This is a genomic window from Microbacterium sp. Leaf159, assembly GCF_001423615.1.
Lineage (GTDB): Bacteria > Actinomycetota > Actinomycetes > Actinomycetales > Microbacteriaceae > Microbacterium.
Window position 1 is genome coordinate 2346862 of the sequence record NZ_LMOU01000001.1, and the last position, 56384, is coordinate 2403245.

54 protein-coding genes (1 of these 54 running past the window's edge) are annotated in these 56384 nt (G+C 68.4%); 24 read left to right on the forward strand and 30 right to left on the reverse strand.

The genetic code is table 11. The features are described from left to right. Positions 1–621: 621 nt before the first annotated feature. From ASF80_RS11060 to ASF80_RS11080, 5 genes are read right to left on the reverse strand one after another with little or no spacing between them, the layout of a single operon-like run. Entirely contained in the window at positions 622–1398 is a 777-nt protein-coding gene (locus ASF80_RS11060) for a DeoR/GlpR family DNA-binding transcription regulator (protein ID WP_056310731.1), read from the reverse strand. 28 nt (positions 1399–1426) lie between these two features. Further along, positions 1427–2281 (reverse strand): class II fructose-bisphosphate aldolase, encoded by an 855-nt coding sequence (locus tag ASF80_RS11065; RefSeq protein WP_056310734.1) that lies wholly within the window; start codon positions 2279–2281, stop codon positions 1427–1429. Then, complete coding sequence (locus ASF80_RS11070) at positions 2278–3219, reverse strand: 1-phosphofructokinase family hexose kinase (protein WP_056310736.1); 942 nt, start codon at positions 3217–3219, stop codon at positions 2278–2280. The genes ASF80_RS11065 and ASF80_RS11070 overlap by 4 nt, the downstream gene beginning before the upstream one ends. Beyond that, positions 3216–4220 (reverse strand): ROK family protein, encoded by a 1005-nt coding sequence (locus tag ASF80_RS11075; RefSeq protein WP_082488281.1) that lies wholly within the window; start codon positions 4218–4220, stop codon positions 3216–3218. Before ASF80_RS11075 ends, ASF80_RS11070 begins: the two co-directional genes overlap by 4 nt. Before the next feature lie 24 nt (positions 4221–4244). Next, entirely contained in the window at positions 4245–5141 is an 897-nt protein-coding gene (locus ASF80_RS11080) for an SIS domain-containing protein (protein WP_056310738.1), read from the reverse strand. A 290-nt stretch (positions 5142–5431) separates the two neighbouring features. Between ASF80_RS11080 and ASF80_RS11085 the strand changes: the two genes are divergently transcribed. The 3 genes from ASF80_RS11085 to ASF80_RS11095 are packed head-to-tail and all read left to right on the forward strand — an operon-like array spanning position 5432 to position 8623. After that, positions 5432–6676: an extracellular solute-binding protein gene (locus tag ASF80_RS11085; protein WP_056310740.1), complete on the forward strand. Its 1245-nt coding sequence runs from the start codon at positions 5432–5434 to the stop codon at positions 6674–6676. A 49-nt stretch (positions 6677–6725) separates the two neighbouring features. Continuing rightward, on the forward strand, positions 6726–7700 hold the full coding sequence (locus ASF80_RS11090) for a carbohydrate ABC transporter permease (RefSeq protein ID WP_056310742.1): 975 nt from the start codon (positions 6726–6728) through the stop codon (positions 7698–7700). A 2-nt stretch (positions 7701–7702) separates the two neighbouring features. Then, positions 7703–8623 carry a carbohydrate ABC transporter permease gene (locus tag ASF80_RS11095; protein ID WP_200934771.1) on the forward strand — a complete coding sequence of 307 codons (921 nt, stop codon included), beginning with the start codon at positions 7703–7705 and terminating at the stop codon, positions 8621–8623. Positions 8624–8789: 166 nt separating this feature from the next. On the opposite strand, the gene ASF80_RS11100 is transcribed toward ASF80_RS11095, so the two are convergent. Continuing rightward, positions 8790–9956, reverse strand: coding sequence for an ROK family protein (locus tag ASF80_RS11100; RefSeq protein WP_056310744.1), 1167 nt, complete (start codon positions 9954–9956; stop codon positions 8790–8792). 138 nt (positions 9957–10094) lie between these two features. Then, the gene (locus ASF80_RS11105) at positions 10095–10394 is read right to left on the reverse strand and encodes a chorismate mutase (protein ID WP_042541193.1); all 300 of its coding nucleotides are present in this window, start codon (positions 10392–10394) and stop codon (positions 10095–10097) included. A 95-nt stretch (positions 10395–10489) separates the two neighbouring features. Between ASF80_RS11105 and ASF80_RS11110 the strand changes: the two genes are divergently transcribed. Continuing rightward, positions 10490–11752, forward strand: a complete 1263-nt coding sequence (locus tag ASF80_RS11110) for an AI-2E family transporter (RefSeq protein ID WP_056310746.1) — start codon at positions 10490–10492, stop codon at positions 11750–11752. Positions 11753–11838: 86 nt separating this feature from the next. On the opposite strand, the gene ASF80_RS11115 is transcribed toward ASF80_RS11110, so the two are convergent. The 11 genes from ASF80_RS11115 to ASF80_RS11165 form a co-directional block, all read right to left on the reverse strand. Then, complete coding sequence (locus ASF80_RS11115) at positions 11839–12762, reverse strand: ABC transporter substrate-binding protein (protein ID WP_056310748.1); 924 nt, start codon at positions 12760–12762, stop codon at positions 11839–11841. Positions 12763–12844: 82 nt separating this feature from the next. Then, positions 12845–13573, reverse strand: a complete 729-nt coding sequence (locus ASF80_RS11120) for an ABC transporter permease (RefSeq protein WP_056310750.1) — start codon at positions 13571–13573, stop codon at positions 12845–12847. Further along, positions 13570–14250, reverse strand: a complete 681-nt coding sequence (locus ASF80_RS11125) for an ABC transporter permease (protein WP_056310752.1) — start codon at positions 14248–14250, stop codon at positions 13570–13572. The genes ASF80_RS11120 and ASF80_RS11125 overlap by 4 nt, the downstream gene beginning before the upstream one ends. After that, positions 14247–15134: an ABC transporter ATP-binding protein gene (locus ASF80_RS11130; RefSeq protein WP_082488282.1), complete on the reverse strand. Its 888-nt coding sequence runs from the start codon at positions 15132–15134 to the stop codon at positions 14247–14249. Before ASF80_RS11130 ends, ASF80_RS11125 begins: the two co-directional genes overlap by 4 nt. Before the next feature lie 64 nt (positions 15135–15198). Beyond that, positions 15199–15501, reverse strand: coding sequence for a DUF427 domain-containing protein (locus ASF80_RS11135; RefSeq protein ID WP_056310755.1), 303 nt, complete (start codon positions 15499–15501; stop codon positions 15199–15201). Positions 15502–15672: 171 nt separating this feature from the next. Next, positions 15673–17106: a dihydrolipoyl dehydrogenase family protein gene (locus ASF80_RS11140; protein ID WP_056310757.1), complete on the reverse strand. Its 1434-nt coding sequence runs from the start codon at positions 17104–17106 to the stop codon at positions 15673–15675. 215 nt (positions 17107–17321) lie between these two features. After that, entirely contained in the window at positions 17322–18695 is a 1374-nt protein-coding gene (locus ASF80_RS11145) for an MFS transporter (protein WP_082488283.1), read from the reverse strand. Positions 18696–18754: 59 nt separating this feature from the next. Continuing rightward, positions 18755–19828 carry a lactonase family protein gene (locus tag ASF80_RS11150; RefSeq protein ID WP_235559947.1) on the reverse strand — a complete coding sequence of 358 codons (1074 nt, stop codon included), beginning with the start codon at positions 19826–19828 and terminating at the stop codon, positions 18755–18757. 43 nt (positions 19829–19871) lie between these two features. Next, a complete protein-coding gene (locus tag ASF80_RS11155; RefSeq protein ID WP_056310761.1) occupies positions 19872–21158 on the reverse strand; it encodes an adenylosuccinate synthase in 1287 nt (428 codons plus the stop codon). 68 nt (positions 21159–21226) lie between these two features. Continuing rightward, positions 21227–21532, reverse strand: coding sequence for a hypothetical protein (locus ASF80_RS11160; protein WP_056310763.1), 306 nt, complete (start codon positions 21530–21532; stop codon positions 21227–21229). Beyond that, entirely contained in the window at positions 21529–22743 is a 1215-nt protein-coding gene (locus tag ASF80_RS11165; protein ID WP_056310765.1) for a hypothetical protein, read from the reverse strand. The genes ASF80_RS11160 and ASF80_RS11165 overlap by 4 nt, the downstream gene beginning before the upstream one ends. Positions 22744–22881: 138 nt before the next feature. On the opposite strand from ASF80_RS11165, the gene ASF80_RS11170 reads away from it, so the two are divergent. After that, positions 22882–23817 (forward strand): DMT family transporter, encoded by a 936-nt coding sequence (locus tag ASF80_RS11170; protein ID WP_056312036.1) that lies wholly within the window; start codon positions 22882–22884, stop codon positions 23815–23817. Between the two features lie 18 nt (positions 23818–23835). Here ASF80_RS11170 and ASF80_RS11175 read toward each other — a convergent pair whose 3' ends face one another. Together ASF80_RS11175 and ASF80_RS11180 are read right to left on the reverse strand one after the other, a co-directional pair. Further along, a complete protein-coding gene (locus ASF80_RS11175; protein WP_056310767.1) occupies positions 23836–25281 on the reverse strand; it encodes a mechanosensitive ion channel domain-containing protein in 1446 nt (481 codons plus the stop codon). Between the two features lies 1 nt (position 25282). Further along, positions 25283–27442 carry an adenylate/guanylate cyclase domain-containing protein gene (locus tag ASF80_RS11180; protein WP_082488284.1) on the reverse strand — a complete coding sequence of 720 codons (2160 nt, stop codon included), beginning with the start codon at positions 27440–27442 and terminating at the stop codon, positions 25283–25285. A 112-nt stretch (positions 27443–27554) separates the two neighbouring features. Between ASF80_RS11180 and ASF80_RS11185 the strand changes: the two genes are divergently transcribed. Beyond that, a complete protein-coding gene (locus ASF80_RS11185) occupies positions 27555–28277 on the forward strand; it encodes a Pr6Pr family membrane protein (RefSeq protein ID WP_056310769.1) in 723 nt (240 codons plus the stop codon). Here ASF80_RS11185 and ASF80_RS11190 read toward each other — a convergent pair. Further along, positions 28252–29130, reverse strand: coding sequence for a hypothetical protein (locus tag ASF80_RS11190; RefSeq protein WP_157521037.1), 879 nt, complete (start codon positions 29128–29130; stop codon positions 28252–28254). The two genes, ASF80_RS11185 and ASF80_RS11190, sit on opposite strands and share 26 nt — an antisense overlap. 256 nt (positions 29131–29386) lie before the next feature. On the opposite strand from ASF80_RS11190, the gene ASF80_RS11195 reads away from it, so the two are divergent. From ASF80_RS11195 to ASF80_RS11240, 11 genes are read left to right on the forward strand one after another with little or no spacing between them, the layout of a single operon-like run. After that, positions 29387–30562: an AAA family ATPase gene (locus ASF80_RS11195; protein ID WP_235559948.1), complete on the forward strand. Its 1176-nt coding sequence runs from the start codon at positions 29387–29389 to the stop codon at positions 30560–30562. Between the two features lie 7 nt (positions 30563–30569). Then, positions 30570–31457 carry a DUF58 domain-containing protein gene (locus ASF80_RS11200; protein WP_056310773.1) on the forward strand — a complete coding sequence of 296 codons (888 nt, stop codon included), beginning with the start codon at positions 30570–30572 and terminating at the stop codon, positions 31455–31457. Continuing rightward, positions 31444–31935 (forward strand): hypothetical protein, encoded by a 492-nt coding sequence (locus ASF80_RS11205; RefSeq protein WP_056310775.1) that lies wholly within the window; start codon positions 31444–31446, stop codon positions 31933–31935. The genes ASF80_RS11200 and ASF80_RS11205 overlap by 14 nt, the downstream gene beginning before the upstream one ends. Then, the gene (locus tag ASF80_RS11210; RefSeq protein ID WP_235559949.1) at positions 31926–32912 is read left to right on the forward strand and encodes a vWA domain-containing protein; all 987 of its coding nucleotides are present in this window, start codon (positions 31926–31928) and stop codon (positions 32910–32912) included. Before ASF80_RS11205 ends, ASF80_RS11210 begins: the two co-directional genes overlap by 10 nt. Next, a complete protein-coding gene (locus ASF80_RS11215) occupies positions 32909–33952 on the forward strand; it encodes a vWA domain-containing protein (protein ID WP_056310777.1) in 1044 nt (347 codons plus the stop codon). Before ASF80_RS11210 ends, ASF80_RS11215 begins: the two co-directional genes overlap by 4 nt. Continuing rightward, entirely contained in the window at positions 33949–34740 is a 792-nt protein-coding gene (locus tag ASF80_RS11220) for a hypothetical protein (protein ID WP_056310779.1), read from the forward strand. Before ASF80_RS11215 ends, ASF80_RS11220 begins: the two co-directional genes overlap by 4 nt. Further along, positions 34734–35855: a hypothetical protein gene (locus ASF80_RS11225; RefSeq protein WP_056310781.1), complete on the forward strand. Its 1122-nt coding sequence runs from the start codon at positions 34734–34736 to the stop codon at positions 35853–35855. The genes ASF80_RS11220 and ASF80_RS11225 overlap by 7 nt, the downstream gene beginning before the upstream one ends. Positions 35856–35894: 39 nt before the next feature. Continuing rightward, positions 35895–36128 (forward strand): AbrB/MazE/SpoVT family DNA-binding domain-containing protein, encoded by a 234-nt coding sequence (locus ASF80_RS11230; RefSeq protein ID WP_082488285.1) that lies wholly within the window; start codon positions 35895–35897, stop codon positions 36126–36128. A 13-nt stretch (positions 36129–36141) separates the two neighbouring features. Then, entirely contained in the window at positions 36142–36378 is a 237-nt protein-coding gene (locus tag ASF80_RS19175) for a hypothetical protein (RefSeq protein ID WP_200934772.1), read from the forward strand. 49 nt (positions 36379–36427) lie between these two features. Continuing rightward, positions 36428–39412, forward strand: coding sequence for a PA14 domain-containing protein (locus ASF80_RS11235; RefSeq protein WP_162239130.1), 2985 nt, complete (start codon positions 36428–36430; stop codon positions 39410–39412). Beyond that, positions 39412–39942, forward strand: a complete 531-nt coding sequence (locus tag ASF80_RS11240) for a hypothetical protein (RefSeq protein WP_157521038.1) — start codon at positions 39412–39414, stop codon at positions 39940–39942. Before ASF80_RS11235 ends, ASF80_RS11240 begins: the two co-directional genes overlap by 1 nt. A 54-nt stretch (positions 39943–39996) precedes the next feature. Here ASF80_RS11240 and ASF80_RS11245 read toward each other — a convergent pair whose 3' ends face one another. The 3 genes from ASF80_RS11245 to ASF80_RS11255 all read right to left on the reverse strand — a co-directional run bounded on the left by ASF80_RS11245 (position 39997) and on the right by ASF80_RS11255 (position 42987). Beyond that, on the reverse strand, positions 39997–40710 hold the full coding sequence (locus tag ASF80_RS11245; protein WP_056310788.1) for a ZIP family metal transporter: 714 nt from the start codon (positions 40708–40710) through the stop codon (positions 39997–39999). Positions 40711–40810: 100 nt separating this feature from the next. Further along, positions 40811–41602, reverse strand: a complete 792-nt coding sequence (locus ASF80_RS11250; protein WP_056310790.1) for an NAD(P)H-dependent oxidoreductase — start codon at positions 41600–41602, stop codon at positions 40811–40813. A 14-nt stretch (positions 41603–41616) separates the two neighbouring features. After that, positions 41617–42987: an MFS transporter gene (locus tag ASF80_RS11255; RefSeq protein WP_157521039.1), complete on the reverse strand. Its 1371-nt coding sequence runs from the start codon at positions 42985–42987 to the stop codon at positions 41617–41619. 98 nt (positions 42988–43085) lie between these two features. On the opposite strand from ASF80_RS11255, the gene ASF80_RS11260 reads away from it, so the two are divergent. From ASF80_RS11260 to ASF80_RS11285, 6 genes are all read left to right on the forward strand, one after another. Beyond that, positions 43086–43499 (forward strand): winged helix-turn-helix transcriptional regulator, encoded by a 414-nt coding sequence (locus ASF80_RS11260; RefSeq protein ID WP_056310794.1) that lies wholly within the window; start codon positions 43086–43088, stop codon positions 43497–43499. 50 nt (positions 43500–43549) lie between these two features. After that, on the forward strand, positions 43550–44995 hold the full coding sequence (gene argG / locus ASF80_RS11265) for an argininosuccinate synthase (protein WP_056310796.1): 1446 nt from the start codon (positions 43550–43552) through the stop codon (positions 44993–44995). 233 nt (positions 44996–45228) lie between these two features. Further along, entirely contained in the window at positions 45229–45852 is a 624-nt protein-coding gene (locus tag ASF80_RS11270) for a TetR/AcrR family transcriptional regulator (protein ID WP_056310798.1), read from the forward strand. Further along, the gene (locus tag ASF80_RS19180; protein WP_200934773.1) at positions 45849–46751 is read left to right on the forward strand and encodes a hypothetical protein; all 903 of its coding nucleotides are present in this window, start codon (positions 45849–45851) and stop codon (positions 46749–46751) included. The genes ASF80_RS11270 and ASF80_RS19180 overlap by 4 nt, the downstream gene beginning before the upstream one ends. After that, positions 46748–48667, forward strand: coding sequence for a YhgE/Pip domain-containing protein (locus tag ASF80_RS11280; RefSeq protein ID WP_056310800.1), 1920 nt, complete (start codon positions 46748–46750; stop codon positions 48665–48667). The genes ASF80_RS19180 and ASF80_RS11280 overlap by 4 nt, the downstream gene beginning before the upstream one ends. Positions 48668–48798: 131 nt before the next feature. Further along, positions 48799–51459, forward strand: coding sequence for a penicillin acylase family protein (locus ASF80_RS11285; protein WP_056310803.1), 2661 nt, complete (start codon positions 48799–48801; stop codon positions 51457–51459). 21 nt (positions 51460–51480) lie between these two features. Here the strand turns inward: ASF80_RS11285 and ASF80_RS11290 are convergent, their stop codons facing one another. Further along, positions 51481–52839: an MFS transporter gene (locus ASF80_RS11290; RefSeq protein ID WP_235559950.1), complete on the reverse strand. Its 1359-nt coding sequence runs from the start codon at positions 52837–52839 to the stop codon at positions 51481–51483. Between the two features lie 70 nt (positions 52840–52909). Between ASF80_RS11290 and ASF80_RS11295 the strand changes: the two genes are divergently transcribed. Continuing rightward, positions 52910–53671, forward strand: a complete 762-nt coding sequence (locus ASF80_RS11295) for an alpha/beta fold hydrolase (protein WP_056310805.1) — start codon at positions 52910–52912, stop codon at positions 53669–53671. Positions 53672–53710: 39 nt separating this feature from the next. Here ASF80_RS11295 and ASF80_RS19360 read toward each other — a convergent pair whose 3' ends face one another. The 5 genes in view from ASF80_RS19360 to ASF80_RS11320 are tightly spaced (at most 19 nt apart) and all read right to left on the reverse strand, a layout consistent with a single transcriptional unit that may run on beyond the window. Continuing rightward, positions 53711–54526, reverse strand: coding sequence for a DUF2510 domain-containing protein (locus ASF80_RS19360; RefSeq protein ID WP_056310807.1), 816 nt, complete (start codon positions 54524–54526; stop codon positions 53711–53713). Positions 54527–54545: 19 nt separating this feature from the next. Then, positions 54546–54935, reverse strand: coding sequence for a monovalent cation/H(+) antiporter subunit G (gene mnhG / locus ASF80_RS11305; protein ID WP_056310809.1), 390 nt, complete (start codon positions 54933–54935; stop codon positions 54546–54548). Then, entirely contained in the window at positions 54932–55201 is a 270-nt protein-coding gene (locus tag ASF80_RS11310) for a monovalent cation/H+ antiporter complex subunit F (protein WP_056310811.1), read from the reverse strand. The genes mnhG and ASF80_RS11310 overlap by 4 nt, the downstream gene beginning before the upstream one ends. Continuing rightward, positions 55198–55827, reverse strand: coding sequence for a Na+/H+ antiporter subunit E (locus ASF80_RS11315; RefSeq protein WP_056310813.1), 630 nt, complete (start codon positions 55825–55827; stop codon positions 55198–55200). Before ASF80_RS11315 ends, ASF80_RS11310 begins: the two co-directional genes overlap by 4 nt. Then, positions 55824–56384, reverse strand: partial view of a Na+/H+ antiporter subunit D gene (locus ASF80_RS11320; RefSeq protein WP_056310815.1) — the final stretch only. The gene runs 993 nt beyond the window's last position; only the last 561 of its 1554 coding nucleotides appear in the window; its start codon lies off the right edge, out of view — the gene reads right to left on this strand; its stop codon occupies positions 55824–55826. Before ASF80_RS11320 ends, ASF80_RS11315 begins: the two co-directional genes overlap by 4 nt.

Genomic DNA, 56384 nt, shown 5'->3' on the forward strand with positions numbered 1-56384 from the left:
CGGCACCACGGGCTCCACCGGCACCACGGGCTCCACCGGCACCGCGGGCTCCACCGGAACCTCGGGCTCGACCGCAACAGGGCAGTCGATCTCGATGTCGCCGGCAACTCCGAGGAAGATGTCACCATCGATGATGATGAGCGCGTGCACTCGTTGCGCCTCATCATCGATGCCGGCGACCGTGAGCAGGCTCGTACCGTCCGCTGCCGACGACATCGCGGCGCTCATGGTTCCATCCGCAGTGACGAGAGACCCGTCTGCGGCTTGCAGGTACGCGGTGTTCACCTGCACTGAAGTGCTGAGAGGCATGGCGCCGATGTTCCAGGTCATCGTCACCGAATCATCGGCCGCGCACGATCGCGTCACGACGTTCGTGATGGATGGGGATGCTGCGTTGGCCGGAGTGACACCCATCAGCACACCTGCACCTGCCACCGCGACCGAGACAGCAGCGACGCCGAATCGCGCGGCACGGCGCGACGAAAGAACCTTGTTCATGATGAGCCCCCAGAGCTGCGGATCCCACGTCGTTTGCGCAGCTGATCCCACATAAGAGACTGATCATTCGTTATTTCATTACGCAGCGTCCCGATATTTCAGTCCGCAGGCGTCGACGCAGGATCAGGCGGTCAGCACCTCGTAGCCGGCTGCACGGAGGGCGGCGAGGGATGCGGCGTCCGCGCCGTCGTCGGTGAGGAGGACGGGGAACAGCTCCGAGCCGCCGACGGCCGCGAACGCGACGGTGCCGAGCTTGCTGCTGTCGGTGACGACCACCGCTCGACGAGCACGTTCGGCCATCATCCGGTTCACGGCGGCCTCGCGTTCATCCTGCGTGGTGGCGCCGGCCTCGGCATCCATGCCGTTGACGCCGATGAAGGCGATGTCGAGGCGCACGCCTCGCAGCAGCTGCTCGACGAACGGCCCGACGAGTTCGTAGCTGCGCGAGTGGATCACTCCGCCCGTCACGACGACCTTGATGTCGGGGCGCGTCGCGAGCTGTGCAGCGATGTTCACGGCGTTGGTGACGACGGTGATGCCGGGGCCGGCCGCGAGGTCGTCCCTCGCGGCGAGCGCCGCAGCGATCGCCGTGGTCGTCGTTCCACCGGAGAGCCCGACCACCATGCCCGGCGCGACGAGTGCTGCGGCGGCCTGTGCGATGCTCTCCTTCTGCTGCGAGCGCTGGTGGCTCTTGTAGCGGATCGGCAGCTCGTAGGCGACGGAATGGGCGACCGCGCCGCCGTGCGTGCGGGTGAGCAGGCGCTGCTCGGCGAGCGAATCGAGATCGCGGCGGGTGGTGGCGGCGGAGGCTCCGAAGCGCTCGACGAGCTCGTCGACGTTGACCTCGCCGTCGGCGGCCAGCAGGTCGAGGATCGCGTTCAGGCGGGCGGCGCGTTTCATGTCACCATCCTGCCTCGGTCAGCGCAGCTCACCCCGCCACCTCGGCGGCCTCGAGGGCGAACAGTCGCAGCATCCGTGCGGCTTCGCCGGCGAGTGCGCCACGGGCCGGCGTCAGGTACTTGCGCGAGTCGACGAGCTTCTGGTCGCCGTCGAGCGTCGAGCGGATCGCCCGGGTGAAGAAGCCGTTCAGGTGCGTCGAGACGTTGATCTTGGTCATACCCGCGCGCACCGCGTCGGCGATGACCGCGTCGGCGACGCCCGATGAGCCGTGCAGCACGAGGGGCACGGGCAGCGCCTCGCGCAGACGGGCGATCAGATCGAGGTCGAGGGATGCCGTGCGGTCGGTCATCGCGTGCGACGAACCGACGGCAACGGCGAGCGCGTCGACGCCGGTCGCGGCGACGAACGCCCGCGCCTCGTCGGGGTCGGTGCGCACTCCCGGCGCATGGGCTCCGTCTTTGCCGCCGACCTCGCCCAGCTCGCCCTCGATGTAGACACCGGCGGCGTGTGCGCGCTCGGCGACGGCCGCGGTGATCGCGACGTTCTCGTCGTAGGGCAGCGCCCCGCCGTCGAACATGACCGAGCCGAATCCGAGGGCGATGGCCTCGTCGACGAGCTCGGGTCGCTCGGCGTGATCGAGGTGCACCGCGACGGGCGTCGCTGCCCGGCGGGCGATCGCGAGGGTCGCCAGGGCGATCGGCTCGAGAGCACCGTGATAGTCGGCGCAGTTCTGCGAGATCTGCAGGATCACCGGCAGCCCCGACTCGGCGGAGGCACGCACCAGCCCCTCGGCGGTCTCGAGGTGGATCACGTTGAACGCGCCGATGCCGGTGCCGCGCGTCGCGGCATCCGTCACCAGCTCACGGGCGGAGACCAGGGTCACAGACGTTCCTCTCGAACGGTGGGGATGAAGGGGGCGACGACGAGACGGCACTCGAGCGCCTCCCAGTCGTCGGAGATCTCGCCGGCGAGCGGCATGAGCACGGCGGCGGCCGACCAGGCGGTCGCTCGACGAAGGATCTTCTCGGGGTCGCGGATGCCGTCGGCGTAGAGCACCGCGCAGGCAGCGACTCCGGCATCGCCGGCTCCGGTGGGGTTGCCGGCGAGCGGGGCGTCGAGGCGCGCGTGCAGCACGTCGGATGCCGTGACCGCGAGCATCCCGTCGGCTCCGAGCGACAGCAGCACGAGATCGACGCCGCGCTCGATGAGCGAGCGAGCACCCTCGACGGGGTCGGTGAGACCGGTCGCCTCGACGAGCTCGGCGGCGTTGGGCTTGACGACGGATGCTCCGGCATCCGCCGCGAGCAGCAGAGCGGGGCCCGAGGTGTCGACGATCACGGGCACGCCCGCATCCCGAGCCGTACCGATGAGGAGGGGCAGCAGCGTCTCGGGCGCCCCGGGAGGAAGACTGCCCGAGATCACCAGCACCTGCGCGCCGGGGAGGGCGTCGACGACCTCGCCGAGCAGCGCCGCCCATTCGGGATCGGTCGGGTTCACCCCGCGCTCGTTCACGATCGTGGTGTCGCCGAGCTCCCGATCGACGATCGCGATGCTCTGTCGCGTTGCGCCCACCACGGGTACGAGTCGGTGCGGCACCCCGCTCGATCCGAGCTCGGCGGCGAGTTCGACACCGCTGCGTCCGCCGGCCGTCGAGACGGCCAGCACCGACGCACCCTGGGCGTGCGCGACCCTCGCCACGTTGAGGCCCTTGCCGCCGGCACGGCTGGCACCGGCATCCGCCCTGTGCGTCTCTCCGAGCGCGAGTCGATCGACGTGCCAGGTGAGATCGAGCGCCGGGTTGGGGGTGACGGTGAGGATCATGCGAGCTCCCTCGCGCGCAGCGCGGCTCCGAGGATGCCGGCGTTGCCCGACAGCTCGGCTGGCACGAGTTCGGGAAGACGATGGAAGCTCAACCGCTCAGCGAGCCGGGCTCGCAGCTCGTCGAAGAGCGCGCCGCCCGCGCGGGAGAGGCCGCCGCCGATCACGATGGCCTCCGGTGCGACGACCGCGGTGAGCTGGGCGAGCGAGAGAGTGAGGGCGTCGAGTGCCGAGTTCCAGATCTCGGACGCGATGCGGTCGCCGGCCGCGGCTCGCGCGATCACGTCCTTCGCGCCGTCGGGCTGGGTGCCCGTCGCCTCGCGATACCGGCGTGCGATCGCCCCCGCGGACGCGACGGCTTCGAGACAGCCTCGGGCGCCGCACGCGCAGACGGGGCCGTCGGCGATCGGCGAGTGGCCGATCTCGCCCGCGTACCCGCCTGCCGTGTAGGGCTCTCCCCCCACGAGCAGAGCACCCGCGATGCCGGTGCCGATGACGAGCACCACCGAGTTCGAGTAGGCACGGGCGCCGCCCAGACGATGCTCCGCCCAGCTCGCCGCACGCACGTCATGGTCGAACGCCACGGGGAGCCCGAGCTTCGCCGAGGCGAGATCGCGCAGCGGGGAATCGTGCCAGCCGAGGTTGCTGGCGAACACGCCGAGTCCGGCATCCGCGTCGACGATCCCCGGCACCACCAGCCCGACCGCCTGCGGCACGACGCCGGGGTGATCGGCCTGCAGTTCGGCGGCGAGCGCACCGAGGCGCTCGATGAGCACCTCGGTGCGGTCGCCGTCGGCGACCGGAGTCGGCGTGCGTCGCAGGCCCAGGGCGGTGCCTTCGGCGTCGAACAGCGCCGATTTGATGTCGGTGCCCCCGACGTCGAACGCGAGCACGGGTGCGCCCACACCGATCGTCCGCGCTGCGGCGAGCCGCTCGCCCGACGCGTCGCTCACGACATCGCTCACGACATCGGAGATGCTCTCCGCATCCTCAGGCCTGGTCATCGACTGCTCCGCGAGTGGGTCGGGTCATGCATCCAGGATGACGGATCGCGTGAGGTTGCGCGGCTGGTCGGGGTCGAGTCCGCGGGCGACGGCACGGTCGAGTGCCACGCGGTGCAGACGCACGAGGTCGGCCAGGGGGTCGATCGGATGCTGCACGAAGCGCGCACCCGTGGCCTCGACCTGCGCGGCCAGACCCTCGGGCGCCTCGCCGAACTGCCAGGTGACGCGGCCGGGCGCGGCGATCGCGATCGGGCCGTGGCGGTACTCCATCGACGAGTACGACTCGGTCCATGACTGCGACGACTCGCGCATCTTCAGTGCGGCCTCATGCGCGAGGCCCACGGTCCAGCCGCGGCCGAGGAACGAGTACTGCTCGGCGTCGCGGAGCTCGTCGTCATAGTCGGCGGCGAGCACGGCAGCGGCATCCTCGATCGCGCCGGTGAGGTCTTCTCCGAGCGAGGCGCGGAACAGCGCGAGGGCGGTGGTGGCGAAGCGGGTCTGCACGACCGACTTCTCATCGGCGAAGGGCAGCAGCACGGCCTCGTCGACGAGAGAGACGAGCGGCGAGGTCTCGTCACCGATCACGCCGATCGTGGGAACGCGGCCCTTGATGCGGTCGACCAGTTCGAGCACCTCTGTCGTCGTGCCGGAACGCGTCAGCGCGACGACGGCGTCGTAGCCGCGGTCGACGAAGGCCTCGGATGCCGCGAACGCGTCGGTCTCGCCCTGACCCGAGGTCTCACGCAGGAACGCATACGACTGGGCCATGAACCACGACGTGCCGCAGCCGACGACGGCGATGCGGGCTCCGGATGCGGGCAGCAGTGCCTGTGCATCGCGAAGATCGGCGGCGCGAGCCCAGGTCTCGGGCTGCGAGGTGAGCTCTTCGCGCATGTGTGCGCCGGGCAGAAGTTCGGTCATGTCGGGCCCTCCGGACCAGATGTTGCAAGTTTGTGATTGTTTCGATGCTGATTCGATCATAGTATTTCGACACAAGGAAATCTCGCAAGGTTCCTCTTGATTTGTTTATTCTCCTGACAAATAATCGAACAAGTTCCACCGCCCCTCCGGCGACCCGGTCCATGGAGGGTTCTCCGAGCCGACCCGGCTTGACCGATCGCCCAGCCACCAAGGGAAGGCGATCACACGCACCGTCGCGTGAGTTGTGCTTGCGACTGTGCACCACCTACACAGTGAGGAATGCAATACACATGAAGAAGTCACTGCGATTCGGCGCCGTTGCCCTGGCGGCAACCGCCACTCTCACGCTCGCTTCGTGCGGGTTCGGCGGCTCGACCGGCGGCGGTGGAGATGCTGAGGGCGAGACCACTCTCAACCTCCTCGTCCCCAGCTACTCCGACGCCACCAAGGGCCTGTGGGAAGACGTGATCGACGGGTTCGAGAAGGAGAATCCCGACATCAAGGTCGACCTCGAGGTGCAGTCCTGGGACAACCTCGAGAAGGTCGTCTCCACCAAGATCCAGGCCGGCGAGGCCCCTGACATCTACAACGGCGGTCCGTTCGCCGGGTTCGTCGGCGACGAGCTGCTCTACCCGGTCGAGGACGTCGTCTCGGAAGACACGTACTCCGACTTCCAGGACGCCTTCCTCGCGAACGCCGAGGTCGACGGCACCGCCTACGCCCTGCCGCTGATCGCGTCGGCGCGTGCGCTGTTCGTCAACAACGCACTGCTCGAGCAGGCCGGCGTCGAGGCGCCGAAGACCTGGGACGAGCTCCTGGATGCCGCGACCAAGGTGTCGGCGCTCGGCGGCGGCGTGGCCGGCTACGGCATGCCGCTCGGTTCCGAAGAGGCGCAGGCCGAGGCGGCCGTGTGGCTCTGGGGCGGCGGCGGCTCGTTCGGCGACGCGTCCGAGATCACGATCGACACCCCCGAGAACCTCGAAGGTGCCGAGCAGATCAAGAAGATGATCGACGCAGGCGCCACGCAGGCCGACCCCGGCTCGACGCAGCGCTCGCCCCTGATGGACATCTTCATCCAGGGCAAGATCGGCATGCAGGTGGGTCTGCCCCCGACAGTGGGCCAGATCGAGGAGGGCAACCCCGAGCTCGATTACTCCATCGTCCCGATCCCGACGAAGGACGGCTCGCCGTTCACGCTCGGCGTCATGGACCAGCTGATGGCGTTCCAGAACGACGGTGACAAGCAGGAGGCGATCACCGCCTTCTTCGACTACTACTACTCGGCAGACGTGTACGTGCCGTGGGTGCAGGCCGAGGGCTTCCTTCCCGTCACCAAGTCCGGTGCCGAGCAGCTCGCCGGCGAGGAGGCCCTCAAGCCGTTCCTCGACGTGCTGCCCGACGCCCAGTTCTACCCGTCGACGAACGAGAAGTGGTCGGCCACCGACGGCGCCTTCAAGTCGCTGTTCGGCCAGCTGCAGACGAAGTCCGCGCAGGATGTCCTGACCGAGATCCAGGCACAGGTCGACGCGGGCTGAGCCCCGCCGACCTGCCCCACACCAAGCGACGGAGAGGTTCGGATATTCCATGAGCCAGACGAAAGAATCACCGAACCTCGCGGGGGCGGCCACCGGCCGCCCCCGCACCCCGGGCCGCCGATCGGGCGCCGCCCGCGGCAAGCCCGGAGGAAAGGACCTGCTCCAGGCACTGCCCTGGATCGCCCCCGCCCTGCTCCTCATCATCGGCGTGGTGCTGTTCCCCGCCGGGGTGATGTTCTTCAACTCCACCCGTGACATCTCGCTGTCGGGCCTCGACAAGGGCTCGGTCGGCTTCGACAACTTCGTGACGGTCTTCACGTTCGCCGAGTTCTGGCCGATCATCTTCCGAACGATCATCTGGGTCGTCGCGGTGGTGACCTTCACGGTGCTCATCTCGCTCGGACTCGCGCAGATCCTGAACAAGGCCTTCCCGGGTCGGCAGATCGTGCGCATGGCCGTGATCGTGCCGTGGGCGGCATCCGTCGTGATGACGACCATGGTGTTCTACTACAGCCTCGAGCCGTACTTCGGGGTCTTCAACAAGTTCCTCTACGACATCGGCCTGTCCGATGACGCCGTCGGGTACGGCTGGACCAAGAACCCGGCCACCGCCTTCGCGTGGTCGATCGTGATCGCGATCTTCGTCTCGCTGCCCTTCACGACCTACACGATCCTCGCGGGCCTGCAGACGGTTCCGGCCGACACCCTCGAGGCCGCGAAGATGGACGGCGCAGGCCCCACCCGCACCTATTGGACCGTCGTCGTGCCGCAGCTGCGCAGCGCCCTCGCGGTCGCGATCCTCATCAACATCATCAACGTGTTCAACTCGCTGCCGATCCTCAAGGTCATGACCGGGTCGATCCCGGGCTACGGCGCCGACACGATCATGACGATGATCTTCAAGTACATCGAGCTGCAGAAGAAGGTCGACGTCGCCAGTGCACTGTCGGTCGTGGCCTTCCTGATCGTGATCGTGATCGTCGCGATCTACGTCAAGGCCGTCAAGCCCATGAAGGAGGTCTGATCATGACCCTGACCGAGACCGCCCTCGTCACCACCGCCGGCTCCGAGCCCGCTCCCCGCATCCCCGGGCGCAAGCGCCGCTACACCGAAGACCAGGTGACGCTGCCCCGCGTCATCCTGCGCATGGCCGCCGGCATACTCGTGCTCGCGATCTTCGTGCTGCCGTATCTGATCATGTTCTTCGGCTCCGTGAAGACGAAGTCACAGATCCGCTCGGTCGACCCGACCTACCTGCCGATCGAGTGGCACTGGGAGAACTACATCTCGATGTGGTCGACCCCCGAGACACCGCTGCCGTACAACCTGATCTCGACGATCATCATCGCCGTGTTCGCGACTCTGCTCGTGCTGCTCGTCTCGCTGCCCGCGGCGTACTACACCGCACGGTTCAAGTTCCCCGGACGCATGGTGTTCCTGTTCCTGGTGATCGTGACGCAGATGCTCCAGCCCGCCGTCCTCACTTCCGGCCTGTTCCGCCAGTTCACGACCCTCGGCCTCGGCGACACGTGGGCCGCCATGATCTTCATCAACGCCGCCTTCAACCTGTCGTTCGCGGTGTGGATCATGCACTCGTTCTTCGCCGGCATCCCCAAGGAGATCGACGAAGCAGCGCAGATCGACGGCGCAGGACGCTTCACCGTGCTGTTCAAGATCAACCTGCCACTCGTCTGGCCCGGCATCGTGACGGCGATCGTGTTCACGTTCGTCGCCTGCTGGAACGAGTTCGCCGCATCGCTCGTGATCCTGTCGACCGACAAGAACCAGCCGCTCTCGGTCGCGCTGACCAAGTTCGTCGGACAGTACGAGACCAGCTGGCAGTACGTGTTCGGCGTCTCGATCGTCGCGATCCTGCCCGTCGTGATCCTCTTCATGCTCATCGAGAAGCGCCTCGTCGGCGGCCTCACCGCCGGCAGCGTCAAATAGACCCTGCGGAACAGATGCGGAGCGTCACCCCCGGTGGCGCTCCGCATCGTCGTCTCACGAAAAGTTCGGCGGGAGCGCGGTCGCGGTCGCCGCACTTCGCGCCACCTGGTCCCACCCGATCAGCACTCCGGTCGCGACGCGAAGTGCGCCGGGAATCAGAGTTCGATCAGGATGCCGGAGCGGATGCCGCGCGCAGCTGCGCCGGGCTCCATCGCACGCCCAACGCGCTCGACAGCGCCACCTGAGCGACGCCGGTGGAGATCGAGGCGTCCGCGTCGGCGTAGCGCACGGGCACGTTCGCAGTGCCCGTGGCGGTGTAGTCGATCTCTGCCTGCACGAGCCGGAGGAACGGGTCGCCGAGTGCACGAGCCGGGCCGCCGATCACGACCTCGGCGGCGTCGAGCACCGCCGCGATGAGCTTGATCGTGCGAGCCAGCGACCGCGCCCCGTCGGCCAGCCGATCCGCGTCGGCCGCGGCGGCGAGGCCTTCGATCGCCTCGGCATCCATCGCATCGTCGAAGTCGTCGCCGAGCATGGCGGTCATCGATGCCACGGATTCCAGGCACCCCTGCCGCCCGCACCGGCACGCCCGCGCGTCGCCGCCGAACTGCACCTGAACGTGCCCGATCTCCCCCGCGCGGTCGCGGGGCCCCGGGGCGAGCTCGCCGTCGAGGGTCACCGCCGCCCCGATCCCGGTGCCGATGTGGATGAACAGCCGGTGCCCCGCCGACTCGTCCTCTCTGGCCGACTCGGCGATCGCCTCGGCGTCCACGTCGTTGACGAGGAGCACCGGGACGCCGAGCAGCGCCTGGAAGCGGTCGGCGAGAGCGACATCGGTCCAGCCGAGCTGCACACTCTCGAACACACGGCGTCCATCGGTCGTGCCTGGCAGCTGCACCCCTGCGACGAGCAGACGGTCGCGGTGCGTGGTCGCGATCTCGGCGAGCGCGTCGTCGAGCACCCGATCCCGTGATTCCGACGAATAGCCGACCCTGCGCGTCTCGACCTCTGCGCCGTCGAGACCGACCAGCGCGATGCGCGCGTCGGTCGGCCGGATGACGAGCACCAGGATGAGGTGATGAGCCGCATCGATGCTGAGCGTCGTGGCCCGCTTTCCGCCGGTGCTGGCAGCCTGTGCGCCCTCCACGATCAGCTGGAGTTCGATGAGCTCGGCGACCAGAGACGAGGCCGTGGCTGCGGTGAGACCGGTGGCCCGAGCGATGCCTGCCCTCGTCTGAGTGCCGGGGCTGCGGAACACCAGCTGGAGCGCCCGACGCAGGTTTGCGCGGCGGACCGAGGCCTGCGTGTCGAGTGCGTCGTCGCCGTTCAGCATGGAGCCGGTCCCGTTGTCGGAATTGATTGACAGACCAGGGAGTTCTGCGTAGCCTCGGTCATAGTTTATTCAATAAACTTAGTTCGGTCCCCGGGCGGGTGAGTGCTGCACACACTGTCACTCGCCCGGAAGGCCGGATCATCGCCCTTCGGCGGCTTCCGTGTGATGGCGGATCACCTCGGCCACCACGAAGTTGAACCACTTCTCGGCGAACTCCGGGTCGAGGTGCGCATCCTCGGCAAGAGCCTTGAGGCGTGCGACCTGCTGCTCTTCACGGCCCGGATCGGATGCCGGCATCTCGTGCTCGGCCTTGAGCTGCCCGACCTGCTGCGTGGCGCGGAAGCGCTCGGCGAGCATGAAGATGAGTGCGGCGTCGATGTTGTCGATGCTCGAGCGCAGTCGGAGGAGTTCAGCCCGGGGGTCTTCGGCGGCGGTCATGCCCCCTACTCTACGGAAACACGCGGCAGAACGACCCCACCCCGCACGGGGGGTGCCTCCCGGGGCGACGCTCGGACGGACGCTATCGTGAGCACATGAGCCGAGAAGAGCAGGAACCGTCGTCGAGGGCGTCCGCCGCCGCATCCGACCCGTCCCCGCAGCCCGAGCATCCGACCTCGACTCCCGATGCATCCGCCGGAACCGCGGCATCCGAGTCTCCCGCCGTCGCGACGACCACCCGCCTCGATCAGGGCACTTCGCATGGCGTGCGCACCGGCGTCGTCGAGCCGATGACGCCGAGCCGGTCGTTCTGGACCCGCATCGATCGCCCCTTCGTCTTCGGATTCCTCGTGACACTCGGCGGCCTCGCCGCCATCGTGCTCGGCCTGGCCGTGGCGAACCTGTCGACGGTGATCATCTACATCGCCCTCGCCCTGTTCGCTGCTCTCGGACTCGATCCCACGGTGCGGTTCCTCGAGAAGCGCGGCCTCTCGCGCGCGATCTCGGTGGTCGTCGCGATCCTCGGGCTCATCGTCGTCGCGGGCCTCGTCATCTGGATGGTGCTGCCGGTCGTGATCGAGCAGATCGCGAGCTTCATCCGCTCGGTGCCCGGCATGATCCAGGAGTTCATGCGCAGCGACATCTACGCGACCCTCGAGGACCAGTTCGGCGACCAGTTCGAGTCTCTGGTGTCCGATGTGCAGAAGTTCCTCACCGACCCCGGCAACATCGCGGCGATCGGCGGCGGCGCCCTGCAGGTCGGCGCCTCCATCGCGAGTGCCATCTCGGGCATCATCGTGGTGCTGGTGCTCACGCTGTACTTCCTCGCAACGCTCCCGTCGATCAAGTCCGGCCTGCTGCGCCTCGCCCCCGCGCGCGACCGTGCCCGCGCCGGAGACATCACCGATCAGATCACCGACTCCGTCGGCGGTTACGTCATGGGCATGGTGGTGCTCGCGTTCTGCAACGCGGTGCTGGCCTTCCTGCTGTACTTCTTCCTGGGCCTGCCGTTCCCCCCGCTGATGGCCACGGTCGCGTTCTGCATCACGCTGATCCCGCTCGTCGGATCCGTGCTGTTCTGGATCATCGGCACGACCCTCGCACTGTTCACCAACCCGATCGCGGCGCTCGTGTTCGCGATCATCTACCTCGTCTACATGCAGATCGAGGCGTACGTGATCACGCCGCGCGTGATGAACCGTGCCATCTCGATCCCCGGCTCGCTCGTCGTGATCGGCGCTCTCGCCGGCGGCACGCTGCTCGGACTGCTCGGTGCGCTCGTGGCGGTGCCGGTCGCGGCGTCGATCCTCATCATCATCAAGCAGGTGCTGATCCCGCGGCAGGATGCCCGGGTCTAGCCCCACCGCGACACGAGCGCGCCTCGCACGCAGAAGTGCCCGGACCCCTGAGGGGCCCGGGCACTTCTCATGAGAACCGCTCGCGATCAGACGAGGTCGTTGTCCTCGAGCCACTTCTTGGCGATGTCGGCCGACGACTGCTGGTCGACCGTGCTCAGCACGTTGAGCGCGACCAGCTCCTCGCCGGTCAGCTTGGCGCTGATGGCGTTGAGCACGTCCGACACGTCGTCAGCGATGTCGCTCGAGACGATCGGCACGACGTTCGACGAGATGATCAGGTTCTCGGGGTCTTCGAGAGCGACGATCTCCTCGGTCTCGAAGGCCGGGTCGGCGGTGTAGATGTCCGCGACCTGGATCTGGCCGGCGAGCAGCGACTCGAGCGTGGTCGGGCCGGTGGCCGAGAACGCCAGGTCGACGCCATAGACCTCCTTGGCCTTGGCCGGGCTGTACGGACGCTGCTCGAACTCGGGAGCCGCACCGATCGTGACCTGAGAGGTGACCTTCGAGAGGTCGCCGATGGTCTTCAGGTCGTTCTCCTCGGCGAAGCTCTTGAGCACCGTGTAGGAGTCCTGGTCGGTCGCCTCGGCGAAGTCGAGGGCCGTGAGGCTCTCGGGCAGAGCATCCTGCAGCGCCGCGTAGACGTCGTCGGGGCTGGTGACGTCGATCTCGTCATCCGAGATGTACTCGAGCAGGCTGCCCGTGTACTCGGGGAACACGTTGATCTCGCCGGACTCGACGTCGGGCATGTACGCGTCGCGCTGGCCGATGCTGAGCTGCTTCTCGACGTCGAAGCCCGCGGCTTCAAGCGCCTGAGCGTAGATCTCGGCGATGATCTCGTTGGAGTAGTACGCCTGCGAGCCGACGACGATCGTGTCGCCGCTGCCGGAACCCTCGCTCGACTCGGACGGCTCGTCGAGCGGGTTGCTCGACGAGCAGGCGGACAGGGCGAGTGCTGCCGCGGCGACAAGACCGACGGCGAAGACAGAGCGCTTGCCTCGTGCTGTGAACATGGACTTTCCTCTTCTCTGGGACTGCTGTGGGGACTGCTGCTGTGTGGGACTACGGCTGTGAGGGACGGAGATCGACGCGCGGTCAGGCGGTGGCTGGGGCCGCGGCGGGGGTGAGGTCGCGCGACCGGCGACGGGTCGGCCGACCCGCACGAAGCCCGGCCGGCACTGCGGCGTGCTGAGCTGCGGCGAGCAGGAGGTCGACCAGCAGCGCGAGCGTGGCGACGAGGATGGCGCCGGCGAGCACCTGATCGAACTTCTGCAGCGGAATGCCCTGGATGATCGGCCATCCGAGTCCGCCGAGGTTCACATACGCGGCGATCGTGACGGTCGCGATGACCTGCAGGAGGGCCGAGCGGATGCCGCCGACGAGCAGAGGGAGCCCGAGGGGCACCTCGACCTTCCAGAAGATCTGCCAGCCGGTCATGCCCATCGCCTTGGCCGAGTCGAGCACCCGCCGGTCGATCGCCTCGAGCCCGGTGTACGCGCCCGCGAGCAGCGAGGGGATCGCGAGCAGCACGAAGGTGATGACGGCGGCTTCGGGCACGCGGAGCACGCCGAGCAGAAGCACCAGGAGGATCATGAGGCCGAACGCCGGAATCGCGCGCGCCGCGCCCGAGATCGCGACGGCGACCTCGCGCCCCTTGCCCGTGTGCCCGATGAGCCAGCCGATGGGCACGGCGATCACCGCGGCGATCAGCACCGAGACCGCCGTCAGCACCAGGTGCTCCGCCAGGAGCTTCGGCAGTGCGTAGTTCCCCGTCCACTGAGCGGGGGCGAGCATCCAGGCGAAGGCCTCTGCGAAGAGGTTCATGCGGGAGCTCCCACCACGACGGCCCGAGAGGCGACCTTGCGCGATGCCGCACGGGTCCACGGCATGAGCGCGCGGCCGGCGAGCAGCAGGAGAAGGTCGATCACGAGCGCGATGATCACGACGGCGACCACACCGGCGAAGACCTCGGCGATGATGCGTCGGTCGAGGCCGTTCGTGAAGAGGTACCCGAGGTTGGTCACCCCGATCAGGATGCCGACGGTCGCGAGCGAGATGGTGCTGACCGCCGTCACGCGCAGGCCCGCCAGGATCACCGGCCCTGCCAGCGGGAACTCCACGGCCCAGAACCGCCGGAACGATGCGAACCCTGTGGCGGTGGCCGCCTGGCGCACATCATCGTCGACCGAGTCGAGCCCGTCGGAGACGGCGCGCACCAGGATAGCGATCGCGTAGATCGTGAGCGCGATCACGAGGTTCGTCTCGCTTCGAGCCGAGTACCCCGCCACCGACGGCAGCAGGATGAGCAGAGCGAGCGACGGGATCGTGTACAGCAGCCCGGTGAGCACGATGATGGGTCCGCGCACGAGGCGGAACCGCCAGGCGACCCAGCCGAGCGGCAGCGACAGCACGAATCCGAGCACGATCGGGATGATGCTCTGACGCAGGTGCACCAGAGTCAGCTCGAAGATCAACCCGAGGTTGTCGACGACCCAGTTCACGTACGATCGCTCCGCACAGCGCCGAGGGCGGCGGCATCCGGTCCTGCGAGAGGGCCGTCGGCCTTCTCGGCCTCGGCCACGATCGCACCCTGGGTACGCCCCTCGGAGTCGACCACGACGGTGCCGTGCGGTGTCTCCTTGAGGTGCAGCGCCCGGCGGCCGCGGTCAGCTCCGATGAAGGATGCGACGAAGTCGTCGGCCGGGTTCTCGATGATCTCGCTCGGGCTGCCCACCTGCACGATCCGCGCACCCTTGTCGAGGATCACGACCTGGTCGCCGAGCAGGAACGCCTCGTCGATGTCGTGCGTGACGAACACGACCGTCTTGTCGAGCTCGTGCTGCAGACGGAGCGTCTCCTGCTGCAGGTCGGCACGCACGATCGGGTCGACTGCGCCGAACGGCTCGTCCATCAGGAGGATGTTCGGATCGGCCGCGAGACCACGCGCCACACCCACACGCTGCTGCTGACCGCCCGAGAGCTGACTCGGGTATCGCTCAGCCAGCGACTGGTCGAGGCCGACAGTCTTCAGCAGCTCACGCGCACGCTCGTGCGCGGGGCCCTTCTTCACACCGGTCAGTCGCAGGACGGTGGCGACGTTGTCGATCACCGTGAAGTGCGGCATCAGACCGGAGTTCTGCATCACGTAGCCGATGCTGCGGCGCAGTGCGACGGGGTCGCCGCCGAGCACGCTCTCGCCGTCGATCTCGACCTCGCCGGAGGTCGGCTCGACCATCCGGTTGATCATGCGCAGCAGAGTGGTCTTGCCGCATCCCGAGGATCCGACGAACACCGTCGTCTTGCGTGACGGCAGCACCAGGCTGAAGTCCTTGACGGCGGTCGTACCATCGGGGAACTGCTTGGTGACGTTGCGGAACTCGATCACTATTACTCTCCGGTCGGTCGATCGACGAGACGGGCATCAGCGCCCCGGTTGCGGCATACAGAGGTCATGCGGAGACTTCGACCCGCGGGTCGAAGGCGACGAAGCCCGAGAAGTCCTTGCCGACGCGGTCGAACGCGCTCGGGAACGGAGTCGGGTACGACCAGGCGTAGTCGGTGTGCAGCTCGCCTCCGGCCTGCACCGAGAAGTACTGGGCCGCGCCCTTCCACGGGCATGTGTACTGGGTCGGGCTCTCGACGAGCGCGCCCTCAGTGATCGATGCGGGTGGGAAGTACCAGTTGCCCTCGATGCGCGCGAGATCGCTCTCGTCGGCTTCAGCGATGACGGTTCCTGCGAGTACAGCCTTCATGGTCCTGCCTCCTCGGATGTGGGTTCGAGCGTATAAGACGTGTGCGACATCCGCCCCGGGCTTGCGCTCCGGGTCGTCAATATGAGAAACAATCCTGCTCCGGGCTCGCCGATCGACCCCGAGGCCTCCCCCTCTGTTCGGAGCGGATGCCGGAACGGATGGTTCGGGAGATCATGCAGAATCCCGTCCGTAGCCCTCCAGCAGCCGCAGCCAGACCTCGCTGATCGTCGGGTAGGCCGGAACCGCATGCCAGAGCCGGGCGATCGGCACCTCGCCGACGATCGCGACGGTCGCCGTCTGCACCAGCTCGGCCACCTCGGGCCCGACGAACGTCGCACCGATGATCACGTCGCGATCCTTGTCGATCACGATCCGGGCCTGGCCCTCGAAGCCGTCCTCGTAGAGGCTCGCTCCGGCCACCCCGCCGAGGTCGTAGTCGATCACCGCGACGTCGAACCCTGCCTTGCGTGCCTCGGCCTCGGTCTGCCCGACCGATGCGACCTCGGGGAACGAGAACGTCACCTGCGGAGCCGCGGACTTGTCGGCAGTCGCCACGTGCTTGCCCCAGGGCTGGTCGTCGACATCCGCGCCCTGAGCACGTGCCGCGATCACATCTCCGGCCGCACGCGCCTGGTACTTGCCCTGGTGCGTGAGCAGCACACGGCCGTTGACATCGCCGACCGCGTAGAGCCAGTCGGAGCCCGGCACGCGCAGCGTGTCGTCGACCGTGATCCAGCGTCCGGGCTCGAGGCCCACGACATCGAGGCCGATGTCTCCGCTGCGGGGCGAGCGCCCGGTCGCGACGAGAACCTCTGCCGCAGTGATCGTCGTGTCGTCGTCGAGCACGATCGTCACGCCGTCATCACCGCGCGTGACGCGCGTGGTGCCGGTGTCGGTGCGCACGTCGACGCCGAGCTCCGTCAACCCCGCCGCGACGCGCTCGCCCGCGAACGGCTCCATCGCGCCGAGCAGACCGCTGCGGGCGATGATCGTCACCGTCGATCCGAGGGCCGCGTACGCCGTCGCCATCTCGACCGCGACCACTCCTCCGCCGATCACGGCGAGCGACTCCGGCAGCTCCTCAGCGCTGGTCGCCTCGCGGCTGGTCCAGGGAGAGGCCTCGCGAAGGCCCTCGATCGGCGGGATCACGGCATCCGAACCGGTGCTGATGGCGACCGCGTGGCGGGCGCGCAGCACGCGGGTGCCGCCGTCGGCATCCGTCACCGTCACCTCGCGCTCACCCGTGAGCCGGCCGTGCCCTCGGGCCAGGTCGATGCCGGCCGAGTCGAGCCACTTCACCTGACCGTCATCCGACCAGTTGCTCGTGAACGAGTCGCGGCGGTCGAACACCGCCCGCACGTCGAGCTTTCCCGTGACCGCCTCGGCCGCGCCCTTGACCTTCTGCGCCGCGCGCAGCGCCTGGCCCGAGCGCAGCAGCGCCTTCGACGGCATGCACGCCCAGTACGAGCACTCGCCGCCCACCAGCTCGCTCTCGACGATGATCGCGGTCAGCCCGTCCTGCACGGCACGGTCGGCGACGTTCTCGCCCACCGGTCCTCCGCCCAGCACGATCAGGTCGTATTCGTCGGTCTTCTCAGCAGTCATGAGGTGCACCTCTCCGTCGCCCAGTCTTCCTCAAGACCAACGTCGAGTCACGGGGTGGTGTTCCGCCGGGCGGTGTGCAAGCGCACTCCGGGCGCGTCGCGGGCCGGTTCGACCCGCTCCGGTTCACAACTCAGCACGAACGGGCCGCATCCGCCCGGAACCGCCCGATCTCGGCTCAGCCGCGCCGATCCATGCTGAGTCGTGAAAGACGGAGGTCACACGCCGCGCGGTATGACGCGAGGAGCGAGCACCGCCGCGGCCAGCGCGATGACGCCGGCGAGGGCGAACACCGCGACGAACGGGTCGGCGATGGATGCGAGACCGGTGAACAGCACTCCCGTGATCGCCAGCGCGAGCGCACTTCCGAAGGAGTCGGCCACCGTCATGGCCGCGCTGTTGAAGCCCTGATTCTCGGGGGCGGACATCTCGAGGGTCAGGGCGCTGGTCCGCGGACTCATCAGCCCCATACCCGCCCCGGCGACGATCCACGCGACGATGATGACGACGACCGGCGCGGTGAGCACCGCCGCGGCGAGCGCGAGCACGATCCCCGCGACGACGAGGATCGTGCCGATGCGCACGGCGGCGACGCTCGAGAGCCGCACCCCCATGCGCCCCTGCACGGTGGCGGAGGCCGACCACGCGAGCGCCCCGCCGGTGAGGGACAGCCCTGCGATCGTGGGCGAGACCTCGTAGCGCTCAGTCAGCAGGTAGGGGATGTACACCTGAGCGCCGAAGAACCCGGCAGCCGCGAGTCCGCGGACGAGCAGCACCGAGGGCAGCCCTCGTCGGGCGCGCAGGGTTCCGGCGGGCAGCAGCGCCCGCACCGCGACGAGCGCCACGACGACGGCTGCGGCGGCGAGCACGGGGCCGGCACCGGGGATGTCGCCGACGAGGTTGAGGACGAGCACGGCGACCGCTGCGAGCACCGACCACCCGATCCGGCCGAACGCCCACGGCGTCGCGGCATCGCCGTCGCCCGACAGCCCGCGGAGAGCGGGAACGACCATCAGCAGGGCGGGGACCACCAGGAAGACGACGCCGAGGAACACCCAGTGCCAGCTCCACAGTTCGGTGACGGCTCCGGCCACGGTCGGTCCGACGAGCGAGGGCACGACCCATGCCGCCGCGAATCCGGCGAAGATCGCGGGGTGCAGCGAGCGCGGGTAGACGCGTGCGACGACCACATAGAGCGCGACCATCAGCCCGCCGTTGCCGAGGCCCTGAGCGAAGCGCCCGGCGACGAGCACCTCCATGGTCGGCGCGAATCCGGCCACCAGGAGCCCGACGACGAACAGCGCGACCGAGGCGTACAGCGGCGCGACCGGTCCGCGGCGATCCGCCCAATTGCCCGCGACGACCATGCCGATCACGCCCGTCGCCAGCGGACCCGCGAATGCCAGCGCATACAGCCGCTCCCCGGCGAGGTCGATGCTCACCGCCGGCATCACGGTCGTGACGGCGAGCGATTCGAACGCCCCGAGGAAGACGAGCGCGCAGGCGCCGATGGTGATCCAGAGGTACGCGCCGCTCATGATGCCGGGGGCGGCGACCTTCGCGGTCTGCGCCCCACCCGTGTCGGTGGTCATAGGCACGACCGTAGAACCTCAACAAAAGTTGAGGTCAAGCGGGGTTCAGCGAGCGCGCGTCAGCGAACCGGCAGGAAGTGCGTCGGCGTCGGCGCCTGGGCGGTGTGACGGATGCCGAGCGGCGCCCCCGTGCGCTCATCGAGGTCGAGCAGCGCGACGGTGTCGGAGCGCTGCCCGGCGACCAAGAGCTTGCCCTGGTGCACGAGGTGATGCCGCGGCCAGTCGACGCCCGAGTCGGCGAGCGCGATCGGCTCGAGGCTCTCGCCTCCCCCGCGCACGCGCAGGGCCGCGATCGTGTTGCTGCCGCGGAGCGCCGTGTAGAGGAACTGCGCATCGCGTGTGCGGGCGAGCTCGGCGGGGAAGTCCACGCCGATCTCGGCGATCGGGCTCGCCATCACCGACGACGCCACCCCCCACGTGCCGTCTCGGCTCGCGGCGAGCGTGAACACCTCGCACGAGTACTCGGTGACGACGTGCAGATGACCGCTGGGGTGCACGACCATATGCCGGGGGCCGGTGCCGAGCGGCAGCACGACCTCGTGATCGAGCGCGAGCCCGCCGGCGGTCTGACGCCAGATCCGCACGAGATCGAAGCCCAGGTCGGTCGTGGCGATGCGGCCGTCGGGCAGGAACGCCGAGGCGTGCGCATGCGAGACGCGCGCCTCTCCGCCGGCCGTGAGTTCACCGGAGTACGGATCGGATGCTGCGGCGGCGACCCCCGCGGGCGGCGCCGTCTCGATCGGCTCGCCGAGGAGCGCCGCGCGCAGCTCGGCGGCCTTGTTCACGGCATCCGGGATCAGGTGCCCCTGGGCGTCGATGCCGATGCGGACGACACGTCCGTCGCCGTAGCAGCTCGCGATCAGCCACGATCCGCTGGGGGAGACGGCCACATGGCAGACGGAGTCGCCCGCCTCGACGGGTTCCCCCAGCGGCCGCAGCGTCGATTCACCGCTCCGCGAGAACGCCTGCACCGCGGCATCCCCCTCGAGCGCCGCGTACACGACGTCGAGGGTCGGATGCTGCGCCAGCCACGAGGGCGACGGGGTCTTCGTGACCGCGCCGCGGTACTCGAGGGCGGTCTGCCTGTCGGAGTCGCCCGCCAACAGGCCGATGCCGTCGGCGGAACCGTCCATTGCGGGGCCGTACCCGCCGAGCCAGAACCGAGTCACGGCGCGCTCAGTCGAGCAGGTCGTGGCGCACGATGACCTGATCGCGCTCGGGGCCGACGCCGATGACCGAGATGCGAGTGTTGCTCATGCCCTCGAGCGCGATCACGTAGTCCTGTGCGTTCTTGGGCAGGTCGTCGAATGTGCGCGCGGTCGAGATGTCTTCGCTCCAGCCGGGGAAGTACTCGAGCACAGGGGCCGCGTGGTGGAAGTCGGTCTGGTTGACCGGCACCTCGTCGAAGCGCCGACCGTCTACGTCGTAGGCGACGCAGACCGGGATCTGCTCGAGGCCCGTCAGGATGTCGAGCTTGGTGAGCACCAGGTCGGTGATGCCGTTGACGCGGGTCGCGTAGCGCGTGATGGGCGCGTCGTACCAGCCGACGCGACGAGGACGGCCGGTGGTCGTGCCGAACTCGAAGCCGCGCGAGCGCAGCCACTCACCCTGCTCGTCGAACAGCTCGGTCGGGAACGGACCCGAGCCGACACGGGTCGTGTACGCCTTGACGATGCCGACGATGCGATCGAGCGCACCGGGTCCGACGCCCGAGCCGGTCGACGCGCCACCGGCGGTCGCCGACGACGACGTGACGAACGGGTAGGTACCGTGGTCGACGTCGAGCATGGTGGCCTGGCCGCCCTCGAACACGACGACCTCGCCGCGGTGCAGCGCTTCGTCGAGCAGGTAGCCGGTGTCGGCGACCATGGGACGCAGGCGCTCGGCGTACGACAGCAGGTCTTCGACGATCTCGTCGGCCGTGATCGCACGACGGTTGAAGATCTTCACCAGCAGGTGGTTCTTCTGGTCGAGCGCGCCCTCGACCTTCTGGCGCAGGATGTTCTCGTCGAACAGATCCTGCACGCGGATGCCGACGCGGTTGATCTTGTCGGCGTACGCCGGACCGATGCCGCGGCCGGTCGTGCCGATCATGCGCTTGCCGAGGAAGCGCTCGGTGACCTTGTCGAGCGTGCGGTGGTACTGGGTGATGATGTGCGCGTTGGCGCTCACCTTGAGACGCGAGACGTCGATGCCGCGGCCGCCGAGGGCCTCGAGCTCGCTGAAGAGCACCTCGAGGTCGATCACGACGCCGTTGCCGATCACCGGGGTGACCCCGGGCGACAGGATGCCCGAAGGCAGCAGGTGCAGGGCGTACTTCTCGTTGCCGACCACGACCGTGTGGCCCGCGTTGTTGCCGCCGTTGAACTTGACGACCCAGTCGGTGCGCTCGCCGAGCAGGTCGGTGGCCTTGCCCTTGCCCTCATCGCCCCACTGGACGCCGACGATAACGATTCCTGGCATGGGTATCCCCCTTGCTTTCGCCGGGTTTGCACCGGCTGATGAGCTGGCCCTTGTCGGGCGACTCCATCCTACCGAAGGGCTGTTTCGCGGCCGTTTCGGGTCTGTGGACGGGCGAAGGTCACGAGGTACCCGTCGACTGCACGCGCGATCTCCTGGTGCTCGATGTCCGAGGTGTAGCGGATGTGCTCCAACTCCGCGACGAGCGCAGAAGTCGCGTCTCGAACACCCGAGCCGTCCCTCTCGAACAGTCCGACCCGTGATGCGACGAAGCTCTCGAACTCGACGAGGTCTGCTTCGCCCGATCCACGACGGTCGTACTGACACGCGATCTCAGCGACCAGGGATGCGTTGTATGCCGAAACCGAGTCGCTCATACCGGTCGCGACTTCGCGCGGTTCGCCGCGAACAGGGTTTCCAGGCGTTGGGCCTCGGGAGAGCCGGGTTCGGGAGCACGGAGCTGCGATGGTACCGTCACCGCCGGGGCGAGGACGTCACTGCCCTGCACCGTGGGGACGAACCGCGGATCGATCCAGGTGCCGCCGACCATCGGCGCGCCCCACTCCGAGTTCAGCGTCGGAGCATCCACCCAACGATGGGAGAAACCACCCTTATGTTCCGTGACGTTGCTCACTGACAGGTGGGGGCGCACCAAGGGCGCATACTCCGTGCCGAACCACGTCAACCACTGAGCCCTCGCCGGTAGACCGCTCCATCCGCCCTCGAAGTGGGGGAAATCTGCGGTCGCGAGCCAGCTGTGATTCAGTTCGACGAACGCGAAGAAGCTCCGCGAGCGTGTCGCCACATCGATCAGGAAGTCCTCCACGGCGGACAGGAGTCCTGCCTTCTCGATCGCGTCGAGACGAATCGAGACGCGAACGCTGTGATACCGCATCCTGATATCGCGCGACCAGCCGGAGATGCTCCCCGAGACCTTCTGACCATTGACGAACATCAGGCTCGACACTCCGCACTCCTGCGCGAAGACCTCGAAGAAGGCCTCGTCGGGGTCGCGGGGAAGCCGCCCCTGCATCGGCTCGTAGGTTCCGAAACGCACGGGCACCGCGAGCGGGAAGCGATATCGCGCACTCTCGAGATAGTCACGCGCGAAGTCGACGCTGCCGTCTTTCAATCGGAACCATGCGAAGTGCATCCATGTCTCTGGCGGTGACTCGACCACCTGAGCCTCCGCAACCGGACGGGCCACCTCCTGCTGCGGGTCGACGACCGTGCCGCCGATGCGCTCCGCGAGCCGGGATGCGAAGGCGACCGCCGCCGTCACGCTCGTGTCGTCGGCCGTCGCGGAGAATCCTTCGGGACCTGTCTGCACGTCGTAGGAGACATGGATGCTGTAGAGCACCGTCGCCCCCGCGACCTGAGGGACACCCTCGGGGAGGTCTTCCGCGTCGATCTGCATCGGCCCGTCGAGCCCGAACGCCATGCGGCGAGGGCGTTTGTGGTCGACCGACAGGATCGTGTTCGACCCTCGATCGACCTGCGCCTTCAGCCCCCAGTCTGCCGTGACGACCTTGACCAGTTCCCTCGTCGTCAGCGAGACCTTGCCATACACATCGAGGTCATAAGACATCGAGCACCAACCCCCTCCAGGCCACTGCCTCACATCATGCCGGACAGTGCCGACATCGCCGAAGCTCTGACAGAAAAGCGTCGGGTGCTGTCGCTTCGGCGCATCGCCGATGTCGGTGGCCGGTGCCAGGATCGAAGGATGCCGAAGACCGGTCCCGTCCAGCGCGACGACAGCCTGAATCCCGAGAAGCCCCGCACACAGGGTCCGCTCGTGCTGGTCGCCGCCCTCGTGACGGTGGTGCTGTGGGCGTCGGCGTTCATCGGCATCCGCGGTGCAGGTCCGCACTTCGACCCCGGCGCCCTGGCACTGCTGCGCATGGCCGTGGGCACCGTGGTGCTCGCGATCATCGCGGTGCGCCACGGCATCCGTCTTCCCGAGCGCCGGCAGTGGTGGCTCGTCGCGGTGTGGGGTGTCGGCTGGTTCTGCGTCTACAACCTCGCGCTGAATGCCGCCGAGCGCACCCTCGATGCGGGCACGGCGGCGATGGTCGTGAACCTCGCACCCCTCATGGTCGTCGTCTTCAGCGGACTGTTCCTGCGCGAGGGCTTCCCGAAGCCACTCATCATCGGAGCCCCGATCGCGTTCCTCGGCGTGGTGCTGATCGGCATGAACTCGTCGACGAGCGAGGGGCCCGACATCACGGGGCTGCTGCTCGCGTTGCTGGCCGCCGTGATGTACGCCGGCTGCACCCTGCTGCAGAAGCGCCTGCTCAGCGGGGGCACCGATGCGACGACCCTCACCTTCCTCGGCGCGGCCGCCGGCACCGTCGCGCTGCTGCCCTGGGTGGGAAGCCTGATCGGCGCACTGCAGACCGCACCCCTCGGCTCGACGCTGTGGGTCGTGTATCTCGGCATCTTCCCGACCGCGATCGCGTTCACGACCTGGGCCTACGTGCTGCAGCGCAGCACCGCCGGGCAGACGTCGGCCACGACCTACGTCGTTCCTGCGATCGCGATCCTGATGTCGTGGGCGATCCTCGGTGAGGTGCCGACCCCGCTGATGTTCGTCGGCGGCGCGCTGTGCCTGCTCGGCGTGCTCGTCACCCGGATGAAGTGGGGTCGCCGCACGTCCTGACCCAGGCGGGCTGAACCCTCAGCGCGGTGACACCGACCGGCGCTGACGGATCGACCCGCGCTGCGCCTCGACGCTCGCGAGCATGTCACCCGCGAGCTTGCGCTTGAGTTCGAGCGACTCCCCGATCTCGGCGGCGAGCCTCGGGCGGGTGCGGATCAGCTCGTCGATCGTGGCGAGCGGCAGCACGAGAACGGTCAGGATCTCGCCCGCGACCGTCACGGCCTGCGTCCGTTCGCGGGTGAGCGCAGTCTGGCCGATCAGGTCGCCCTTCTCCGCCGACGTGAATTCGACGCGACCGCCGTCGACCTCGATCGCGAGCACCGCTCGACCCGACACGACCACCCGCACCTCGTCGGGAACGACACCGCTGGCGAGGACGACCTCGCCGACGCCGTAGCGCTCGAGATGCGAGTTCTGCGTCATCGCCTCGAGATCGTCGTCGTGCAGGTGCAGCGTTCCGGCGATCTCGGCCAGCGCCTCGGCGAGGCGACCGGGCTCGGCGATCGGGTCGGTGGCATCGCCGTCGAGCGCGAATCCACGCCGCCGCGCCGCGTACCAGACCCACGACAGGTACATCGAGAGTGCGCGTCCGGCATCCGCGGGTCCCGCGACCGGAATCGAGACGCCGTACGCCCCACCCCCGGAATAGCTGACGGAGGCGCGCTCCCGGTCGGCGAGCATCGGCAGCGCATCGGCGACCTCGACGAGCAGAGCCATGACCTCGTGCGGGGGGTCATCGGTCGCGAACTTCACGTCGGTGGATGCCGAGTACGGCCCGTCCGGCTCGGAGAGGTTCGTGAACGACGCCCCCGAGAGGCTCGAGTTCGGGACGATCTGGATGCCGGAGCCCGTGTCGATGTGCACGGCACGCCAGTTGACCTCGACCACCCGCCCCTTGACGCCTGCCGCATCGAGGAAGTCGCCGATCTTGAACGGCTGCTCGAACAGCAGCAGCAGGCCCGAGATGACGCCGCCGACCGCATTCTGCAGCGCGAGGCCGATCACGATCGACCCGACACCGAGGGCCGTGAAGAGCCCGCCCACGTCGGCATCCCACACCCACGAGAACAGCAGAGCGAGACCGAGGGCGACGAGCACGAGACGGGCGATCTCGACGAAGATCGTCGGGATCCGCTTGCGCCACGAGTCCTCGGCGGCGTTGGCGAACAGCGCGACGTTGAACGACGACAGCAGCAGCAGGATCACGAGGAACCCGAAGACCGTCGCGGCGACGCGGGTCCACACCTGGTCGGCGGGCGACTGGATCGCGAAGGCCAGCAGCGCGAACAGTGCGCCGACCGGGATCACCCCGTTGCGCAGCAGGCGCAGGGGTCCCGCGAGCGGGTTGTTGCGGCGTCGGAGTCCGTTGATCAGCTCGGTGAGGACGACGAGAAGCACCGGCACGCCGACGGCGAGGGCGATGACCCACCAGCCCCAGCCGTCGCGGAACGCGTCGTCGAGCATGTCAGCTCACCTTCCAGACGGTCTCGCTCTTGCCGTGCGTTTCGACGGTGCCCGCCTCGGTGAAGGTGAAGATCTCGCGTGTGCGGTCGTAGACGGTCTGGCTCACGTACACGCCGGGCTCGCCGGTCACCGAGCGCACCCGGTAGGCGAGGTTCACGGCGTCGCCCCAGAGGTCGTAGGCGAGGGTCGTCCGTGCGACGAGACCGCTCGTCACGGTGCCGGTGTCGACACCGGCACGGATGCCGATCGACGAGCCGTTCTGAGCATTGAACCGCTCGACGACGCCGAGCAGGTTCTTGGCGAAATCGACACTGCGGCGCACGTTGTCGACGCGCGGGACGATGAGCCCGGAGGAGGCGAGATAGCCGCCGCGAAGGGTGCGGACCTTCTCGACACCCGCCTTCTCGGCCGCCTCGTCGAAGCCGCGCATCAGGGTGTTGAGGTGGCCGATCTCCTGCTCGGTGGTGAGGCCGCGGGCGTAATCGTCGAAGCCGACGAGCTCGGCGAACACGACGGACACGTTCTCGTGCGCCTCCGAGATCGCCTCGTCACCCTGCTTGTACTTGGCAGCGACGCTCTCGGGCATCAGTGTCAGTAGTAGCTTCTCGTTCTCGGCCTGCTGCTCGTCGATCAGCTCCTGCTTGATGCGCAGGCTCGAGGCCATGTCGTTGAACGCACTGCCGAGGTCGCCGAACTCGTCGCGCGATCCCTGCGGCACCTGCACGTCGAGGTCGCCCTCGGCGACGCGATGGACCGCACCGACGAGCCTGTGCACCGGGCGCGTGAACACCTGGGCGAGCAGCAGCGACAGCAGCGAGACGCCCAGCAGGATGCCGAGCAGCGACAGCAGCACGGTGCGGGTGAAGTCGCTCACCGGGGCGAACGCCTCCTCAGAGTCGATCCGCGCGATGATCACCCAGTCGAGCCCCTCGACCTCCAGCGGCGCGTAGGCCGTGACGCTCTCGCGGCCGAGGTAGTCGCGGCCGATCGTCGTGCCGGAGCGGCCTGCCTGAGCATCCGCGACGGCCTGGGTGTTGACCTGCTGCAGCAGCACCGTGCCGTTGACCTCGACCGCCCGCTCGGCGACGCTCGGCGGGACGCCGCCGTTGATCGCGATCTCGGCGTAGTTCTCGGGGTTCTCGATGAGTCGGCGCGAGTTGCTGCGCATCAGGTCGTCGCGGCCGACGAGATAGACCTCGCCGGTGTCGCCGAGGCCCTGCTCTTCCCAGCCCTCGGAACCCGTGGTGAGGTCGTTGATCGTGTCGATCGACACCTGGAACGCGATGGCTCCGGTGATGCGGCTGCTGTTTCCCACCGGGGAGATGACCCACATGGTCGGGACGTTGAGCGACGGGATCCACCGCTCGAAGTCGGTGAGGATCACGGTGTTCACCGAGTTCGTGGCGATCGCATCCGCGTAGGCACCCGCGAGCACCGTGTCGCGATACGGCCCGGTCAGCAGATTGGTGCCGAGCTCGGGTCCCTTGTAGGCCGAGAACACGACGTCGCCGTCGAGGTTCATCAGCAGAGCATCCTCGTAGCCCGCCTCCTCGACAAGGCGAGTGAAGTAGTCGCCGTACCGCACCGATGCCTCGCCGTAGAGGGTTCCGTCACCCGGATCGTTGTCGTTGAGGAGGGTGTCGTAGTCGGCGTCGAAGTCCTGGTTCTGCGTCGTGAAGTGGGACTGCAGGTGCTGCCCCGCCACCGAGTCGGGAATGAACGCGCTGTCGCCGTACTCGTCGCCGGTACGACCTTCGAGCTGGGGGATGAAGAAGTCTTTGTAGTACGTCTCGAGCTCCGCGCGCTCACCCGGCTCCGGCTCGTGCAGCTGCAGCTCCTCGAAGCCCTCGTTGATCGAGGTCGAGAGCGACTGGGCGCTGAGGTTGCGCGAGTTCAGCGAGGCGTCGCGCTTCACCGTCTCGAGCGCGTCGGTGATCTCTGCAGCCCTCATCGAGCGGATGGTGATCAGCTGGTCGACCGCAGAGTCGTGCAGAGACTGCCTGCCGTTGAGGAACCCGATCGTCCCCACGATCACCGACGAGACGAGACTCACCGCCAGAAGCATGATGAGGAGCTTCGACTGGATGCTGAGGCCGGCCCTCCCCCGCCATGACCGCTTGCGTGGCTCCGTGGTCGTCGATCCTGCCGTGCCCTCGCTCATATGCCCCTCCCGGCCGCGCGATGTGCTCTCCCGCTGACGCTATCGACATATCGACATATCGGTCTAGCGACAACGACACTTCGTGACCGATAAAGTGTGCGCGGAGGCGAATATGACGACCTGGTGGCCCTTTGCACGACTCGCAGCAGCCGTGCTCGGACTCGCGGCGATCGTCGCGCAGCTCGCCCAGAGCATCGGCAACGCACTCAACGCGACCACGGCATGGGGCCAGCACATCCCGACTGTCGCCGCGAACTTCCTCAGCTTCTTCACGATCCTGTCGAACGTGCTCGCGGTGATCATTCTGGCGATCGGCGCGATCTGGGCACTGCGCCACCGCCGCGACACCGCGCCGGAGCCGACGTGGTTCGCGATCGTCTTGGCCTGCGTGAGCACCTACATGATCGTCACCGGCATCGTCTACAACACGCTTCTCCGCAACGTCGAGCTGCCCCAGGGCGTGACCGTGCCGTGGTCGAACGAGGTGCTGCACGTCGTCATCCCGCTGTTCCTCCTGGTCGATCTGCTGTTCGCCCCTCGCCGACGGGCACTCGGCTGGAGCGCCGTCGCCATCGTTGCGATCTTCCCGATCGTGTGGGTCGTCTACACGATGATCCGCGCGAACTTCATCATCGCCCCCGCCACCGGCGAGGCGTGGTGGTACCCGTACCCGTTCCTCAACCCGCACCTCGTGCCCGGCGGCTACCTCGGCGTCTCGGGGTACATCGTCGGCATCGCGATCGCCATCATCGGCGTCGCGTGCTTCGTTGTCTGGGTCGGCCGCCGGCGCGGCAGCGCGACGGACGCGGCTAGCGGATCGCGCCCTCAGGGCTGAACACCGAGAGCACCGGAGCACTCACGTGCTGCGGGGTTGTGGCCACGGCCTCCCGCGGATCGAGAAGTCGACCGGGCACCCGGTCGCCGCGGAGCTCCTCCCGCGTCGACGGCTCCAGTCGATAGAGGCGAAGCGCGAGCCACAGCAGCGTTCCGTCCACGCCCAGCACTGAGGGGTCGACATCGATCACGCCGCGCCTGCGCGAGAACGGATGACGCCACCGCTCCCGATAGCTGACGGCCCCGGGACGCACGGCGACCTTGAGCACCATCGAGTTGTTCATGCCGACGCCGAGGTCGATGCTCTGGATGTCGTCCCAGTGCACTTCGGCATCGAGGTGGAAAGTCCCGGACCCGAGCCCGCGGGGATGCAGGAACAGTCGACGAGGCTGCCGCAGCGAGATCAGGTAGCTGACGATCGGACCGAGCAGCAGCACCGCGAACAGTGCCCAGACGATGCGCCACACACCGCTGACGGTCACCGCCGCGACCGCGAAGGTCGACGCCGCGGCGAGCGCCGCGACCAGCGTCATCGCGGGCACGAGCTTCGATCCGGGAAGGAGGATCCCCCCGGGGACGCTCGCGCTCGCCCGACTGATGTCCTCCGCGCTGACGCGTCGGCGAGACAGCGTCGTGAGCCACAGCGTCACCGCGATCACCCACCAGAGCGCGGGGACGGCGATGAGCACACCCAGGATCGGGCGCATGGATGCGGTGTCCTGCAGATACATCAAGACGCACAGCACAGTGGCGACGGCCGCGAGGATCACGTTCAGCACGACGACGGCCACCCACAGCGGTCGTCCGATCGAGTACTCGAGCGCACTGCGCGGCATCGTTCTGGGCTTCTTCATCGTTCCCGCATCATCCGAAGATCGAAGGTTCAGCTAATCACGGGTTCATCGCGCCCGGCGATATACGCGTCGCCGCGCGCGCAGACCGACACCTGCAGGCCGGAATCACGGATGCATGCCGCACGGGCCGTTCTGAGCATGCATCCGTGATCTCGACCTGCATCCGTATCCGGGCCGGAGCGGGGAGACCGGATGCGGTTACGCTGGTCGACGGGGGATCGTCGACGCGTCCCCGTGGGAACGAGGAGACACACCGATGAACGAGCCCTACGCGCCCGGCCCCTCCGCAGGTTCGACGCCGCCGCCTCCGCCGGCACCCTCCACCCAGGCCGTGCCCCCGGCTCCGCCCGCCCCCACGACCCGCGCGGCAGCATCCGCCGCGGCAGCCCCGGCTTCCGCCGCGGCCCCGACCCCCGCGGCATCGTCGTCGGCGTCGAAGAAGTCCGAGGCTCCCACCGAGGCCGAGCTCCGCCGCGCGAGCGAGGTGCTCAAGACGGTCTCCGACGCCTACTCCGCGAAGATGGTCGGCCAGGAGCGACTGCGCATGAGCCTGCTGATCTCGCTGATCGCGGGCGGCCACATCCTGCTCGAGAGCGTCCCGGGGCTTGCGAAGACCACCGCGGCCAGCACGTTGGCCGACACGGTCAAGGCGCAGTTCAAGCGCATCCAGTGCACCCCGGACCTGCTGCCCAGCGACATCACCGGCAACCAGATCTACGACGCGGCGACCGGATCGTTCCGCACCGTGCTCGGCCCCGTGCACGCCAACTTCGTGCTGCTCGACGAGATCAACCGATCGAGCGCCAAGACCCAGAGCGCCATGCTCGAGGCGATGCAGGAGCACCAGACCACAATCGGCGGCGAGGTGCACCACCTGCCGAAGCCGTTCCTCGTGATCGCGACGCAGAACCCCATCGAGCAGGAGGGCACGTACGAGCTGCCCGAAGCGCAGATGGACCGCTTCCTGCTCAAGGAGATCGTCGAGTACCCGAGTCCCGCCGAGGAGTTCGAGATCCTCGGACGCATCGACTCGGGCGTGCTCGACCCCGACCGTCACGTCTCGAGCGCGATCAGCCTCGACGACGTGCACATGCTGCAGGACGTCGCGAGCCGCATCTACGTCGACCCCGCGATCCGCAACTACATCGTCTCGATCGCCTACGTCACCAGGAACCCCGCGCCCTACATCGGCGAGGACCGCGCCCGCTTCATCAAGTACGGCGCGAGCCCTCGTGCAAGCATCGCCTTCCTGCAGGCATCCCGTGCCCTGGCGCTGCTGAACGGACGCGCTCACGTGCTGCCGGAGGACATCCGCTCGCTCCGTCACCTGGTGCTCCGTCACCGCGTGCTGCTGACCTTCGAGGCCGACGCCGAGGGCATCCGCAGCGAGGAGATCATCGACCAGATCTTCGCGTCCGTGCCCACGCCCTGATCCCGCCATGGCCAGCCTGATCACCCAGGTGAAGAGCAAGCTCTTCATCCACTCGTCGCGCAAGTCGCTGCACGCGCTCGACGGCGCCTACGCGTCGCTGCTGCACGGGCGCAGCCTCGACTTCGAGGACCTGCGCAAGTACGAGTACGGCGATCAGGTGCGCGACATCGACTGGCGAGCCACGGCACGATTGGGCACGCCGCTCGTCAAGAGGCACCGCGCGATGCGGATGCACACGATCCTGTTCGTGGTCGACACGGGGCGGTCGATGGCGGCCCTCGCGCACGACGAGAAATCGAAGAAGGATCTCGCCATCCTCGCGACGGGCGTGCTCGGTGTGCTGGCTCTGCGCCACGGCGACGACTTCTCGCTGGTCTACGGCGATTCCGACCGCGTGCGCCGACGTGCGCCCGGCCGTAGCGAGGGCGCACTCGAGCACGCCCTGCGCACGATCGACCAGGCGATCGATTCGAGCACCGCGTCGAGCGACCGCGACGCCCTGCTCTCGTATGTCACCCGCACGATCTCGCGGCGCATGATCGTCTGCGTGATCACCGACGAGGCCCCCGTCACCGACGAGACCGAGCGGATGCTGCGCCGACTGCGCGTGCAGCACGACGTGCTGTGGCTCACCGTGAGCGACGCCGATCCGGTGCTCGACCACACCACGAACACGATCCGCAGCGACGTCGACAGCATGTGGGAGGTGCCGGACTTCGTGCAGGGCGACCTCGACATCATCCGCGAGCTCACCGCCCAGACCGAAGCCGATGCCGCCCGTCTCGCTGAGGTCCTCAAGCGCATGGAGATCAGCCACAGCGTTCTGGCCGGTCAGGACGACGCCGTCTCGCAGCTGCTGCAGCTGCTGAATCGGAGGTCGAATGCCCGGCTCTGATGAGCTCTACCCTCCGGCCCAGTACGGCTGGGGCTGGATCCTGCTCGCTTTCGGCATCCTGATCCTGCTGATCTCGGCCGCCTGGCTGCTGGTCGCCCTCACGCGCCCCCGTCGCGATCTCACCCTGACCGGCGAGACGCAGGGGCCGCAGCTGCTCACCATGGATGTGCTGTCGCAGCTGCGCGTGGAGTATCTCGACCGCATCCAGCGCATCGAGGACGACTACCGCGCCCGCACCCTCTCGGCACGCAACGCCAACCTCGAGTTCAGCCGCGTGGTGCGCACGTTCGTCAACGAGTACAGCGGGCTCGAGGCTCCGGTGCTCGCACTCGACGACCTCGTGTCGCGCGGGGTGCACCCCGCGCTGATCGATGCGATGGGCCGCCACTACTACCCCAGCATCTTCCGTCAGGGTCCGGCGATCGACCCGGTCGCCGGTGCCGAGGCCGCGAGAACGGTGGTGCGCACATGGCACTAGCGAACTGGTGGCTGATCCTCGTCGCCGCGGGCGTCGTGATCGTCGCGATCGTCGTCGGCGTGATCGTCGGACTGCGCAGCGGTGCGAAGACCGAGGAGCACGAGCGCGCTCGCGTCGCCCGCGCCGAGCGCCTGCGCGCTCTGCCGACCTTCCGCACCGCACTGAACCGCCGAGTGCTCGCGCTGTCGGGCATCCTGCTGCTCGGTGTGGTCGCGGCCCTCTCCGCCGGTGTCGTGTCGGCGCGACCGATGTCGTCGCAGACGATCCAGCCCGTCAACACGAGCCGTGACATCATGCTGTGCCTCGACGTCTCGGGCTCCATGCGAGAGGTCGACGTCGAGGTGCTCACGGTCTTCGAGGAGCTCCTCGAGGACTTCGAGGGCGAGCGCATCGGCCTGACGATCTTCAACAGCTCGCCCGTGCAGATCTTCCCGCTGACCGACGACTACGAGTTCATCCGCGGCCACCTGCAGAGCATCCGCGAGAGCTTCGACTTCACCGAGTCGATCCCCGAGCACTGGGTCGGCACGCTCAACGGCAACGGCGCATCGCTGATCGGCGACGGCCTCGCCGCCTGCACGATGGCGTTCGACCACCCCGACGACGAGCGCTCGCGGTCGATCATCTTCGCCACCGACAACGAGGTCAACGGCGCCTCGATCGTGACCCTCGACGAGGCCGCCGCCTACGCCGATTCGATCGACGTGCGGGTGTTCGCGCTCAACCCCGTGCAGGGCAAGGACGCCGACGTGAGCGCCGAGCTCACGAAGGCCGCGGAGGCCACGGGCGGCGCCGCCTACGGTCTGCGCGACACCACCACCGTCAGCGACATCGTCGAGCAGGTGCAGGAGCAGGAGGCGACCGAGCTGAAGGGCCAGGCGCAGGTCGTCTGGACCGACACACCCGACCTCTGGATCGTCATCCTGATGATCTCGATGCTCTCCTTCATCGTGGTGCTGTGGAGGGTGAAGCTGTGATCTTCCAGCCCGTGCTCAACGTCTTCCTCCTGGTGCTGCTGTGCGTGCCCGTGGCGGCTCTCGCCGTGATCGCCCTGACGAAGGCGAAGGGCAAGGACAAGGCGCTGTGGGTCATGCGGCTCGTCATGCTGCTGGCGTGCTTCTTCATGTTCCTGCGACCGGGGATCCCCGGGGGAGTCACGCAGACGCTCGCGACGGACACCGACATCGTGCTCGTCGTCGACACCACCGCGAGCATCGTCGCCGAGGACTGGGACGGCGATCAGCCCCGCCTCGACGGCGTGCGAGCCGACGTGCAGACCATCGTCGACGAGTACCCCGGAGCCCGCTTCGCGCTGATCACGTTCGACGCCTCGGCCGACCTGCGGATGCCACTCACCACCGACACGACCTCGCTCGTCTCGTCGCTCGACGTGCTGCGGCCCGAGGTGACGAGTCAGTCGCGCGGCAGCTCGATCGGCCTCGCGAACCAGCTGCTCGCCGACACCCTCTCGAACGCGGCGGCCGCCTCCCCCGACCGCTCCCGCATGGTCTTCTACTTCGGCGACGGCGAGCAGACCGTCACCTCGGCGCCCGAGCCCTTCGACGGCAGTGAGAGCTTCACGGATGCCGGAGCCGTGCTCGGCTACGGCACCGCCGAGGGCGGTCCGATGCAGCTGACCACCGGCGGCCTCGACGGATCGGGGTCGGGCGAGTACATCGAGTACCAGGGGTCGAATGCGCTGTCGGTGATCGACGAGGGCAACCTCGAGGCGATCGCGGCCGAACTCGGAGTCGAGTACCAGCACCGCACCGCGGACACGGAGCTGACGCTGCCCGAAGCGCCGTCGACCACGACGAACTACGCCGAGTCCGGATCGGTCGGCAACGTCACCGAGCTCTACTGGATCGCCGCCCTCGTGGTGCTGGCCCTGCTCGGCGTCGAACTCGCGCGGGCAAGCATGCTCGTGGCCAGGCTGCGCCTGCTGCGGGCGCCGTCCGCGCGCACCCGCCCCCGCGGCCGTCGCGAGAAGCGTCCCACCGACGGAGGTGCCGCATGACCGACCTGTCGACCCGCGAGGGCGCTGCACCGTCCGCCGGCTCCGACGACCTGAGGGCGGCGGCCGCCGCCGCGCTGCTCGCCTCGAATCGGCGACGCCGTCGCATCCGCCGTTGGGTCGCGATCGGTACCCTGCCGCTGACGCTCGCAGCGCTCCTCTTCGTCGGCAAGATCCTGAGCATGTACGCCTTCGCACATCAGTCGATCACCGCCTACGTCGCCGACGACTTCTCGGGTTCGGAGTCCTCGGCGCGCGGCCAGGAGTTCCTCAACTGGTTCGAGCCCTACAAGGCGCCGTTCAACGTGGGCACGGCCCTCGCCGGCGCCGAGAAGCTCCCCGAGGCTCGCGGCAAGCTCGAGGAATCGCTCGACCTCGCGACCGGCCTCGAGGTGTGCAGCGTGCGCATCAACCTCGCGCTGGTGATCGAGCGGATGGGCGATGCCGCCCGTGCGGACGGCGACGGTGCGGGCGCGGCCGCGCTCTACGGCGAGGCTCTCACGGTCACGACCGAGATGCCCGAGGAGTGCAACAGCGACGAGGCGCAGCAGCAGACCTCCGACCCCGACCGCGACCTGCAGGAGAGCAAGGAGGGCCTCGAGGACCGCCTGAAGCAGAAGCAGCAGAGCGAGCAGGAGTCCCCTCCCGAGGAGCAGCAGGGAGAGCCCGAGCCGCAGCCCTCCGAGGACAAACTCGAAGAGCTCAAGGACAAGCTCGAGCAGGGCACGCAGGAGCGCGATCAGCAGCAGGGCGACGACGGCGGCGGCTCGGGGACGGACAAGCCATGGTGATGGATCACGAGAAGCAGCGGGCGCGCTACGTCGCCGGCACCGAGGGGGCGCCGCCCGTCCCGCCACCCGGCGGCTATCGCAACGCACGCCGTCAGTCAGGGGCCGTCACGCCGCCGCAGTACGGTGCACCGGCCCCCGCTGCCACGGCCACCGCGACGGCATCCGAGGCGAAGAAGCCGGCGAACGCCCTCGGCTGGATCGCCCTGGTCGTCGGCATCCTGTTCGCGCTGATCCTGCTCATCACGTTGGCCGTCGGCGCGACCGACACCCTGTACGGCGTCACCATGCTCGCTCTGCAGCTCGTGGTCGTCGCCGTGATCATCGGCACTCTGTTCACCGCGCGCGGGCGCACGCTCGCCGCTGTCGCCCTCGGGATCACGCTCGTCTTCAACGTCGCCACGGTCGGCGGAATCGGCGCGCTGCAGACCTCCGCGTCAGGCAGCTACGACGGCATGAAGAGCGAGGAGCAGAAGCACGAAGAGGCCTACCCCGGCATCAAGGGCACCGATCCGCAGGATGCTCTGCAGCAGCAGTCGCTCGAAGAGGTCAGGTCTGAGGCCGACGGCCTGTTCGCCGAGATCCGCGAGCGCATCACCGCGGAGTACGGGTACGAGTGGGTGCAGGTCGGCGACGAGGACCTGCGTCCGGAGCGCAACGGCTACGGCGGGGAGTCGATGCTCGTCGAGTACACGTCGATCGGATGGGCGACCACCGAGCCGATCCAGGACTACAGCACCAAGCTCGACGTGATGGCGACGATCGACTCGGTCGTGGCCGAGCACGGGCTGCCCCCGCTGTACTCGTTCAACGGCGAGTTCTCTGGCATCGACCCGACGATGATCGCGAAGCTCTACGGCAGCGAGGACCCCCGCGAGCAGCACACGTGGGAGTACTACACCGACAACTACCCCGACCCGATGCGGCTGTACGCCAACATCTACGACCTCTCGAACGATCCCACGGGCGACTTCCTCAAGACGCGCGAGGCGCAGAACGCCCGCACCGGAGAACCGCTCGAGGGCCTGCAGATGGTCGTGATCGCGAGCGCCGTGCTGAGCGAGGACGACCAGGCGGAGTTCGAGGAGAAGTTGAAGGACTATCCAGGATTCCAGTGAGCTCTGTCGCCTCTACCGCTGCGACGGTAGCGTCATGGGATGCATACGACCATCGACATAGCGGGGCGGATCGTGATCCCCGCGTCGATCCGTGAGCGCCTCGGCATCCTTCCGGGGCCGGTCGACATCATGATCGACGGAACGGGCATCCATATCGAGGTCGCGGCCCCTGACGATGTCGTCGAGAAGGACGGACGTCTGATCGTCCGCGGCAGCGGGACCACGCTCACGCCAGAGGACATCCGGAAGCTCCGGCTTGCCGACCAGCGCTGATCTACTCCTCGACATGAGCGCGGCCGTCGCCCTGGTCATCGAGGACAGCACGGCCCACGACGAGGTCCGCACGGCCTGCGCCGGACTGATCCTCGACCTCGCAGGTCATGCACTGCTCGAGACCTACTCCGCTCGGCGTCACCACAACGCAGGAATGGCACCCGACGAAGGACCTCGTACTGTCTGCGACCGACTCGCTGGGTACGAAGTCGACCACGGTGTACGACCCCGCCACGGATCGCGCGACTGACACTTATGGTGCCGCGCCCGCGGCATGCTTCCAACCCGACGGCCGACCCGTGGCGAACCCGCTCGGCACCAGCGGATGCGGCATCCTCCCGTCGCACACCTCCACGACTTACGACGGCGGCCTGCAGGGCCTGCAGTCGACGTTCTACGCCAACCCTCATCTCGCGGGCAAGCCCGCACTGATCGACCTCGGGGTCGGCGGCGCGAACGGCACGGTGGACCGGAACTGGGCCACCGCGGCGCCCGGCACCGGGATCCCCGCCGACAACTGGTCGCTGCGACTCACCGGGCTCGTCACGTTCCCGGACGCCGGCCAGTACACCTTCGTCACCAACAGCGACGACGGCGCACGAGTCTGGATCGGTGACACCCTCGTCGTCGACAAATGGGAAGGCGGGCCCGCCGAACGCGTCGGCGTGCCGATCACGGTTGCCGCGGGAGAGAGCCGACGCATCCGCGTCGAGTACCGCGACGACACCTCCACGGCGTCGCTGCAGCTGAAGTGGCGCACCCCCACGTCCGGAACGACCGCATCGATCGTCCCCGGAACGGCCCTGCGCCCTGACTACGGTCTGGTGACGAAGACGACGACCGACGACTCGACGACCGTCCTCGGTGCCGCGGCACCCACAACCGTCGCGACAGTGGGATACCAGCACCCCTGGCTCGGGCAGGCGACCTCGTCAACGATCGACCCGGACGGGCTCGCACTCATGACCGCGAACGCGTTCGAGCAGCCCGGCAGTTCGGGATGGTTGCGGCGCCTGACGCGCGCGCTGCCCGCCGCGACCGCCGCGGGCGCACCCGCGACCGCGAAGACCACCTCCACCTATTACGGCGAGCTCGAGAACGCACCAGCCGTGTGCGGCATCCCCGCGAACACTAAGCAGGTCGGGATGGTGAAATCCACCACCGGCCCGACACCCGCGGCGGGGTCGGCGATCACGACCCAGTTCGCATACGACGCATGGGGTCGAACCCTCGCGACGAAAACCTCGGCGGACACCGACTGGTCATGTGTGACGTACGACGATCGCGGCAAGGTCTCCTCGTCGACTGTGGTGGGCCCATCGGGTGCGACGACGATCTCGACCGCGACAACCGAGACCGTCAGGACAGCCGGCGGCGGATACACGCATACGACGTCCGGTGTCTCCGTCGCTGGATCGCCGAACGGCTCCACGATCACGACCCAGACTGATCTGTTGGGGCGGACGATCAGTTACACGGACGTGTGGGGAACGGTCACCACACCGACCTACGACCCCGCCTCAGGTCGCGTCACCCAAGTGTCCACGACGCCCGCGGGCGGAGTCGCGTCGGTGACCGCCTACACGTACGACGCGGACGGCAAGGTGCTCTCCGTCACCGTCGACGGCACACAGCTCGCCGGGGTGACCTACGACGCCCTGCAACGGCTGCAGCAGATCACCTACCCGGATGGATCGGGTCTGACTCAGATCGGACGTGACCCCTCACAGCGCGTCGCATCTCAGCAGTGGTCCGTCGGTGGGCAGGTCGTCACCGACAGCATCATCCGCTCGCAATCCGGTCGGATCGTGCAACAGACCACAGCGACCGGGCCGACCACGCACTCGTCCACGTACGGGTACGACGCCGCCGGCCGGCTGACGTCCGCGACGATCCCCGGACACGAACTCACCTACACGTTCGACTCGACCGGCGGATGCGGCCCGAACAACTCAGCCGGACGATCCAGCAACCGCACCGGATCCACGGACGTGTGGACCGCACCCGGGCAAACCCCCGTCACCACCTTTACGACCTCCTGCTACGACTGGGCCGACCGACTGCTGTCCACGACCGTGACCGGCGCCGTCCCCGGAGCGACGAGCGTCGCCGACGGCCTCGCCGCATCGGAGATCGTCTACGACGCGCGAGGCAACACGATCCGCCTCGCCGACATGCAGTTCACCTACGACGCCGCGAACCGGCACATCGGCACAACCTACGACGACGGGACCACAGTCACGATCCACCGGGACGCGACCGGACGCATCGCGTCCCGCACCACTGACCCCGCAGGAGCCACGCCCGCAGGTGCGGCCCGATATCTGTACGCCGCAGCCGGGGATGCCGCGTGGGGACAGACAGATGGAACCGCACTCACCCGCAGCCTCGGGCTCCCGGGCGGGGTGTCATGGACGAACCGGGCCAGCACGATCACCTGGTCGTTCCCCGGGCTGGGCGGCCACGGGCTCATCACCCGAACCGGGGGCACCAACGGGGCCCTGATGCTGTGGGACCCATTCGGACAGCCCCTCGACCCCACCGCCTTCGCCATCGGGACCGCCGGGACTGATGACACGAACCAGGTCTCCGGGAACACCCTCTGGCATCAAGGTGCGCTCAAGCCTGCCGAGTCTGCCGGGTCGACGCTCGTCGTTGAAATGGGCGTGAGGTTGTATGTCCCCGCCCTCGGCCGCTTCCTCCAGGTAGACCCCATCGAAGGTGGAGGCGCAAATGCTTACTCCTGGCACACCGATCCCATCAACGGACACGACCTCAGCGGCGAAAAGTGGTCCATTGCGCCCGCGAAGGACTACCAAAAGCGAATCATCTCGGTAAGCCGTACGATCCAACGAAAGATGAACTATACGACGCGAATCACGGTCCGGGCCGAGGCTTCTCGGGCGGCATTCTGGGACAACCCACAAGGTCGCCAGTGGGACACGCTCATAAGTAGCATCTCCAAGAATGCACAAGTCGGCTGGGCAATCAACGCCTGCTACTTGGTGTGTGGCGAGTACGGCAATGATCACTTTGGAATCGGGATCGGCCCGAAAGCGACTTTCGATGGGTCAGTCTCGACAGGTGTTACGTTCAACGGGCCAACAACGAGAACAACCTCGATCTCAGGCAACTGCAGCGCGGCATTCGGCGTTGGCGGCTACATTGAGGGCTCAGCGTACGGCACGGATATCAGTGGCGAAAATACGGCATTCTCCACCGGTGTCGGCGCAGTTGGTGGAGTCGGCGTGGGGTGCGCACTCATGTTCAACTACTACTGGTGATGGTGATGGTGACGATGGACTCGAGTTGTGTTCCTGCAGGAATTACGTACATGCTGGCTTTCGGGTTCGGGATTGCTGCGATCGTGCTCAGCCCTTGGCTGATCCTGTTGGGGCGCGCCGCATACCGCGACGGCCCCGAGTTCCAGCGCAACCTCTGGAATGCTGTTCCTCTATGGGGCGCGAGCATTACCGGCGTCCTCGCGCTGATCGGCCCCGGGACGTCGTTGGTGGGTTGGAGGGACCTTTGCCTCCCTGCCTACGGGTGGAGCACGCCTGGGGTCATCGCCATGGGGGTCGGCGTTGCCATCGCAGTGACTGCTGTAGCGCGGATGATCGTCGGTCGCATCCGTGTGGGAAACGGGACTGAGAAGAAACACAGCAGCGACGAGACGAGTCCTCAGCAGCCCCAGGCAGAGGGAACTCGCACTTCGAAGTTGCCGCTCGAACGGCGGCGCGTGATCGTCGCCTACGCCGTCACATACGGAGCAGCGGTCATCGTCGTCATAGTGGGCGTCGGGCTGGCAGGGTGACTGGCGCAGTACCGGCCAGATCCAAGAACTGATGGGAGCGGTGCTCTCTACCCCTCAGGACGCGAGCGAGAGCCCCGCGGCGAGCGCGAAGCCCAGCACTGTGGCGAGCCCCGTGACCTGCTTGGCCTTCTCCTGCGCATCCGGCACCATCGAGTCGACGAGCATCACGAGCAGGGCGCCGGCCGCGAAGCCGCTCGCCCCGGCACGGAAGTCGTCACCCGTGGCGCTCGCGAGCCCGAAGCCCGCGACCGTCGCCAGTGCGCAGACCACCGAGATGCCCGCCCAGAGCAGCAGCACACGCGACTTCGCCATGCCGCCCTTCAGCAGGTCGGCGGCAGAGCCGATCGACTCGGGAAGGTTCGAGACGACGATCGCGACGACCAGCGCGATGCTCACCGGTTCGCCGGAGGCGAGCCCGATGCCGAGCACCAGCTGTTCGGGGATGCCGTCGAGCAACGCCCCGAGCGCGAGAGGCACGCCAGCCCCCGAGCCCTGGTTCTTCGACTTCGCGGCCCGTGCGTCGAGGATCCGGTCGGCGATGAAGTACGCCAGCGCACCACCCACGACGCCGACGATGAGCGGGATGGGGCCCGCGAGATCCAGCCCCTCCTCCCACAGCTCGAAGGCGATGGATGCCATCAGGGCACCCGCACCGAAGCCGAGCACGATGCCGAGCCAGCGCGGCGGCCAGGTGCGCAGCAGCGCGAGCGCCGCACCGATGATCAGAGGCGACGCCGCGACGATGCCCCACAGAATCGCTCCGCCCATGTGCCGCCTCCTTCAGGGACACTCTGCCACCGCTCGGGCGGAAACTGCAGAGGCACCGGACTGGCCTCCCCGCGTCGCCCCGATCGGAGCGGTGAGCGGTTCAGTCGACCGGGACGCGATGGATGCCGAGGTCGGTGCGCCCGGGCAGCAGATCCGCCCGGAGCGCGCGGGTGCCGTGGTACTCGCCGTCGCGGAGACGGCGATACGGACTGGTCGGCAATTCGTCGCGGATCCCGGCGAGCCGATCGACGAGCCGCGCGCTCTCCTGGTCGATGCCCGCAGGTGATAGCCCGTCGGCGTCATGGATGACGTGCAGGTCGAGCGGCTCTATGCCGGTGTACCAGAGGGTGCCGTGCGTCACGGGGAACAGCAGTGAGTCCAGGTCGCCGCTGACACCCCGTTCTCCGATCGAACGGTCGTCCTCACCTGCCGTGACGATCACGAGGGCTCGCCGACCCGAGAGCGGACCCTCGCCGTAGCGCAGAGGCAGACCGGTCTCGGGGTCGGAAGGGCCGTACGCGAAGCCGTTGGTCAGCGCGCGATCGAACCACCCCTTGAGGATCGCCGGCGGCCCGTACCACCACAGCGGGAACTGGAGCACGACGAGATCGGCGGCCCCCAGCTTGCGTTGCTCCTCGGCCACATCCGACGGCAGCTGGCCCGCGGCATAGGCCTCGCCCATGAGGTCGACGACGCTGCCCTCCCTTCCGAGAGGCTCGCCCAGGTCAGGGGCAGCGAGCACGGGGTCGAAACCCTGACCGTACAGATCGGTGATCTCCACGTCGTGGTCGCGCGACAGAGCCTCCACCCCGTCGCGGAACAGCCGGGCGTTGAACGAGTTCTCCTGGGGGTGGGCGTAGATCCAGTGGACGGTCGGGCGAGATGCGGACAACGGAGGGCCTTTCTTCAGCGGGGGTCGAGGATCGGAGGCTTCGGAGCGCGTCTCCACAGCGGCACGAGCGCAGCGGCGACGACCAGGCCGGTCGCGACGAGGAGCGAGACGAGGAAGCCGCGGGACCCGACGATCGAGGCGATCGTGCCGAGGACAGCGATCCCGAGGCCGCCACCGAGAGCGAAGCCGACCTCCTGGATCGCACCCACCTGACCGGCGTCGTCTTCGGTGGTCACGTCGAACAGCGTCGTCGCGGCGAGGGTGGCCGCGATCCCGAATCCGACACCGACCAGCACGAGCGGAATCGCGACGAGATCGACGCCGGTCGCGAGCCAGGCGAGACCCGCCCCCTGCACCACGAGGGCGACCACGGTGAGCGTGGGCGAGGTGAGCCACCGGAGGAACACCGGGGCAAGCACCCCGCCGAGAGCGATCGCCACCGCCTGCGGAAGGATCGCGATGCCGGCTTCGGCCGCGCTGAATCCCCGCGCATCCTGCAGGTGCAGACTCACCAGCAGCACGGATGCCGTCGACACACCGCTGCTCGCCACGATGCGCACGATGGCGGGGCTGAACCCCGGCACTCGGAAGAGTCGCATGTCGATGAGGGGTTCGCGCAGAGTCTGCTGACGGCGGATGAAGAACACGAGCGTCCCGACCGCGACGACTCCGGCGACGCCCGCGGCGAGGGGAGCCGCGAGCACCTCGTGCAGCGCGAAGACGAGAGCGCCGAGGGCGACGATCGACGACAGGATGCTGAGGATGTCCCATGACGGCGGCCGCGAGCTGCGGGAATCAGGGACGAGCCAGATCGCGAGCACTCCTGCGACGACCGCGAGCGGCACGCTGCCCAGCAGCAGCCAGCGCCACCCCGGGCCTTCGGTGACGATGCCACCGAGCACCGGGCCCAGAGCGCTGCCGGCACCGAAGGTCGCGGTCCACAGCCCGTACGCCAGCACGCGCTGCCGTGCGTGGTAGTGCGCACCGATCGTGGCGACGACGCCGGCCACGACGAACGCCTCGGCGACGCCGAGGAGCGCGCGCACGACGATCAGCAGCATCCCGTCCTGGGCGAATCCGCCGACGACGTTGAGCACGGCGAAGCCGGCGAGGCCGAGGAGCACGATCCGCTTGCGTCCGAATGCGTCGCCGATGCGGGCGGCGACGATCAGCGTCGCAGCGAGCGAGAGCGCATACACGTCGACGAGCCAGAGGGCGCCGCTGTCGCTCAGGACCAGGTCGCCGCGGATCGCCGGCAATGCGGTCGACATGCTGCTGATCGCGAGCGCGCCGATCAGGATGCCGAGAAGCAGGGGGATCATGGCGAGCCACGGATGCCGAGCCGGGCGGATTCGCGCGGCTGCCACAGGGATGGGGAAGGTCACTGCCTCAGTCTCGCGCCGCAGGTACACTTCAGACAAGTACGGTCATCGATGGTACATAGTGACCGTTTGGATACCATGACGCAGCGGAAGGCAGACCGATGAGAGAGAAGACGGAGCGCATCGTCCGGGAGTGGGGCGACGCGTGTGACGCCGAGGTCTCGATCGCGGTGCTCGGCGGGGCCTGGAAGCCCAGCATCCTCAGCCTTCTCGGCGAGCACGAGGTGCTGCGGTTCGGCGAGCTCAGCAGGCTGCTCGACGAGCCGACCGCCCGGGTGCTGACCCGCCAGCTGCGCGAGCTGGAGGACGACGGGCTTCTCATCCGCACGGTCTATCGGCAGGTCCCGCCCAAGGTCGAGTACCGGCTGAGCGACCTCGGCCGCGGATCGATGCCCCTCGTCGAGGCGCTGACCGACTGGGGCGGTCGCTACGCCGCGCATCAGCGGCGTGAGCTGGCACGGCCGATAGCCGAGCCCGCGCCGCTCGACGAACTCGAAGCCGCTGACGCACGCTGAGTCGCATCCCCGTCCGAAACAGCCGACACGCCGCCGATAGACTGGGAACCATGTCCAAGGTCCTCCAGTCACTTCCCGTCGGCGAGCGCGTCGGCATCGCCTTCTCCGGAGGACTCGACACCTCCGTCGCCGTCGCGTGGATGCGCGACAAGGGCGCCGTCCCCTACACGTACACCGGCGATCTCGGGCAGTACGACGAAGACGACATCGAGTCGATCCCCGGCCGCGCGCTCGAATACGGCGCTGAGGCCTCGCGACTGATCGACTGCAAGACCGCCCTGGTCGAAGAGGGCCTCGTCGCCCTCTCGTGCGGCGCCTTCCACATCCGCTCGGGCGGCAAGACGTACTTCAACACCACTCCTCTCGGCCGCGCCGTCACCGGCACGCTGCTCGTGCGCGCCATGAAGGAGGACGGCGTCGACATCTGGGGCGACGGCTCGACCTACAAGGGCAACGACATCGAGCGGTTCTACCGCTACGGCCTGCTCGCCAACCCGCGCCTGCGCGTGTACAAGCCGTGGCTCGATGCCGACTTCGTCACCGAGCTCGGCGGCCGCAAGGAGATGAGCGAGTGGCTCCAGGCTCACGACTTCCCGTATCGCGACTCGGTGGAGAAGGCGTACTCCACTGACGCCAACATCTGGGGCGCGACGCACGAGGCCAAGACCCTCGAGCACCTCGACGTCTCGCTCGAGACCGTCGACCCGATCATGGGCGTCAAGTTCTGGGACCCTTCGGTCGCGATCGAGACCGAAGACGTCACGGTCACGTTCGAGGCAGGGCGCCCCGTCGCCATCAACGGCGTCGAGTACACCGACCCGGTGGCCCTGGTGCAGAAGGCGAACACGATCGGCGGACGCCACGGCCTCGGCATGAGCGACCAGATCGAGAACCGCATCATCGAGGCCAAGTCGCGCGGCATCTATGAGGCACCGGCCATGTCGCTGCTGTTCATCGCCTACGAGCGCCTGGTCAACGGCATCCTGAACGAAGACACCCTCGCGACGTACCACGAGCAGGGTCGCCGCCTCGGTCGCCTGATGTACGAAGGACGCTGGCTCGAGCCGCAGTCGCTCATGCTGCGCGAGTCCATCCAGCGCTGGGTCGGCCTCACGATCTCGGGCTCGGTCACGATCCGCCTGCGCCGCGGTGACGACTGGACGATCCTCGACACCACGTCGCCGAACCTGTCGTACGGCCCGGAGAAGCTCTCGATGGAGCGCGTCGGCGACGCCGCGTTCGGCCCGGTCGACCGCATCGGACAGCTGACCATGCGCAACCTCGACATCGCGGACTCGCGCTCGCGCCTCGAGCAGTACGCGGGTCTCGGCCTCATCGGCGGCGCCACCGGCGAGCTCGTCGGCCGTGTCACCGCCGGCGAGTCCGGTGAGATCACGGGCGCCGTGGAGGGCTCGGTCTCCGAGGCCGATGAGAACTTCGCCGACGCCGTCGACACGGCCTCCGAGGGCGCGGCCTTCGACTCCGGGCTCGACTGACACCACGTTTCTCAAGGAGGGGGCGGATGCTGCGGCATCCGCCCCCTCCTTTTCTGTGTGGCCGCGGTTTCGCGTCCACAACTCAGCATGGACGCCGAGCACCGGGCCGAATCACGCTGTGTGAAGCTCTCGGCGACGATCCATGCTGAGGTTGTGAACGAGCGGCCACGGGGCTCCTGTGAGTCCGCCGAGTTATCTTGCACACATCTGTGCACATTAAGTACGATGGGTGCATGACCACCCGTGCTCCCCGCCGCGACTCCGTCGAGAACCGCGCCGGCATCCTCGACGCGGCCCGCGCCACGCTCGCCGTCGACCCGCGAGCCTCGATCGACGTCATCGCCCGCAACGCCGGCCTCTCGCGCCGCACCCTCTACGGCCACTTCGACGACCGCGAGGCGCTGATCCGCGAGCTCATCTCGGTCGGCGCGCAGCGCTTCAACGCCATCGCCGAATCCGTGACCGACACCGACCCTCGCCTCGCCCTCGCCCGTCTCGCCGCCAGGCTCTGGCAGGAGGCCGCGCACGTGCAGGTCGCCGCGGCCCTCGCGCTCGACGAGGCGCACGTCGAGCACACCGCAGAGGCCCTCGCCCCACTGCGCCGCACTGTGGCGGCCCTCACCGAGCGCGGCCAGAGCGACGGCAGCTTCCGCACCGACCTCTCCGCCATAACGCTCGCGCGGCTCATCGAAGAGGTGGCCCGCACGGTCGTGGCGCGCACGGACGCCGCGAGCACCGGCGCCGACAACATCGCCGTCCGCACACTCCTCAGCATCGCCGGGCTGTCGTGGCGCGAAGCCGACGACCTGCTCACCGCCCACCCCGAGATCGTCGCCACGCAGGAGATCAGCGCATGAGAATCACGCTGCACGAAGTCAGCAAAGGCCGCGGCGGCCAGGCGCTGCCGACGACGAGCCTCGAGTTCCACACCGGCGCCGTGCGCTTCGCACTCGCCGAGACCGAGCAGCGCCCCAGCGTGCTCGGCCTGATCGCCAGCGGACGGATGAAGCCCGAGACCGGTCGCGTCACCGTCGACGGCACGACGAACAACCGGATGCTCCGCCGCGCGGTCGCGCTCGTCGACGCCCCCGACGTCAGCGACCCGCACGCCGACATCACGCTCGCCGGCGTCGTCGGCGAAGAGCTCATGTTCGCCGGGGTCGGAGCGACCCCGCTGCATGCCCGCCGTTGGCTCACCCAGCTCGGCTTCGGAGAACTCGCCGGAGTGCCGATCGGCAACGTCGATCCGGCGGCCCGCGTGCGCATCCTGTGCGAACTCGCCATCTTGCGCGAGGGCACCGAAGGCATCGTGCTCGTCTCCCCCGACCGCCATGGCGGCAGCCCCGACGGCTGGTGGCGCATCGCGTCGGAGTTCGCCGACCGCGGCTACGCCATGCTCGTCATCATCGGCGGGTCCGCAGCGGTCGCCCTCGAGCGGATGAACGAGCTCGAGGCCATCAACGCCTCAGGTCCCGTGCAGCCTCTCGTGCTCGAGACGCCCGCCACCGATCCCGACTCCCCGGCATCCGACGCCGACTCCCCGGCATCCGAGTCGGAGAACCCGGATGAGTCGGTCGACGCACCGCGCGCGGATGCTCCTGGCTCTCCGCATGAAGAGGACCCCCGGTCGTTGAGCGCGGATGGCGAAGCCGACCGAGACGAAACGCCAGCCACCGACACGCCAGCCACAGACACAGACACACCCACAGACACAGCCACACCCACAGACACGACCGAGAACGGAGCCGAGCGATGAAGGTTCCCTCCATGATCGCCGCCGAGCTGCGGCGCCTCACCGCCAGCAAGATGGGCATCATCGCCCTGATCGCGCTCGTGTGCGTGCCGATCCTGTACGGCGGTCTGTACCTCTGGGCGAACCAGGACCCGTACGCCAAGTTCCCCGACGTCCCGGTCGCCCTGGTGGTCGACGACGAAGGTGCGGCGACTCCCACCACCGGAACGGATGCGCCGAACGGCGAGACCGTCAACTACGGCGAGGATGTCGCCGAAAACCTCATCGAGGGCAACGCGTTCGACTGGCAGCGCATGTCGGCCGACGAGGCGGCGGATGCTCTCCGCGAGGGAACCGTCGACTTCACCGTCACGATCCCCACCGACTTCTCCGCCGCCCTGACCTCCGCCTCGGGCGACGACCCTCACCAGGCGCGCATCGAGCTCGAGACCAACGACGCCAACAACTACCTGGCGTCGTCGATGGGCACGCAGGCTGTCGAGAAGATCCGCAGCTCCGTGGCCGAGATGGTCGGCAGCGAAGCGGCCGAGCGGCTGCTCACCGGGCTCAGCGACGTGCGCGACAACCTCGTCACCGCGGTCGACGGCGCGAACCAGCTCACCGACGGCGCGAACACGGCCGCCACGGGCAGCGCGACCCTGGCCGACGGCACGAGCCAACTCGCTGCCGGCACGTCTCAGCTCGCGGGCGGCACGTCGGAGCTGGCCGGCGGCGCGTCTCGGCTCGCCGATGGCGCGGCGACTCTGGCGTCGGGGGCTCAGCAGGTCAGTGACGGCAACCGGCAGCTGGCCGACGTCGCCGACCGCGCCGGGTCGGCTGTGCAGCAGGCGACGGATGCTCTGCCCCAGGCACGCCAGGACATCGCGACGGTCCTCACAGATCAGGGCCTGACGCAGGAGCAGATCGATCGGGTCCTCGCGACCCTCGATCCGCTCGGAATCCGACTGCAGGAGGGCAACTCGACCGTACAGAACGCGGTCGACAAGGTCGACCAGCTCGCCGCCGGAGCCGAGTCGGTGGCATCCGGCGCCTCGCAGCTCGCCAGCGGCACGCAGACACTCGCCAGCGGCGCGCAGACCGTCGCCAGCGGCGCACAGACCGTCGCGACGGGAGCGGCGGCCGCGAACGACGGCGCCGCCCAGCTGCGCGACGGACTCGGCACCCTCGCATCCGGCACGGCCGAGCTGCGTGACGGCCTGGCCGACGGGGTCGAGCAGATTCCCGTATCGACCCCCGAACTGCGCACCCAGCAGGCCGACACCATCGCCGACCCGGTGAAGGTGTCGAGCGACAAGGTCGCATCCGCCGAGGACTACGGCGCAGGGCTCGCTCCCTTCTTCGCCGCGCTCTCGGCCTGGATCGGCATCTACGCACTGTTCCTCATCGTCAAGCCGATCTCTCGCCGAGCGATCACCGCCCTGCACTCCCCGATCCGCGTCACGCTCGCGGGCTGGCTGACCCCGGCCATGCTCGGCGCGGTCCAGATGCTCGGCCTCATGGGGATCCTCGCGATCACCCTCGGCTTCACGTTCAACAACCCCATCGGCACGCTCGGGGTCATGATCTTCGCGTCGGCGACGTTCGCCGCGATCATCCTGGCGCTCAACGTCTGGCTCGGATCGGTCGGGCAGTTCCTGGGGCTCGTGCTCATGGTGCTGCAGCTCGTCACCGCGGGCGGAACCTTCCCCTGGCAGACGCTGCCCGCGCCCCTCGCCGCCCTGCACCATGTGCTCCCGCTCGGCTACGTCGTCGACGCGATGCGGCAGCTCATGTACGGAGGCAATCTGGGTCGAGCTGGCTGGGACCTGGTCGTGCTGGGCATCTGGCTGGTCGGCGCGCTGCTTCTGGCGGCGATCGGCGTGACGCGGATGACGCACCGACGCACACTGCGCGATCTGCAGCCCAGCCTCATCGGCTGAGCGCGGCCGCACGAGAACAGGCCCCGGAATCCGAGGGTTGTGGGTAGTATTCCCAGAGTGCGTCCTTGGGACGCGCTCTGGGACTCTCTGGGACTGAGTCCCACCCTGCCTTCCCGAAAGAGTTCTCGAAGATGACAACTGATTCGCTGGAGATCGTCGACCCTGCGCGCCCTTCACTGGGTGCGCGCATCGGCCGCATCGCCTTCCTCGTCGTGGCCGCGATCATCGTGATCGCCGTCGCCGCCGCCTTCTTCGTCACCTGGACGATCCAACGCTCCTTCCCTCAGACCGACGGCACCCTGCCCCTCGACGGCCTGGAGGCCGAGGTCACCGTGCAGCGCGACGATCGCGGCATCCCCACCATCACCGCCGACTCGACGCACGATCTCTTCTACGCCGAGGGCTTCGTGCACGCGCAGGACCGCTTCTTCGAGATGGACTTCCGCCGCCACGTCACGGCGGGTCGAGTCGCCGAGATGTTCGGGGAGTCTCAGGCAGCGACCGATGCGTTCCTGCGCACCCTGGGCTGGCGCACCGTCGCCGAGGCCGAGGTCGAGGCCATGGACGACGTGACCCTCGGCTACTACGAGGCCTACGCCGACGGGGTCAACGCCTACCTCTCATCGCGCTCCGGTGCCGAGCTGTCGCTCGAGTATGCCGTTCTGGGCATACAGAACCCCGAGTACGCGCCCGAGCCATGGGAGCCCGCGGATTCCGTCGCCTGGCTGAAGGCGATGGCCTGGGATCTCCGCGGCAACGTCGAGGACGAGACCGAGCGGTCGCTGCTCGCGGCGGAGCTCGTCTCCGGTTCTGCGGATGCCGCTGAGACGCAGGCCACGCTCGACGCTCTCTACCCCGCCTATCCGTTCGACGAGCATCCCGTGATCGTCCCCGAGATCTCCACCGTGCCGGCCCTCGGCACGGATGCGGAACCCGCCGCGTTCACCCCCGAAGAGAACGACGACGAGAGCAGCGGAGAGATGCAGCAGGCCGCCACCACGATCGAGTGGCAGGAGGCGTCCGATGTGATCGAGGCGGCCAGCATCCTGGTCGGCGACGTCGGAGAGGGCATCGGCTCGAACTCCTGGGTGGTCTCGGGCGACCTCACCTCCACCGGCATGCCCCTGCTCGCGAACGACCCGCATCTCGGCGCGTCCCTGCCCTCGGTCTGGTACCAGGTGCAGCTCAGGTGCAGCGAGGTCACCGACGAGTGCCCGTTCGATGTCGGCGGCTTCTCGTTCTCGGGCCTCCCCGGCATCGTGATCGGCCACAACCAGCAGGTCGCCTGGGGCTTCACGAACCTGACGACCGACGTCACCGACCTCTACATCGAGCGGATCGAGGGCGACCGGTACTGGCGCGACGGCGCTCTCGTGCCGCTCGAGGAGAGCACCGAGACCATCAAGGTCGCCGGAGGCGATGACATCGAGTTGACCATCCGCTCGACGGTGCACGGCCCGATCATCTCTGGACTGACCGACGATTTCACGGCCATCGGCGACGACCCCGAACCCGGTCTTACGGCCGGCGGTGCGACGAGCCCGGCACCGGCCGGCGACGGTGCCGAGTACGCCGTCAGCCTGCGGTGGACGGCGCTCGACCCCGGCACCGCGGCGACAGCGATCTTCGCTCTGTCCACCGCGCAGGACTTCGAGGAGTTCCGTCACGCCGCTTCGCTGTTCGATGTGCCCGCCCAGAACCTCATCTATGCCGACACCGAGGGCAACATCGGGTACCAGACGCCCGGACGCCTGCCGATCCGGGGCGCAGGCGACGGGTGGATGCCGCAGCCCGGGTGGGACAGCAGCTACGACTGGACCGGGTTCATCCCCTTCGAGGACCTGCCGGTCTCGTACAACCCCGCCTCGGGGTACATCGTGACCGCGAACAACGCGATCGTCACCGACGACTACCCTTACTTCCTCTCGCGAGACTGGGACTACGGCTACCGGGCGGCACGCATCGCGCATCTGATTGAACGACGGGCCGCTGCCGGGCCGCTCACCGCCGAGGACATGCGGGAGATCCAGATGGACAGCGAGATGTGGATCGGCAAGCGCCTGGCATCCGCGATGGACGACGTCGAGGTGAAGGGGGCAGGAACAGCGGATGCCGTCGGCCTGTTGCGCTCGTGGGATGCGCAGAACGAGGCATCCTCCGCTGCCGCCGCATACGCGAACGTCCTGTGGTCGAACCTCGTGCAGAACCTGTTCGCCGAACGCGACGAGCCCCTGCCGATCGACGGGCAGGGCCGCCTGTTCACGGTGGTCGCCGACCTGCTCGACGACCCCGCCGATCCGCTCTGGACCAACCAGGCCCTGGATGTGTCGAGCATGGACGAGATGCTCGCCCTGTCTGCCGAAGAGGCCTACGACGAGCTCTCCGCCCTGCAGGGCACCACGGTCAGCGCCTGGAGGTGGGGCGATCTGCACGCCATCACCCTGACCAGCGACACCTTCGGCTCGTCGGGCATCGCCCCGATCGAGATGCTGTTCAATCGCGGGCCCTTCGCCGTGAGCGGCGGCGCCTCGGTGGTCAACGCGACGGGGTGGGAGCTCGGCACGTCGTATGCGACAACCACGGTGCCCTCGATGCGGATGGTGATCGACCTGTCGGACTTCGACGCCTCGACGTGGATCCACCTCACCGGAGCCTCGGGGCACGCGTTCGACGAGCACTACATCGATCAGACCGCCGACTGGGCGGCCGGCGTGCAGAAGCCCTGGGCCTTCTCGCGCACGGCAGTGGATGCAGCGGCCCGGCACACGCTCGTACTGACCCCGGCGGGTTAGCCACCGGCGTCGGCTCGCGTCTCAGGCGGGCGCCGGCTCGGAGGCCGCGGCGCGGCGTGCGATCAGCCAGATGCCGACTGCGGCGGCGAGGAAGATCCCCGCGAGCATCGCCCACCCCGCGAATCCGAACGTGATCGCGGTGGCGTTCACGACGATGGGCGATGCCAGAGCGCCGAGCGAGAAGCCCATTCCGAAGACACCCTGGTAGGCACCGGCGCGCACGGGGTCGGCGAGCTCGAAACTCAGGCCCCAGGCGCCCGCCTGCGACAGGATCTCGGCGAACGTGTGCGCGACCATGCCCACGATGAGGATGACGATCGCGGCCCAGGCGGGCAGACCCGCGGCGAGTGCGTAGACGATGCATGCGGCGACCATGAGCCAGCCGGCGATCATCGTCACCCGGCCCGCGATGCGGACGTCGTGCGTGCCTCGCGAGGCGCGCACCTGGAAGAGCACGACCAGCGCGGTGTTGATGATCAGGAGCACGGCGAAGGTCGCCTCGGGCGCGTTCGTGTTCTCGGTGATCCACAGGGGGACTCCGAGCTCGGCGACGCCGAACTGCATTCCGAAGATGGCCGAGAGGCCGCTCAGCAGCAGGTATCGGGGGTCGCGCCACGGCGAGCGGCGGTTCCAGTCCCTGCGCTCCGCGGACGCCGCCTCCGTGGCATGCGTGTCGATCGATCCGGTCTCGGTGTGCAGCACCTTGACCCTGGCGCGGGCCGGCGCGTCCACGGCGGCGGTGAGGCGCAGCAGCGGGAGCGACCCGAGAGCGCAGATCACTCCGGCGCAGGCGATGACCGCGCGGTAGGCCTCCGGCGTTCCCAGGGCCAGGGCGATCGCGCCGATGCCGGAGCCCGCGGCGATCGCCAGGTTGGTCACGGTGCGGAGCACGGCTCGGGCGTGCACGCGCCTTTCGGGGGCGAAGCCGCGGGCGATGATCGCCGACCGCGCGGAGTGGCCGAGCGTGTCGAAGAAGCCGGCGAGGCTCGCGAGGAGGAGGGCGGAGGCGAAGTCACCCACGAAGGCGTAGGCGGCGAGCAGAACGCCCCCGGTCAGCTCGAAGCCGAAGGCGAGGCGCCGGGCGCTCCACCGATCGGCGAGCCAGCCACCGAGGAACGACGCCACGACACCGCATCCGCTCGACACCGCGAGCACGATAGCGGCCTGCGCGGGTGACAGGCCGATGACCTGGGTGAAGAAGAGCACCGTGACGGCGAGGAAGACACCGCGGCCGACGCGGGAGACCGAGGTGGCCGTCACCAGCGCCCGCAGCACCGGGTCGCTCATTCCGGCGGACAGTCGGGCGACGAAGCTCTTCGTCGCGGCTGGGTCCTCGCCGTCCTTTCCGACCTGGTCGGGATCGGGATCGGGCGAAGACACCCTTTCATCCTCGCACGGCTCCGAGACGCGTCCCCGCGGACACCGGTATGCGATGGGTTAGCGTTGACGGGTGGTCTCCAGCTATCTCGCCCCGACGGGCACACCTGTCACGCTGCTCGAGTTCGAGCACGCCGGGGCGACCCTGATCGCGGAGACCTTCGGCGAAGGCGCGCACACGTTCCTGCTGCTGCACGGCATCGGCATGGGCCGCAGCGTCTACCTCGACGTCGTGCAGAGGTTGCGCGGCCGGGTCATCGCGCTCGACCTCCCCGGATTCGGCGAGGCCCCCGAACCCACCCGCACCTTCACCATGGAGCGTCACGCCGACCTCGTCGCCGCCTACCTGCGCCATGCCGGTGAAGGTCCGGTCGTCGTGATCGGTCACTCGATGGGCAGCCAGATCGCGGCGGAGCTGGCCGCACGGCATCCGTCGCTCGTCGAGGGCGTCGTGCTCGCGGGCCCCACGGTGAACAAGGCGGCCCGCAACGTGGCCGCGCAGGCCAGCTATCTGCTGACCGACCTGGTCGGCGAGCGCCCCCTCGTGATCTGGCGCGGCGCCAGGGAGTATCTCCGCGGCGGCCCCCACCTGATCCGCAAGATCCGGGCGACCATCGTGCACCAGCCGGAGAAGGCGTTCGCGCGCATCGAGCAGCCCGTGCTCGTGCTTCGCGGTGAGAGCGACCCGCTGGCGCCGATGAGCTGGTGCCAGGAGATCATCGACGAGATCCCCGGCGCCGACCTGCGGGTGATCCCCGACCACGGTCACGGCACGCTGATCAGCGACTCCGAGCCGGCCGCACGTCTGATCCAGGGCTTCGCCGACAAGCTCTGACCCCGGCCTCGCCGCCGCACCAGCGCACCGGCGGATGCCTCAGCGCAGCGGCGGAGGTGTCGTCGGAAGAAGCAGAGCGTTGCGGCGCGACCGCGTCAGCAGGAGCGTGAATGCCCCGAGACCGCCCATGACCACCGCGATCATGATGCCGAACACGATCATGAACCCTGTGACAGGACTCTGCGCCATGACGCCACCCACCACCGCGACGATCACACCGATCACCGCGAGCGTGGCCACGCACCAGCCGACGATCATCGACGCGAGATAGCCCCGAGGCCCGGCGTGCCCGGGTCGAGGACCGAACTTCATGCCGATGTACCAAGTCCACCGTGAGCCGGTCCACCAGCGGCTGACCTGCCTCGTCATCGGATACCACCCGGCACCGGGCCCCTCGACCTCGCCGGGCAGAGGCTGCACGACCGCGTCGACGATCGGGGCCGACTGCGGAGCGGGGAGCTTGCGCACGCCGCTCGAGTACGCAGCGCCGACGAACCAGATGACGGCCGCCGACAGCAGCAGCACGGGGAAGACGAAGTTGCCGGGGCTCCGTGAGATCAGCGCGGAGAACAGCTGCAGCATGGCGAGCGCGGAGAACAGGATGCCCAGGACCACTCCCATGGCCGGCGGCTCGATCGCCAGCCAGTCGGGCCGCGGCTTGCCCGCGCGGACGCGATACGGCGTCCACATCACGCCGTCCCACCAGCGGACGTCCGTCGTGCCGGGAACCGGATACCAGCCCATCGACAGCGTCGCCGGTGCGGCCGCCCGCTCATGTGCGGTCCACTGCACGCCGTCCCACCAGCGCTGAGCACCCGGCGTGCCCGCGTCGTACCATCCCTGCGGTGCTGACATCGTCCCCCCTGTTCGACTCTCAGCCTGCGCCGGGAGGAGTCTGCTTCGAGTCTGCGAGCTCGTCGACGACGAGGCTGCGCTCGTCGGTCGTGCCGTTGCGATAGGCCTGTCGCCCCACGATGTGCGCCGACAGAGGGGCTGTGGCGAACTGCATGAGCACGATCGGGGCGACCAGGGCGAGGCCGACGAGGATCCCGCCCACCGTGCGCAGCGACAGCGCGATCGCGAGACAGATCAGGATGAGGCCCAGCACCTGGGGCTTGGTGGCGGCATGCAGCCGTGACGGCACGTCGCGGAAGCGGAGCAGTCCGACGGCGGCCGAGAGGCAGAGCAGGGCTCCGAGCAGGATCAGCACGAGGACGGCGACGTCGATGACGCCGTCGGGAATGCTGAGGCCGAATACGTTCATGGCGTCGTGTTGTCCCTTCTGGCGACGAACCGGGCGACCGAGATCGACCCGAACACGCCCACCGCGGCGATGATCAGCAGCACCGGGATGTTGCGAGTGTGCCCGTTGATCGCCATCTCGGCTCCGAGCACGCACATCACCTCGGTCAGCAGCACGTCGGAGGCGACGGCGCGGTCGAGGATCGACGGGCCCCGCACGATCCGGATAATCGTCAGGATGGCCGCGAGGCCGAAGACGACCATGATCGCCAGCAGCAGGATGTTCATCGCGCACCGCCCTTCTTCGCCCCGCCTGCCGAACCGGCAGCCTCGCCGACCGAGGCGGCACGCGCCGCACGCTCGTCCGCTTTGAGGGCACGGTACTGCTCGGGGGCGCCGAGCGCACGCACGACCCTGCGCTCCCAGCGGAGCACACCCTCGCGCTGCTTCTCGACGTCGGCCAGGCTGCGCACCCCGATCACGTGCAGGTACAGCACCTGGCGATCGCGATCGGCTTCGACGACGAGAGACCCTGGAACCAGCGACGACACGACCGACACGTGGGTCATCATCAGGTCGTCGGCGTACTTGAGCGGCACGGCGATGATCGCGGCCCCGGGCTGGCGCCGGAAGTCGAAGACCTGCACGGTCACCGCGAGTGCGCCCCGCAACACCGCGAACAGGAACTGGACGACCAGGAGCGCGGCGTACCAGACGTTGATGCGCCCCGAGAGTTCGACCGTCGGCAGTCGGAAGACGCGAGTGACGAACACCGCGACGACGAGCCCGGACAGGAACGCGAGCACCGTGAACTGCGCCCACAGCAGCATCCACAGCACGACCAGCCACGCGAGGAACGGAAGCTGCACGCGGATGTCGCGCCAGAAATGACGGCCGGTCTCGGTGGGGCTCATCCCTCCACCTCGTCTTCCAGCTGGATGAGGCTCACCGGGTCGAGCAGCGCCTCACCGATGCGGTCGCACAGCGCGTAGAGCGGTCCGGCGAAAACGGTCAGCGCCACGGTGACCCCGACCATCCCAGCCGTCGCGACGGTCATGATCCTGGGGATGCGGCGACGCTCCTGCTGCTCGTCGGCCGCCGGGGCGTTGCCCAGGTACGAGATGCGTCCTTCGGTCTCGGCCGAGTCCTCCTCCTCGCGCCAGAACGCGAGGTTCCACGCACGCATCAGCGCGTAGAGGGTGAGGAGCGAGGTGACGATACCGCCGGCGATCAGCACGATCATCAGAGGCGTGCCGACGGATGCCGCCGCCTCGAACAGCGCGAACTTGCCGATGAATCCGGAGAACGGCGGGAGTCCACCGAGGTTGATCGCGGGGATGAAGTAGAGCACGGCGATCACCGGCGCGACCTTGAGCAGTCCCTTCACCCTGAGGATCGACGTGCTGCCCGCTCGACGCTCGATGAGACCGACGGCGAGGAACAGGGTGGTCTGCACGATGATGTGGTGGAC

Excerpts from the sequence above, each read along its gene's own strand:
- ASF80_RS11150 (WP_235559947.1), bottom strand. The coding sequence starts at position 19,828 with ATGGACGGTTCCGCCGACGGCATCGGCCTGTTGGCGGGCGACTCCGAC.
- ASF80_RS11240 (WP_157521038.1), top strand. The coding sequence starts at position 39,412 with ATGGTGATGGTGACGATGGACTCGAGTTGTGTTCCTGCAGGAATTACG.
- ASF80_RS11075 (WP_082488281.1), bottom strand. The coding sequence starts at position 4,220 with ATGACCAGGCCTGAGGATGCGGAGAGCATCTCCGATGTCGTGAGCGAT.
- ASF80_RS11210 (WP_235559949.1), top strand. The coding sequence starts at position 31,926 with ATGGCACTAGCGAACTGGTGGCTGATCCTCGTCGCCGCGGGCGTCGTG.
- ASF80_RS11155 (WP_056310761.1), bottom strand. The coding sequence starts at position 21,158 with ATGCCAGGAATCGTTATCGTCGGCGTCCAGTGGGGCGATGAGGGCAAG.
- ASF80_RS11110 (WP_056310746.1), top strand. The coding sequence starts at position 10,490 with ATGAGCCGAGAAGAGCAGGAACCGTCGTCGAGGGCGTCCGCCGCCGCA.
- ASF80_RS11120 (WP_056310750.1), bottom strand. The coding sequence starts at position 13,573 with ATGAACCTCTTCGCAGAGGCCTTCGCCTGGATGCTCGCCCCCGCTCAG.
- ASF80_RS11230 (WP_082488285.1), top strand. The coding sequence starts at position 35,895 with ATGCATACGACCATCGACATAGCGGGGCGGATCGTGATCCCCGCGTCG.
- ASF80_RS11160 (WP_056310763.1), bottom strand. The coding sequence starts at position 21,532 with ATGAGCGACTCGGTTTCGGCATACAACGCATCCCTGGTCGCTGAGATC.
- ASF80_RS11080 (WP_056310738.1), bottom strand. The coding sequence starts at position 5,141 with ATGACCGAACTTCTGCCCGGCGCACACATGCGCGAAGAGCTCACCTCG.
- argG (WP_056310796.1), top strand. The coding sequence starts at position 43,550 with ATGTCCAAGGTCCTCCAGTCACTTCCCGTCGGCGAGCGCGTCGGCATC.
- ASF80_RS11270 (WP_056310798.1), top strand. The coding sequence starts at position 45,229 with ATGACCACCCGTGCTCCCCGCCGCGACTCCGTCGAGAACCGCGCCGGC.
- ASF80_RS11260 (WP_056310794.1), top strand. The coding sequence starts at position 43,086 with ATGAGAGAGAAGACGGAGCGCATCGTCCGGGAGTGGGGCGACGCGTGT.
- ASF80_RS11220 (WP_056310779.1), top strand. The coding sequence starts at position 33,949 with ATGACCGACCTGTCGACCCGCGAGGGCGCTGCACCGTCCGCCGGCTCC.
- ASF80_RS19360 (WP_056310807.1), bottom strand. The coding sequence starts at position 54,526 with ATGTCAGCACCGCAGGGATGGTACGACGCGGGCACGCCGGGTGCTCAG.
- ASF80_RS11180 (WP_082488284.1), bottom strand. The coding sequence starts at position 27,442 with ATGAGCGAGGGCACGGCAGGATCGACGACCACGGAGCCACGCAAGCGG.
- ASF80_RS11280 (WP_056310800.1), top strand. The coding sequence starts at position 46,748 with ATGAAGGTTCCCTCCATGATCGCCGCCGAGCTGCGGCGCCTCACCGCC.
- ASF80_RS11190 (WP_157521037.1), bottom strand. The coding sequence starts at position 29,130 with ATGAAGAAGCCCAGAACGATGCCGCGCAGTGCGCTCGAGTACTCGATC.
- ASF80_RS11310 (WP_056310811.1), bottom strand. The coding sequence starts at position 55,201 with ATGAACATCCTGCTGCTGGCGATCATGGTCGTCTTCGGCCTCGCGGCC.
- ASF80_RS11245 (WP_056310788.1), bottom strand. The coding sequence starts at position 40,710 with ATGGGCGGAGCGATTCTGTGGGGCATCGTCGCGGCGTCGCCTCTGATC.
- ASF80_RS11100 (WP_056310744.1), bottom strand. The coding sequence starts at position 9,956 with ATGCTGAACGGCGACGACGCACTCGACACGCAGGCCTCGGTCCGCCGC.
- ASF80_RS11225 (WP_056310781.1), top strand. The coding sequence starts at position 34,734 with ATGGTGATGGATCACGAGAAGCAGCGGGCGCGCTACGTCGCCGGCACC.
- mnhG (WP_056310809.1), bottom strand. The coding sequence starts at position 54,935 with ATGAACGTATTCGGCCTCAGCATTCCCGACGGCGTCATCGACGTCGCC.
- ASF80_RS11205 (WP_056310775.1), top strand. The coding sequence starts at position 31,444 with ATGCCCGGCTCTGATGAGCTCTACCCTCCGGCCCAGTACGGCTGGGGC.
- ASF80_RS11165 (WP_056310765.1), bottom strand. The coding sequence starts at position 22,743 with ATGTCTTATGACCTCGATGTGTATGGCAAGGTCTCGCTGACGACGAGG.
- ASF80_RS11140 (WP_056310757.1), bottom strand. The coding sequence starts at position 17,106 with ATGACTGCTGAGAAGACCGACGAATACGACCTGATCGTGCTGGGCGGA.
- ASF80_RS11175 (WP_056310767.1), bottom strand. The coding sequence starts at position 25,281 with ATGCTCGACGACGCGTTCCGCGACGGCTGGGGCTGGTGGGTCATCGCC.
- ASF80_RS11145 (WP_082488283.1), bottom strand. The coding sequence starts at position 18,695 with ATGACCACCGACACGGGTGGGGCGCAGACCGCGAAGGTCGCCGCCCCC.
- ASF80_RS19175 (WP_200934772.1), top strand. The coding sequence starts at position 36,142 with ATGAGCGCGGCCGTCGCCCTGGTCATCGAGGACAGCACGGCCCACGAC.
- ASF80_RS11105 (WP_042541193.1), bottom strand. The coding sequence starts at position 10,394 with ATGACCGCCGCCGAAGACCCCCGGGCTGAACTCCTCCGACTGCGCTCG.
- ASF80_RS11115 (WP_056310748.1), bottom strand. The coding sequence starts at position 12,762 with ATGTTCACAGCACGAGGCAAGCGCTCTGTCTTCGCCGTCGGTCTTGTC.
- ASF80_RS19180 (WP_200934773.1), top strand. The coding sequence starts at position 45,849 with ATGAGAATCACGCTGCACGAAGTCAGCAAAGGCCGCGGCGGCCAGGCG.
- ASF80_RS11315 (WP_056310813.1), bottom strand. The coding sequence starts at position 55,827 with ATGAGCCCCACCGAGACCGGCCGTCATTTCTGGCGCGACATCCGCGTG.
- ASF80_RS11095 (WP_200934771.1), top strand. The coding sequence starts at position 7,703 with ATGACCCTGACCGAGACCGCCCTCGTCACCACCGCCGGCTCCGAGCCC.
- ASF80_RS11135 (WP_056310755.1), bottom strand. The coding sequence starts at position 15,501 with ATGAAGGCTGTACTCGCAGGAACCGTCATCGCTGAAGCCGACGAGAGC.
- ASF80_RS11090 (WP_056310742.1), top strand. The coding sequence starts at position 6,726 with ATGAGCCAGACGAAAGAATCACCGAACCTCGCGGGGGCGGCCACCGGC.
- ASF80_RS11185 (WP_056310769.1), top strand. The coding sequence starts at position 27,555 with ATGACGACCTGGTGGCCCTTTGCACGACTCGCAGCAGCCGTGCTCGGA.
- ASF80_RS11195 (WP_235559948.1), top strand. The coding sequence starts at position 29,387 with ATGAACGAGCCCTACGCGCCCGGCCCCTCCGCAGGTTCGACGCCGCCG.
- ASF80_RS11060 (WP_056310731.1), bottom strand. The coding sequence starts at position 1,398 with ATGAAACGCGCCGCCCGCCTGAACGCGATCCTCGACCTGCTGGCCGCC.
- ASF80_RS11070 (WP_056310736.1), bottom strand. The coding sequence starts at position 3,219 with ATGATCCTCACCGTCACCCCCAACCCGGCGCTCGATCTCACCTGGCAC.
- ASF80_RS11285 (WP_056310803.1), top strand. The coding sequence starts at position 48,799 with ATGACAACTGATTCGCTGGAGATCGTCGACCCTGCGCGCCCTTCACTG.
- ASF80_RS11085 (WP_056310740.1), top strand. The coding sequence starts at position 5,432 with ATGAAGAAGTCACTGCGATTCGGCGCCGTTGCCCTGGCGGCAACCGCC.
- ASF80_RS11200 (WP_056310773.1), top strand. The coding sequence starts at position 30,570 with ATGGCCAGCCTGATCACCCAGGTGAAGAGCAAGCTCTTCATCCACTCG.
- ASF80_RS11170 (WP_056312036.1), top strand. The coding sequence starts at position 22,882 with ATGCCGAAGACCGGTCCCGTCCAGCGCGACGACAGCCTGAATCCCGAG.